At 65.0% G+C, this 56,917-nt stretch carries 50 protein-coding genes, 1 tRNA gene and 2 rRNA genes (2 of these 53 only partly in view); 24 read left to right on the top strand and 29 right to left on the bottom strand.

Annotated elements, in window-relative coordinates; genetic code table 11:
* The 3 genes from AXZ77_RS01905 to AXZ77_RS01895 form a co-directional block, all read right to left on the bottom strand.
* Positions 1–68: the 5' end (the start) of a DUF1523 family protein gene (locus AXZ77_RS01905; RefSeq protein ID WP_078540327.1), read on the bottom strand. The gene continues 556 nt to the left of window position 1, outside the view; 68 of the gene's 624 nt are visible here — the first part of the coding sequence; its start codon is at positions 66–68; its stop codon lies beyond the left edge, outside the window.
* 7 nt (positions 69–75) lie between these two features.
* On the bottom strand, positions 76–354 hold the full coding sequence (locus AXZ77_RS01900) for a hypothetical protein (protein WP_098409812.1): 279 nt from the start codon (positions 352–354) through the stop codon (positions 76–78).
* Positions 355–415: 61 nt separating this feature from the next.
* A complete protein-coding gene (locus AXZ77_RS01895) occupies positions 416–724 on the bottom strand; it encodes a hypothetical protein (RefSeq protein WP_078522055.1) in 309 nt (102 codons plus the stop codon).
* 115 nt (positions 725–839) lie between these two features.
* Between AXZ77_RS01895 and AXZ77_RS01890 the strand changes: the two genes are divergently transcribed.
* On the top strand, positions 840–2,120 hold the full coding sequence (locus tag AXZ77_RS01890) for an acetylornithine deacetylase/succinyl-diaminopimelate desuccinylase family protein (RefSeq protein WP_098409811.1): 1,281 nt from the start codon (positions 840–842) through the stop codon (positions 2,118–2,120).
* A 138-nt stretch (positions 2,121–2,258) separates the two neighbouring features.
* Here AXZ77_RS01890 and panC read toward each other — a convergent pair whose 3' ends face one another.
* The 3 genes from panC to AXZ77_RS01875 all read right to left on the bottom strand — a co-directional run bounded on the left by panC (position 2,259) and on the right by AXZ77_RS01875 (position 5,044).
* The gene (panC, locus tag AXZ77_RS01885; RefSeq protein ID WP_098409810.1) at positions 2,259–3,098 is read right to left on the bottom strand and encodes a pantoate--beta-alanine ligase; all 840 of its coding nucleotides are present in this window, start codon (positions 3,096–3,098) and stop codon (positions 2,259–2,261) included.
* The gene (panB, locus tag AXZ77_RS01880) at positions 3,095–3,919 is read right to left on the bottom strand and encodes a 3-methyl-2-oxobutanoate hydroxymethyltransferase (protein WP_098409809.1); all 825 of its coding nucleotides are present in this window, start codon (positions 3,917–3,919) and stop codon (positions 3,095–3,097) included. Before panB ends, panC begins: the two co-directional genes overlap by 4 nt.
* Positions 3,920–4,111: 192 nt before the next feature.
* Positions 4,112–5,044 (bottom strand): L,D-transpeptidase, encoded by a 933-nt coding sequence (locus AXZ77_RS01875; RefSeq protein ID WP_369679763.1) that lies wholly within the window; start codon positions 5,042–5,044, stop codon positions 4,112–4,114.
* Positions 5,045–5,242: 198 nt separating this feature from the next.
* On the opposite strand from AXZ77_RS01875, the gene AXZ77_RS01870 reads away from it, so the two are divergent.
* The 6 genes from AXZ77_RS01870 to AXZ77_RS01845 all read left to right on the top strand — a co-directional run bounded on the left by AXZ77_RS01870 (position 5,243) and on the right by AXZ77_RS01845 (position 12,701).
* The gene (locus tag AXZ77_RS01870; protein WP_098409808.1) at positions 5,243–6,688 is read left to right on the top strand and encodes an aldehyde dehydrogenase family protein; all 1,446 of its coding nucleotides are present in this window, start codon (positions 5,243–5,245) and stop codon (positions 6,686–6,688) included.
* A gap of 174 nt (positions 6,689–6,862) precedes the next feature.
* Positions 6,863–7,603, top strand: a complete 741-nt coding sequence (locus tag AXZ77_RS01865) for an SDR family oxidoreductase (RefSeq protein ID WP_078522060.1) — start codon at positions 6,863–6,865, stop codon at positions 7,601–7,603.
* Between the two features lie 63 nt (positions 7,604–7,666).
* Positions 7,667–8,677: a P1 family peptidase gene (locus AXZ77_RS01860; protein WP_098409807.1), complete on the top strand. Its 1,011-nt coding sequence runs from the start codon at positions 7,667–7,669 to the stop codon at positions 8,675–8,677.
* A 33-nt stretch (positions 8,678–8,710) separates the two neighbouring features.
* A complete protein-coding gene (locus AXZ77_RS01855; RefSeq protein WP_098409806.1) occupies positions 8,711–10,189 on the top strand; it encodes an NAD-dependent succinate-semialdehyde dehydrogenase in 1,479 nt (492 codons plus the stop codon).
* Between the two features lie 113 nt (positions 10,190–10,302).
* Entirely contained in the window at positions 10,303–11,706 is a 1,404-nt protein-coding gene (locus AXZ77_RS19660; RefSeq protein WP_098409805.1) for a YcjX family protein, read from the top strand.
* Positions 11,703–12,701 carry a YcjF family protein gene (locus tag AXZ77_RS01845; RefSeq protein ID WP_218000460.1) on the top strand — a complete coding sequence of 333 codons (999 nt, stop codon included), beginning with the start codon at positions 11,703–11,705 and terminating at the stop codon, positions 12,699–12,701. The genes AXZ77_RS19660 and AXZ77_RS01845 overlap by 4 nt, the downstream gene beginning before the upstream one ends.
* A gap of 129 nt (positions 12,702–12,830) precedes the next feature.
* On the opposite strand, the gene AXZ77_RS01840 is transcribed toward AXZ77_RS01845, so the two are convergent.
* The 4 genes from AXZ77_RS01840 to ruvC form a co-directional block, all read right to left on the bottom strand.
* A complete protein-coding gene (locus AXZ77_RS01840; protein ID WP_098409803.1) occupies positions 12,831–13,238 on the bottom strand; it encodes a group III truncated hemoglobin in 408 nt (135 codons plus the stop codon).
* Positions 13,231–14,265: a Holliday junction branch migration DNA helicase RuvB gene (gene ruvB, locus AXZ77_RS01835; protein WP_088720487.1), complete on the bottom strand. Its 1,035-nt coding sequence runs from the start codon at positions 14,263–14,265 to the stop codon at positions 13,231–13,233. Before ruvB ends, AXZ77_RS01840 begins: the two co-directional genes overlap by 8 nt.
* A gap of 85 nt (positions 14,266–14,350) precedes the next feature.
* Positions 14,351–15,019: a Holliday junction branch migration protein RuvA gene (gene ruvA, locus AXZ77_RS01830; RefSeq protein WP_098409802.1), complete on the bottom strand. Its 669-nt coding sequence runs from the start codon at positions 15,017–15,019 to the stop codon at positions 14,351–14,353.
* Positions 15,016–15,549: a crossover junction endodeoxyribonuclease RuvC gene (ruvC, locus tag AXZ77_RS01825; RefSeq protein ID WP_098409801.1), complete on the bottom strand. Its 534-nt coding sequence runs from the start codon at positions 15,547–15,549 to the stop codon at positions 15,016–15,018. Before ruvC ends, ruvA begins: the two co-directional genes overlap by 4 nt.
* A gap of 215 nt (positions 15,550–15,764) precedes the next feature.
* Here ruvC and AXZ77_RS01820 point away from each other — a divergent pair, with 215 nt between their 5' ends.
* A complete protein-coding gene (locus tag AXZ77_RS01820) occupies positions 15,765–15,950 on the top strand; it encodes a DUF1127 domain-containing protein (protein ID WP_078522067.1) in 186 nt (61 codons plus the stop codon).
* A 78-nt stretch (positions 15,951–16,028) separates the two neighbouring features.
* On the opposite strand, the gene AXZ77_RS01815 is transcribed toward AXZ77_RS01820, so the two are convergent.
* The 4 genes from AXZ77_RS01815 to AXZ77_RS01800 form a co-directional block, all read right to left on the bottom strand.
* Positions 16,029–16,406: a hypothetical protein gene (locus AXZ77_RS01815; protein WP_141536203.1), complete on the bottom strand. Its 378-nt coding sequence runs from the start codon at positions 16,404–16,406 to the stop codon at positions 16,029–16,031.
* 62 nt (positions 16,407–16,468) lie between these two features.
* On the bottom strand, positions 16,469–17,338 hold the full coding sequence (locus AXZ77_RS01810; protein WP_098409799.1) for a 50S ribosomal protein L11 methyltransferase: 870 nt from the start codon (positions 17,336–17,338) through the stop codon (positions 16,469–16,471).
* A gap of 79 nt (positions 17,339–17,417) precedes the next feature.
* Positions 17,418–18,062, bottom strand: coding sequence for a peptide-methionine (S)-S-oxide reductase MsrA (gene msrA, locus AXZ77_RS01805; protein WP_098409798.1), 645 nt, complete (start codon positions 18,060–18,062; stop codon positions 17,418–17,420).
* A 68-nt stretch (positions 18,063–18,130) separates the two neighbouring features.
* Complete coding sequence (locus tag AXZ77_RS01800; protein ID WP_078571586.1) at positions 18,131–19,363, bottom strand: MFS transporter; 1,233 nt, start codon at positions 19,361–19,363, stop codon at positions 18,131–18,133.
* Between the two features lie 123 nt (positions 19,364–19,486).
* Between AXZ77_RS01800 and AXZ77_RS01795 the strand changes: the two genes are divergently transcribed.
* The 3 genes from AXZ77_RS01795 (at position 19,487) to AXZ77_RS01785 (ending at position 23,116) form a co-directional block, all read left to right on the top strand.
* The gene (locus AXZ77_RS01795) at positions 19,487–20,551 is read left to right on the top strand and encodes a YeeE/YedE family protein (RefSeq protein WP_098409797.1); all 1,065 of its coding nucleotides are present in this window, start codon (positions 19,487–19,489) and stop codon (positions 20,549–20,551) included.
* Between the two features lie 286 nt (positions 20,552–20,837).
* Entirely contained in the window at positions 20,838–22,721 is a 1,884-nt protein-coding gene (locus AXZ77_RS01790) for a GAF domain-containing protein (protein WP_098409796.1), read from the top strand.
* An 8-nt stretch (positions 22,722–22,729) separates the two neighbouring features.
* Entirely contained in the window at positions 22,730–23,116 is a 387-nt protein-coding gene (locus AXZ77_RS01785; RefSeq protein WP_098409795.1) for a response regulator, read from the top strand.
* A 36-nt stretch (positions 23,117–23,152) separates the two neighbouring features.
* Here the strand turns inward: AXZ77_RS01785 and AXZ77_RS01780 are convergent, their stop codons facing one another.
* Both AXZ77_RS01780 and AXZ77_RS19700 read right to left on the bottom strand, forming a co-directional pair.
* Positions 23,153–23,677, bottom strand: coding sequence for a hypothetical protein (locus AXZ77_RS01780; protein WP_255266387.1), 525 nt, complete (start codon positions 23,675–23,677; stop codon positions 23,153–23,155).
* Positions 23,670–24,290, bottom strand: coding sequence for a response regulator transcription factor (locus AXZ77_RS19700; RefSeq protein ID WP_255266386.1), 621 nt, complete (start codon positions 24,288–24,290; stop codon positions 23,670–23,672). Before AXZ77_RS19700 ends, AXZ77_RS01780 begins: the two co-directional genes overlap by 8 nt.
* 773 nt (positions 24,291–25,063) lie before the next feature.
* On the opposite strand from AXZ77_RS19700, the gene AXZ77_RS19790 reads away from it, so the two are divergent.
* The 9 genes from AXZ77_RS19790 to AXZ77_RS19450 all read left to right on the top strand — a co-directional run bounded on the left by AXZ77_RS19790 (position 25,064) and on the right by AXZ77_RS19450 (position 36,973).
* Complete coding sequence (locus AXZ77_RS19790) at positions 25,064–26,443, top strand: hypothetical protein (RefSeq protein WP_098409793.1); 1,380 nt, start codon at positions 25,064–25,066, stop codon at positions 26,441–26,443.
* A 180-nt stretch (positions 26,444–26,623) separates the two neighbouring features.
* Positions 26,624–28,927 carry a hypothetical protein gene (locus AXZ77_RS01765; RefSeq protein WP_098409792.1) on the top strand — a complete coding sequence of 768 codons (2,304 nt, stop codon included), beginning with the start codon at positions 26,624–26,626 and terminating at the stop codon, positions 28,925–28,927.
* Positions 28,928–28,963: 36 nt separating this feature from the next.
* Positions 28,964–31,045, top strand: a complete 2,082-nt coding sequence (locus AXZ77_RS01760; protein ID WP_098409791.1) for a type I secretion system permease/ATPase — start codon at positions 28,964–28,966, stop codon at positions 31,043–31,045.
* Positions 31,042–32,394: an HlyD family type I secretion periplasmic adaptor subunit gene (locus tag AXZ77_RS01755; RefSeq protein ID WP_098409790.1), complete on the top strand. Its 1,353-nt coding sequence runs from the start codon at positions 31,042–31,044 to the stop codon at positions 32,392–32,394. Before AXZ77_RS01760 ends, AXZ77_RS01755 begins: the two co-directional genes overlap by 4 nt.
* A gap of 244 nt (positions 32,395–32,638) precedes the next feature.
* A complete protein-coding gene (locus AXZ77_RS01750) occupies positions 32,639–32,926 on the top strand; it encodes a FeoA family protein (protein WP_075775765.1) in 288 nt (95 codons plus the stop codon).
* A complete protein-coding gene (locus AXZ77_RS01745; protein WP_098409789.1) occupies positions 32,923–34,830 on the top strand; it encodes a ferrous iron transporter B in 1,908 nt (635 codons plus the stop codon). The genes AXZ77_RS01750 and AXZ77_RS01745 overlap by 4 nt, the downstream gene beginning before the upstream one ends.
* A gap of 118 nt (positions 34,831–34,948) precedes the next feature.
* On the top strand, positions 34,949–35,596 hold the full coding sequence (locus AXZ77_RS01740; protein ID WP_098409788.1) for a HupE/UreJ family protein: 648 nt from the start codon (positions 34,949–34,951) through the stop codon (positions 35,594–35,596).
* Entirely contained in the window at positions 35,586–36,386 is an 801-nt protein-coding gene (locus AXZ77_RS19455) for a hypothetical protein (RefSeq protein WP_176535935.1), read from the top strand. Before AXZ77_RS01740 ends, AXZ77_RS19455 begins: the two co-directional genes overlap by 11 nt.
* The gene (locus AXZ77_RS19450) at positions 36,383–36,973 is read left to right on the top strand and encodes a DUF1007 family protein (RefSeq protein ID WP_176535934.1); all 591 of its coding nucleotides are present in this window, start codon (positions 36,383–36,385) and stop codon (positions 36,971–36,973) included. Before AXZ77_RS19455 ends, AXZ77_RS19450 begins: the two co-directional genes overlap by 4 nt.
* 130 nt (positions 36,974–37,103) lie before the next feature.
* Here AXZ77_RS19450 and AXZ77_RS01730 read toward each other — a convergent pair whose 3' ends face one another.
* Positions 37,104–38,219 (bottom strand): CaiB/BaiF CoA-transferase family protein, encoded by a 1,116-nt coding sequence (locus tag AXZ77_RS01730; protein WP_098409787.1) that lies wholly within the window; start codon positions 38,217–38,219, stop codon positions 37,104–37,106.
* Positions 38,219–39,439: an acyl-CoA dehydrogenase gene (locus AXZ77_RS01725; RefSeq protein WP_098409786.1), complete on the bottom strand. Its 1,221-nt coding sequence runs from the start codon at positions 39,437–39,439 to the stop codon at positions 38,219–38,221. The genes AXZ77_RS01730 and AXZ77_RS01725 overlap by 1 nt, the downstream gene beginning before the upstream one ends.
* A gap of 134 nt (positions 39,440–39,573) precedes the next feature.
* Between AXZ77_RS01725 and AXZ77_RS01720 the strand changes: the two genes are divergently transcribed.
* Complete coding sequence (locus AXZ77_RS01720) at positions 39,574–40,464, top strand: LysR substrate-binding domain-containing protein (protein WP_098409785.1); 891 nt, start codon at positions 39,574–39,576, stop codon at positions 40,462–40,464.
* Here the strand turns inward: AXZ77_RS01720 and AXZ77_RS01715 are convergent.
* The 6 genes from AXZ77_RS01715 to glpD form a co-directional block, all read right to left on the bottom strand.
* On the bottom strand, positions 40,461–41,588 hold the full coding sequence (locus tag AXZ77_RS01715; protein WP_083079088.1) for a zinc-dependent alcohol dehydrogenase family protein: 1,128 nt from the start codon (positions 41,586–41,588) through the stop codon (positions 40,461–40,463). The two genes, AXZ77_RS01720 and AXZ77_RS01715, sit on opposite strands and share 4 nt — an antisense overlap.
* Before the next feature lie 77 nt (positions 41,589–41,665).
* Complete coding sequence (locus tag AXZ77_RS01710) at positions 41,666–42,154, bottom strand: ureidoglycolate lyase (RefSeq protein WP_098409784.1); 489 nt, start codon at positions 42,152–42,154, stop codon at positions 41,666–41,668.
* A gap of 80 nt (positions 42,155–42,234) precedes the next feature.
* Positions 42,235–43,068: a bifunctional allantoicase/(S)-ureidoglycine aminohydrolase gene (locus tag AXZ77_RS01705; RefSeq protein WP_078540358.1), complete on the bottom strand. Its 834-nt coding sequence runs from the start codon at positions 43,066–43,068 to the stop codon at positions 42,235–42,237.
* Positions 43,068–44,483 (bottom strand): allantoinase PuuE, encoded by a 1,416-nt coding sequence (puuE, locus tag AXZ77_RS01700; RefSeq protein WP_098409783.1) that lies wholly within the window; start codon positions 44,481–44,483, stop codon positions 43,068–43,070. Before puuE ends, AXZ77_RS01705 begins: the two co-directional genes overlap by 1 nt.
* Positions 44,484–44,569: 86 nt before the next feature.
* Positions 44,570–46,057, bottom strand: a complete 1,488-nt coding sequence (glpK, locus tag AXZ77_RS01695) for a glycerol kinase GlpK (RefSeq protein ID WP_098409782.1) — start codon at positions 46,055–46,057, stop codon at positions 44,570–44,572.
* Between the two features lie 21 nt (positions 46,058–46,078).
* On the bottom strand, positions 46,079–47,638 hold the full coding sequence (gene glpD / locus AXZ77_RS01690; RefSeq protein WP_098409781.1) for a glycerol-3-phosphate dehydrogenase: 1,560 nt from the start codon (positions 47,636–47,638) through the stop codon (positions 46,079–46,081).
* Positions 47,639–47,970: 332 nt separating this feature from the next.
* Here glpD and AXZ77_RS01685 point away from each other — a divergent pair, with 332 nt between their 5' ends.
* The gene (locus AXZ77_RS01685) at positions 47,971–48,894 is read left to right on the top strand and encodes an aldose epimerase family protein (protein WP_176535933.1); all 924 of its coding nucleotides are present in this window, start codon (positions 47,971–47,973) and stop codon (positions 48,892–48,894) included.
* Positions 48,895–48,939: 45 nt separating this feature from the next.
* On the opposite strand, the gene xylB is transcribed toward AXZ77_RS01685, so the two are convergent.
* Complete coding sequence (gene xylB, locus AXZ77_RS01680; RefSeq protein ID WP_098409779.1) at positions 48,940–50,376, bottom strand: xylulokinase; 1,437 nt, start codon at positions 50,374–50,376, stop codon at positions 48,940–48,942.
* Positions 50,377–50,531: 155 nt separating this feature from the next.
* On the opposite strand from xylB, the gene AXZ77_RS01675 reads away from it, so the two are divergent.
* Complete coding sequence (locus AXZ77_RS01675; protein WP_098409778.1) at positions 50,532–51,560, top strand: sodium:calcium antiporter; 1,029 nt, start codon at positions 50,532–50,534, stop codon at positions 51,558–51,560.
* A gap of 142 nt (positions 51,561–51,702) precedes the next feature.
* Positions 51,703–53,616, top strand: coding sequence for a DEAD/DEAH box helicase (locus tag AXZ77_RS01670; protein ID WP_098409777.1), 1,914 nt, complete (start codon positions 51,703–51,705; stop codon positions 53,614–53,616).
* Between the two features lie 279 nt (positions 53,617–53,895).
* Here the strand turns inward: AXZ77_RS01670 and AXZ77_RS19230 are convergent, their stop codons facing one another.
* From AXZ77_RS19230 to AXZ77_RS01650, 4 genes are all read right to left on the bottom strand, one after another.
* Entirely contained in the window at positions 53,896–54,387 is a 492-nt protein-coding gene (locus AXZ77_RS19230; RefSeq protein WP_141536202.1) for an ATP-binding protein, read from the bottom strand.
* A gap of 137 nt (positions 54,388–54,524) precedes the next feature.
* A tRNA-Met gene (locus tag AXZ77_RS01660) sits at positions 54,525–54,601 on the bottom strand.
* Between the two features lie 87 nt (positions 54,602–54,688).
* Positions 54,689–54,803, bottom strand: a 5S ribosomal RNA gene (gene rrf / locus AXZ77_RS01655).
* A gap of 84 nt (positions 54,804–54,887) precedes the next feature.
* Positions 54,888–56,917, bottom strand: a 23S ribosomal RNA gene (locus AXZ77_RS01650); it runs 802 nt beyond the window's last position.

Raw genomic sequence — 56,917 nt, 5'->3', positions numbered from 1 at the left:
TTGTAATGCAGGAACACCGCGACGAAGCCGATCACGACCAGCCAGAAGCCCCATTTCACGTAACGCATCGGATTCTCACCTGTAATTCATCAGATAGATAATGAGCCCCACCACGACGATCGGCAGGACATAGACCAGCCAGATCAGCTTGCGCAGAAGGCTCTTCTCATAGTCCCGCATCCCGGCCTCGACGAAGGTATCGCGCGTGGTCTCGGCCCGGCCTTCGGCGGCGGCCTCGTTCCAATCCTCTTCCAGCGCCTCGCGCCGGACCGACCGGGCATAGAGACGCACCAGCCAGAACAGGATCGTCAGCACGATCAGCCCGAAGATCCCCAGTCGAATCAAGGCCAGCATCGCGCGCCCTCCTTGCCCCTCGCTGTCGCAAGCCTAGGCTGCGGCGGCGCGGTTGACCAGATCAGCCCTTCCGGCGCGCCATTCCGATCCGGATCAGCTTGATCACGATGGCCGAAGCCGCGACCGGGATCAGCGCGAGCACATAGGTCGCGGCGAACATCTGGCGCGGCACGTAGCCGTTCGAGCAGCTCGCCGTGTCGGAGAAGAAATGCAGCACGAAGCCCGCACCGCAGGCGGTGCCGGTCATGTAGAAAGCGGGCACGATCATCGCGACAGGCACCAGCGCCAAAAGCTTCGCCCAGTCGTATTTCGACAGCCACCCTCCGACCGCAATGCAAAGCACGAGCGCGAAGGCCAAGAACAGGTTCATCCGTCCCTCCGTAGGAATTTGCACCGCAATAGCGCGCGGGGGCGGTAAAAGCCATGTGTTTTCAGTCCTTGCGTTTTCGCTTGGCCCGCGGCGGCGCCCGGCGCTAGCCTTGGGTATGGACCTCGCCACCCGCCTGAAATCCGCCATCGACGCGCGCCGCGACGAACTGATCGCGCTGACGCAGGCACTGATCAGCATCCCGACACTGAACCCGCCGGGGCGCAATTACCGCGAAATATGCGACTTCCTCGCCGCCTATCTCTCCGAGCGCGGCTTCACGACCGAGCTGATCCGCGCCCATGGCGCGCCCGGCGACAGCGAGACCTATCCACGCTGGAACCTCGTCGCCCGCATCGAGGGCGCGCGCCCGGGCGACTGCGTGCATTTCAACTCGCATCACGACGTGGTCGAGATCGGCCATGGCTGGACCCGCGATCCGTTCGCAGCCGAGATCGACGGAGACCGCATCTACGGGCGCGGTTCCTGTGACATGAAGGGCGGGCTGGCGGCCTCGGTGATCGCGGCGGAGGCCTTCCTCGCCATCTGTCCCGATTTCGCGGGCAGCATCGAGATTTCCGCGACCGCCGACGAGGAATCGGGCGGCTATGGCGGTGTGGCCTATCTCGCCGAGCAGGGCCGCTTCGATCCCGCCCGCGTGCAGCATGTCATCATCCCCGAGCCGCTGCACAAGGACCAGATCTGCCTCGGCCATCGCGGCGTCTGGTGGGCCGAGATCGAGACCCATGGCCGGATCGCGCATGGCTCGATGCCGTTTCTGGGCGACAGCGCGATCCGCCATATGAGCGCCGTTCTGAGCGAGATGGAGGAGACGCTCTACCCGCTCCTTCTGGGCAAGCAGACCGAGATGCCCGTGATCCCCGAAGGCGCGCGGGCCTCGACGCTGAACGTCAATTCGATCCATGGCGGCGCGCCGGAAGAGGGCGCCGATTACACCGGCCTGCCCACGCCCTGCGTCGCCGATCGCTGCCGCATCGTGATCGACCGCCGCTTTTTGATCGAGGAAGATCTCACGGAGGTGAAGGCCGAAATCACCGACCTGATGGAGCGCGTGAAAGCCCAGCGTCCCAGCTTCCGCTATGAAATCCGCGACCTGTTCGAGGTGCAGCCCACGATGACCGACAAGGGCGCGCCGATCGTGCGTTCCACCGCCGCCGCGATCGAGGCCGTGCTGGGCCGCGAGGCGGCTTACGTCGTCTCGCCCGGCACCTATGATCAGAAGCATATCGACCGGATCGGGCGGCTGCAGAATTGCATCGCCTACGGCCCGGGGCTACTGGAGCTCGCCCATCAGCCCGACGAATGGGTCGGGATCGAGGATATGGCCGACAGCGCGAAGGTCATGGCGCTGGTTCTGGCGGAACTGCTGGGGTCTTAGGGGCGCTGCCCCTCGGCGCGGGCCGCGCCTCACCCCGGGATATTTCAACCAAGGCGAAGCAGGATCATTTCCGTCTTCGGGCTTGCCCAATTATCCCGGGGGGCGGCGGAGCCGCGGGGGCAGCGCCCCCTCGAGATATCAGACCGCGATGTTGTCGATCAGGCGCACATCGCCCAGCCAGATCGCAGCCAGCATCCGCGCCGGTTGCGACAGGTCCTTCGCGGGTTTCAGCCCGTCGACCGTGCGCAGTTCGAGATAATCGAGCGCCCCGAAGCCCGCGTCTTTCAGCTCGGCTTTCGCATCGTTGAGCGCACCTTCGACCGGCACGCCGTCGCGGATCTTCGCGGCCGCTTCCTGCATCACCGTATGCAGGCGCGGCGCCAATTCGCGTTCCTCAGCCGTCAACCGCACATTGCGCGAGGACATCGCCAGCCCGTCCTCTTCGCGGATGGTCGGGCAGCCGATGATGCGGATCGGCATGTTGAGATCGCGGGTGAGCTGTTGGACGACCTGCAGTTGCTGCCAGTCCTTCTCACCGAAGAACGCGCGCCCTGCCTGCGTCATGCCGAAGAGCTTCGAGCAGACCGTCGCCACGCCGTCGAAATGGCCGGGCCGGAACGCGCCTTCCAGCGGCTCGGTGATGCCCGCGACGGACACGGTGGTCGCGAACCCGTCGGGATAGACCTCGTCCACGCCCGGCGCGAAGAGCACATCGACCCCTTCCGCTTCCAGAAGCGCCAGATCCTGTGCCTCGTCGCGCGGGTATTTATCGAGATCCGAGGCGTTGTTGAACTGCATCGGGTTCACGAAGACCGTCACGATCACGCGGTCCGATTGCTTGCGCGCGGCGCGGGCGAGGCTGAGGTGGCCGTCATGCAGCGCGCCCATCGTCGGCACCACGCCGACCAGCATCCCCGAGCGTTTCCACGCCGCCACCTTGTCGCGCAGTTCAGCGGCCTTGCGGATCACCTGCGTCATTTCTTCACCTCATCGGCGAAGCTATGCTCGGCTGCCGGGAAGCTGCGGTCGCGCACCTCGGCTGCGTAATCGGCGACGGCGGCTTCGGCTTTCTGGCCAAGCTGGCCGAAACGCTTGACGAATTTCGGTTTGAAATCGGTGAAGAGGCCCAGCATGTCATCGACCACCAGCACCTGCCCGTCGCAGCCCGCGCCCGCGCCGATGCCGACGGTGGGGATAGCGACCATCGCGGTGATCTCATCGGCCAGCCCCTGCGGCACTTTCTCCAGCACCACCGAGAAGGCGCCTGCGTCGGCAACCGCCTTCGCATCCTTGACCAGACGCGCCCGGCTGTCGCCGCGGCCCTGCACCTTGTAGCCGCCCAGCGTGTTCACCGATTGCGGGGTCAGCCCGATATGGGCCTGCACCGGGATACCGCGCGCGGTCAGAAAGGCGATGGTCTCGGCCATATGCGCCCCGCCTTCGAGCTTCACCGCCCCCGCGCCGGTCTCGGCCATCAGGCGCGAGGCGTTGCGGAGCGCCTGCGCCGGGCTTTCCTCATACGACCCGAACGGCATGTCGATCACCATCAGCGCATTCGACAGGCCGCGTGCGACCGCTTGACCGTGGAGGATCATCATCTCCATCGTCACGCCCAGCGTCGAAGGCAGCCCGTGGAGCACCATGCCCACCGAGTCGCCGACCAGCACGAGATCGCAATGGCTGTCGACCAGCTTCGCAATCGGCGTGGTGTAGGCGGTCAGGCAAACGATCGGCGCGCCGCCCTTCATCGCGAGAATATCTGCGGGCATTTTCTGCCGCGTGGTTCCGGTGACGCTCATGGCATCCTCCTGATCTGCTTGCGCGCGAGTCCTAGCGTCACCCGGCCCGCAAGGAAAGACGTGAACGCGCAAACGCTGCGGCATCGGGGCGCGTATCGCGCGATTTGGCGCGGTTCTGGAAGGGCCGCGGCGCACGAAAAACGGCGCGAGGTTGCCCCCGCGCCGTGAGTATCATCTCGAAAATCGGCTCGATCAGTTGATGGTGTCGACGCAGGTGCCGGTGCCGGAATAGCCGCAATCGACGGTGGAGCTGGCAGTCTCGCCCGAGCCGCCGACCTCTTGGGCCATCGCGACCGACGCCTGATGCTGCTCTTCCTCGACCTTCTGCTGATCGGGGATCTGGCCCGCTTTCCACGCGGCCTCGTCCTCATTGATCGCCACCTGATTATAGGCGGAGACCACATAGCCCGAATGCAGCTGCACGACCGGGCCTTCCATCTCGAGGCTCTCGGCGCGGCTGCGCACCTTCACCGGCGTGCCCTTCGGCACTTTCGAGAACAGGTCGATGATGTCTTGATTGAACAGGCGGATACAGCCAGCCGACGTCGCACGCCCGATCGAGGACGGATCCATCGTGCCGTGAATCCGGTAATAGGTATCCCGGTTGCCCTGGTAGAGATAGAGCGCGCGCGCGCCCAGCGGGTTGTCCAGACCGCCCGGCAGACCGTCTTTCAGCGGCCCGTAGAGGTCGGGATCTTCCTGGATCATGTTCTGGGTCGGGGTCCAGCTCGGGTATTCCTGCTTGCGCTTGATCGTGGCATCGCCCGAGAAGGTCTTGCCGTCGCGGCCCACCGCGATGCCGTAGCGCTCTGCCTTGCCCGGCTCGGTGATGTAATAGAGGAAACGCGCATAGGGATCGACGACGATCGTCCCGACAGCTTCTGGCCCGTGATAGGGCACGATCTGACGACGGTTCCGCTCTACCAGATATTTCGGATTGATCGCCGGGATGGTTTTCCCGTCATCCTCGCGCGCCTGATATTCGGAGGGCACGGCCTTCGTCGACTGGGTCGGTTGCGCGTAGCGCTGTTCCGGCGCACTCGCGCAGGCTGCCAAGATGCCAGCCAGCCCGAAGAGCATGGCCGGGCGGATTGCGCGTTTGAGCGTCGAATAACTCGCGGTCACTTGCAATTTTCCTGTCTCTTTTTCGGTGGGCCTTCGGCCCGGTTCCGTCATTTAAGGGGCTAGATAGGGGAAAGTTCCCTCCACTCACACTCACATGAATGTGATCTGATCGCGTCCGGCAGATTCCTGCCCTCTTGATTTTCCGCGCGCGCGCGCCGAGCGTGCTGCGAAATCGCGTGACAAGAGGAGGTGCCGCGCATGAGTTTGCCGCTTTGGTTCGATCCCGAGGAGATGTTGATCGGAGGCGTCTGGCGCAAGCCCGATGCGTGCCTTTCCGTGGAATGCCCCTCGGATGGGCGCGAGATGGCGCAGATCGCCCGGGGCGGCAAGCCGGAGATCGACGCGGCGGTCGAGGCCGCACAGGCGGCGCTTGCAGGCGACTGGGGGCAGCTGAGCGCAGCGGAACGCGGGCGGCTCCTGCTGAAGATGTCCGGGCTCGTGCTGGCCCATGCCGAGGATCTGGCCGTGATCGAGGCGCTCGATGTCGGCAAACCGTTGACGCAGGCGCGTGCCGATGTGGCGGCACTGGCGCGCTATCTCGAATTCTATGGCGGGGCCGCCGACAAGGTGATGGGCGAGACGATCCCCTATCTCAACGGCTACACCGCCTACACGCTGCGCGAACCGCATGGCGTGACCGCGCATATCGTGCCGTGGAACTACCCGATGCAGATCATCGGGCGTTCGGTCGCAGCCGCCTTGGCGATGGGCAACGCGGCGGTCGTAAAACCTGCCGAGGAAGCCTCGCTCACCGCGCTGGCCTTCGGGCGGATCGCGCAAGAAGCGGGGATGCCAGCCGGTGCACTTAATATCGTTCCGGGTCTGGGAGAGGAGGCCGGGGCCGCGCTCTCGGCCCATCCCGGCATCCAGCATATCTCCTTCACCGGATCGGTCGCGGTCGGCCAGCACATTCAGGCCGCCGCCGCGGCGAATGCCGTGCCCGTCACGCTGGAACTTGGCGGCAAGTCCCCGCAGCTCGTCTTCGAAGACGCCGATCTCGACCGCGCGCTGCCCTTCCTCGTGAATGCAGGCATCCAGAATGCCGGGCAGACCTGTTCGGCCTCGTCGCGCATTCTCGTGCAGCGCGGCCGCTATGACGAGGTGCTGGAGAAAATGGCCGCGCGCTATCGCGGCCTGACGGCGGGGCCCGCGCTTGGCGATCACGACCTCGGCCCGCTGATCTCGGGGCGGCAGAAAGAGATCGTCGAGGGGTATCTGGCGCTCGCCTCCGACCTCACTATCGCGGCCCAAGGCCGGATCGCCGAGGATGTCCCCGCAGGCGGTCATTACGTTGCGCCGACCCTGATCGGCGGTGGCCACGGCGCGCATCGGCTCGCGCAGGAGGAAATCTTCGGCCCGGCGCAGATCGTCATTCCCTTCGAGGACGAAGAAGAGGCCCTCGCCATTGCGAATGGCACAGAATACGGGCTCGTCGCCTCGGTCTGGTCGGAGAATGGCGGGCGGACGATGCGGCTCGCGCGGCGGCTCCGTGCGGGTCAGGTCTTCCTGAACAATTACGGCGCGGGCGGCGGCGTGGAGCTTCCCTTCGGCGGCGTCGGCAAATCCGGACACGGGCGCGAGAAAGGGTTCGAGGCGCTCTACGGCTTCTCCACCTTGAAAACCGTCGCCGCCTGGCATGGCTGAGGGTTTCGGCTTGGCGGAAATATCCAGGGGGTGAGGCGGGATCAGCGGCCTTCCAGTGGAAGGACGCCCCGACGAACGCCCGAAGCGCAAGCGAAGGGCTGGCAGGCCGGGGGGCAGAGCCCCCTTGCACCCGATGTGTCCTGCGACAACAGTAGGCCCCGAGGAGGAGCACCGATGAGACTGGAAGGCAAAAGCGCGATCGTCACCGGCGCGGGCTCGGGCTTCGGCGCTGGGATCGCGCGCCGCTTCGCCGCCGAGGGAGCGCGGGTTCTGGTCGCGGATCTCAACGCCGAGGCCGCGCAGGCCATCGCGGATGAGATCGGCGGCGTGGCCTGCACCGTGGATGTCAGCCGCGATGCGGATGTCGCCGCACTGGCGCAGACGGCGCGCGAGGCGTTCGGGCAGATCGACATTCTGGTGAACAATGCCGGGACCACCCATCTGCCCAAGCCGATGGAGGAGGTGACCGAGGAGGAGTTCGACCGCGTCCTCACCGTCAACGCGAAATCGGTCTATCTGACGGCGCGCCATATCGTGCCGGGGATGAAGGCGCGCGGCGCGGGTGCGATCCTGAACGTGGCCTCCACCGCCGGCGTCAGCCCGCGGCCGAACCTGAGCTGGTACAATGCCTCGAAGGGCTGGATGATCACCGCGACCCGGGCGATGGCGGTGGAGCTTGCGCCCTCCGGGGTCCGCGTCAACGCGATCAACCCGGTCGCCGGGGAGACCCCGCTTCTGAAAAGCTTCATGGGCGAGGACACGCCTGAGATCCGCGCGAAGTTTCTCTCGACCATCCCGCTGGGGCGGTTCTCGACCCCCGAGGACATGGCGAATGCGGCGCTGTTCCTGTGCTCCGACGAGGCGAGCATGATCACCGGCGTCGCGATGGAGGTCGATGGCGGGCGCTGTATCTGAACGCAGGGCATTGAGTTGGGGGTGTTGCCCCCAAACCCCCAGGATATTTGGACCAAGAGGAAGATGAAGGCAGGGCCGAACAATCTGATCACCGATATCGCCGGGCTGCGCGTGGGCAATGCCGAGGATGCAGAGCTGCGCTCGGGCGTGAGCGTGCTGCTGGGCGAGTGCCCCTTCACGGCTGCGGTGCAGGTTATGGGCGGCGCGCCGGGGACGCGGGAGACGGACCTGCTCTCGCCGGACAAGCTGGTGCAGGAGGTCGATGCGCTGGTGCTTTCGGGCGGCTCGGCCTTCGGGCTGGGTGCCTGCGACGGCGTGATGGCGGGGCTACGGACCCAAGGCCGCGGTTTCGCGGTGGGCGATCAGCGCGTGCCGATCGTGCCCGGCGCGATCCTGTTCGATCTACTCAACGGTGGCGACAAGAGTTGGGCCGACACGCCCTATCCCGGGCTCGGGCGCGCGGCGCTCGAGGCCGCCACGGAGCGGTTCGAGATCGGCAGCTCCGGGGCGGGCTTCGGGGCGATGACCGGGACCTTCAAAGGCGGGCTCGGGTCGGCCTCGGCCGTGCTGGAGAGCGGCTTCACGGTGGGCGCGCTGGTGGCGGTGAATGCGCTTGGCTCGGTGACCGTCGGCGAGGGCCCGCATTTCTGGGCCGCACCTTGGGAAATCGCGGGCGAGTTCGGCGGTTTCGGCCCTGCGCCCCAGCATGATCCGAGCGCGATGCCCGAACCGATGAAACGTCAGGGCGAGGCCACGACCATCGCCATCGTCGCGACCGATGCCGCGCTCACGCAAGCGCAGGCGCAGCGCATGGCCACGGCCGCCCATGACGGCATGGCGCGGGCCATCGTTCCGTCGCATACACCGCTCGACGGCGATCTGATCTTCGCCGCCGCGACCGGCGAGAAGCCCCTGACCGATCCGGTCCGCGATCCGTTCCAGCTTGGCCATGCGGCGTCTTGCGTGCTTGCCCGCGCCATCGCCCGCGCCATCTATGAAGCCAAAGAACACCCCGGCGATCTGCAGCCCTGCTGGCGCAGCCGTTTCGGAACATCAAAAAGCCCGGCGCATTGACCGGACGACCCATCCAGCCCTTCGGAGGACATCATGCTCGACGACAAGACCGACCTCAAATCCATCCTCAAGGACCCCTCGCTTCTGGCGACCAAGGCCTTCGTCGCGGGCGAATGGGTCGATGCCGATGACGGCACCACCTTCGATGTGACCAACCCCGCGCGGGGCGACGTGATCTGCACCGTGCCCGACCTCGGCCGCGCCGAAACCGCCCGCGCCATCGCTGCCGCCGACGAAGCGATGAAGGACTGGTCCGCGCGCACCGGCAAGGAACGCGCGCAGATCATGCGCAAATGGTACGACCTGATGATGGAGAACCAGGACGATCTCGGCGCGATCCTGACCGCCGAGATGGGCAAGCCGCTCGCCGAGGCGAAGGGCGAGATCGCCTATGGCGCGGGCTTCATCGAGTGGTTCGGCGAGGAGGCCAAGCGGGTCTATGGCGAGACGATCCCGGGCCATCAGCGCGACAAGCGGATCACCGTGATCAAGCAGCCGATCGGGGTCGCAGCCTCGATCACCCCGTGGAACTTCCCCAACGCGATGATCGCGCGCAAGGCGGGCCCGGCGCTCGCCGTGGGCTGCGGTTTCGTCTGCCGTCCGGCCTCCGAGACGCCGCTCTCGGCGCTCGCGATGGCGGTGCTGGGCGAACGGGCGGGCCTGCCCAAAGGCATCCTCTCGGTCATCACCTCCGCGAAAGCCTCCGATATCGGCAAGGAATTCTGCGAGAACCACACCGTGCGCAAGCTGACCTTCACCGGCTCGACCGAGGTGGGCCGCATCCTGCTGCGTCAGGCGGCGGATCAGGTGATGAAATGCTCGATGGAGCTGGGCGGCAACGCCCCCTTCATCGTGTTCGACGACGCCGATCTCGATGCGGCGGTCGAAGGCGCGATGGCGTCGAAATTCCGCAATAACGGTCAGACCTGCGTCTGCGCCAACCGCATCTATGTCCAGTCCGGGGTCTATGATGCCTTCGCCGAGAAGCTGGCCAAGGCCGTCAACGCCCTCAAGGTGGGCGACGGCCTGAAGGAAGGCGTCGAGGCCGGTCCGCTGATCAACGAGGAGGCGGTCGAGAAAGTGCAGGAGCATATTCAAGACGTGCTCAAGCATGGCGGCTCGATCGTCACCGGCGGCGCGCGTCACGAAATGGGCGGCACCTTCTTCCAGCCGACCGTGCTAACCGGGGTCACGCAGGAGGCCAAGGTCTCGCATGAGGAGACCTTCGGCCCGGTCGCCCCGCTCTTCAAGTTCGAGACCGAGCAGGAGGCGATCGCCAAGGCCAATGACACGATCTTCGGTCTTGCGAGCTATTTCTACGCCCGCGATGTGGGCCGCATCACCCGCGTGCAGGAGGGGCTGGAATACGGGATCGTCGGCGTGAACACCGGCCTGATCTCGACCGAGGTCGCGCCCTTCGGCGGCGTGAAGCAATCCGGTCTGGGCCGCGAGGGCTCGCATCACGGCGTCGAGGATTATCTCGAGATGAAATATATCTGCCTGGCGGTCTGAGACCGAGCCGAAGCGGAAGGACAGTTCAGAGGGCGGGCCGCGTGTCCGCCCTCTCTTTCATTAATACTCACCGCTGCTTATCTTGTGCGTGAACAAGAACGAGGGGCCGGGCTTTGGGCATTTCCGACATTGCGGACGGGATCACGCGCGGGATCGAGGGCATGGGCCATTCGGTCTCGGAGGCGCTGTTCGAGCCGGTGATCCGGCTCGGCGTGACGGGTCTGTCGCGCGCGGGCAAGACCGTCTTCATCACCTCGCTGGTCGCGAACCTGCTGGATCGCGGGCGGATGCCTGCGCTGGGGGCCGCCTCGGATATCACCGCCGCCTATCTGCAGCCGCAGCCCGACGACACCGTCCCGCGCTTCGACTATGAGAGCCACCTTGCCGCCCTGACCGGCCCGTCGCCACATTGGCCGGACGGCACGCGCGCGGTCTCGGAGCTGCGGCTGTCCTTCCGCATCCAGCCGCGCGGGATGCTGGGCGCGGTGCGCGGGCCGCGCGTCGTGCATCTCGACATCGTGGATTATCCCGGCGAATGGCTGCTCGATCTCGGGCTGATGGACAAAAGCTATGCCGAGTGGTCTGCGGAGGCGCTGGCGCCTCTGCCGAACCGTCCGCAAGGCGCGGAGTATCTGGCGCAATCCGAGGCGGCGGATGGCACGACCGAATTCACCGAGCCGCAGGCCAAGGCACTGGCGGCGGGCTTCACCCGCTATCTGGTCGCGGCGCGCGATGCAGGGTTCTCCGACTGCACGCCGGGGCGCTTCCTGTTGCCCGGCGAGATGGCTGGATCGCCCGCGCTGACCTTCGCGCCGCTGCCCGAGGGTGACGCCCCTCGCGGCTCGCTCCGGCGCGAGATGGAGCGCCGCTACGATGCCTATAAGCGCGAGGTCGTACGCCCCTTCTTCCGCGACCATTTCGCCAAGATCGACCGGCAGGTGGTGCTGGTCGACGTGCTGGGCGCGATCCATTCGGGGCCCGCTGCGCTCGACGATCTGCGGCAGGCGATGGCGGATATTCTGATGGCCTTCCGCCCGGGGCGCGCAAGCTGGCTGACCTCGCTGATCGGGGGCAAGCGGGTCGAGAAAATCCTCTTCGCCGCCACCAAGGCCGATCACCTGCACCACACCCAACACGCCCGCCTCACCGCGATCACCGGCGCGCTGCTGCGCGAAGCCAAGGACCGCGCCGATTTCGCGGGCGCGAAGACGCTGGCCCTGTCGATCGCGGCGCTGCGCAGCACCACGGAAGAAACCCTCTCGCATGACGGGGCGGAATTGCAGGCCGTGCGCGGGCGGCTGGAGAGTGGCAAGTCGGTCGCGCTCTATCCCGGCGAACTGCCCGCCGACCCGGCGCAGCTTCTCTCGCCCGCGGCGCAAGGGGCCTCCGCGTGGCTCGACGAGGACTATTCGATCATGAACTTCGCCCCGGCCCCGGTGATCTTGCGACCCGGCGAAGGCCCGCCGCATATCCGGCTCGACCGCGCGGCCGATTTCCTGATCGGGGACAAGCTATGAAAAAACCGGTGATGATCGAGATCGAGGACGCGCCCTCACCCGCCGAGGCCGCGCCGATCGAGGATATGCCGCATGCGACCGAGGAGCGGCTCGAAGGCCGCGCCATGCAGATCGCAACCCGGCTGGGGGCGCGGCGCACCTCGCCCATCGTGCGGTTCTTCTGGCGCGCGAGCGTGGCGCTGGTGGGCTTCCTGATCTCCGTCGCGCTCTGGCGTTTCATCGACGGGCTGTTCGCCACCCATCCGATCCTCGGCTGGATCGGCACCGGGCTGGTCGCTGCCTTCGCGCTTGGCGCGCTGCTGATCACCGGGCGCGAGATCGCCGCGTTTTCAAGGCTGGCCCGCCTCGACAAGGTCCACAAGGAAGTCTCCGAGGCGCTGAGCGCCGACGACCTAAGCCGCGCGCGCAAGGTGACGGCCCATGTCTCGGGCCTCTATTCGGCGCGGCCCGAGATGGATTGGGCGCGCAAGCGGCTGGCCGAGCAAACGGGCGAGGTGCTCGACACCGACACGCTGATGGGGCTAGCGGAGACCGAGCTGATGGCCCCGCTCGACGCGGCCGCGCGGCTGGAGATCGAGGCCGCCGCGCGTACCGTCGCCACGGTGACCGCGGTCGTGCCGCTGGCGCTGGCCGATGTCTTCACCGCGCTCACCGCGAACCTGCGGATGATCCGGCGCATCGCGGAAATCTATGGCGGGCGCTCGGGCACGCTTGGCTCGATCCGGCTGGCGCGCACGGTGATGACCCATCTCGTCGCGACCGGTGCTGTGGCGGCGGGCGACGATCTGATCGAGACCGTCACCGGCGGCCATCTGGTCTCGAAACTCTCGCGCCGGTTCGGCGAAGGCGTCATCAACGGCGCGCTCACCGCCCGCGTCGGCATCGCCGCGCTGGAGGTCTGCCGCCCGATGCCCTTCCGCAAGTTGCAAAAGCCCCGCGTGACCAACCTGATCGGGCGATCGCTTACCGGGGTCTTCGGCAAGAAAGAGGACTGAGCCTCTTCCTCTTGGCAGAAATATCTCGGGGGGTGAGGCGGGTCTAGCGGCCTTCCAGTGGAAGGACGCCCCGCCGAACGCCCGAAGCGCAAGCGAAGGGCCGTCATGGCGGGGGCAGAGCCCCCTCGCCTATTTCAGCTTCGGAATACCGCCCGCAAAGGTTTCGCGTTCGACCACGCCTTGCCGCAGGCTCATGCCGATCCGATGCGCCAGCGCCGACCAGCCCGCCGCCTGTTCGGGCGTGAGCTCCGCGCTCAGCACCTTGTCGAACTCCGCAAGCCAAGTCGAAAACATGCCCGGGCGCACATTGCCTGCCGCGCGGTGGACCTGCATGGGCGAGCCGTCATAGCCCGGTTTGCGCAGGATCGCGTTCTTCCAGAACCGCGCGACCTTGTCCTCGTGGGTGGGCCAGTCGGTGACATGCACCGCAAAGACCGGACCGAGCATCGCGTGCTCGCGCACACGCTCGTAGAAGCGCGCGACGACGCGGTCGATCTCCGCCTCGGTGATCTCGAAACGTGCCAAGGGGTCAGCCATCGCCAAAGAGGTCCGTCTGCGGGGTGGCGGGTTTCGGCGCTTCCAGCCCCAGATGCCGCCACGCCCGCGCGCCCAGCATCCGCCCGCGCGGGGTGCGGCTGATCAGGCCCTGTTGCAGCAGGTAGGGTTCGATGACTTCCTCGATTGCGTCGCGGCTTTCCGAAAGCGCGGCCGAGAGCGTCTCCACCCCCACGGGGCCGCCGCCGTAATGATCGGCCATCAGCATCATGTAGCGCCGGTCCGCGCCGTCGAGACCGAGATTGTCGACACCGAGCCGCGTCAGCGCGCGGTCCGCGATCTCGCGGGTCAGCCGCCCGTCGCCTTCGACCAGCGCGAAATCGACGACCCTGCGCAGCAGACGGCCCGCGATGCGCGGGGTGCCGCGGGCGCGCTTGGCGATCTCGCGGGTGCCCTCGGGGTCGGACGGAATACCCAAGAGCCGCGACCCACGCGTCACGATCAGGTCCAGCTCGTCTTCGGTGTAGAACTGCAGCCGCGTCGGGATGCCGAACCGGTCGCGCAGCGGCGTCGTCAGCAGTCCGAGCCGCGTGGTCGCGCCGACCAACGTGAAGGGCTGCAGCTCGATCCGCACGGTGCGCGCGGCAGGCCCCTCGCCGATCACCAGATCGAGTTCGAAATCCTCCATCGCGGGGTAGAGCACTTCCTCCACCGCCGGGTTCATCCGGTGAATTTCGTCGATGAACAGCACGTCGCGCGCCTCGAGATTGGTCAGGATCGCGGCGAGATCGCCCGCCTTGGCCAGCACCGGCCCCGAGGTCATCTTGAAGTTCACGCCGAGCTCGCGCGCCATGATCTGAGCCAGCGTCGTCTTGCCCAGACCGGGCGGGCCGTGGAACAGCGTGTGATCCATCGCCTGGCTGCGCATCTTGGCACTTTCGATGAAGACGCGCAGATTGGCGCGGGCCTCGGCCTGACCGGTGAATTCTTCCAGCGCCTGCGGGCGCAGAGCGCGGTCGGCGTCTTCGGGCAGGCGGTCGGGCCGCAGGGTGGGATCAGGTTCGCTCATCGTCATTTACTGTCGCGCCTTTGGCGGAGGGGAGCAAGCGGGGCTCTGCCCCGCACCCCGGGATATTTATCCCAAGAGGAAGAGGTCAATCCTTCGGGGCAAGAAGTCGCAGGGCGGCGCGGATCAGCTTCGCCGTGTCGGTGACCTCCGGGTCGTCATTGGCCTGCGCGACGGCACCGGCCGCGTCGGACGGCGCATAACCGAGATTGGTCAGCGCGGAAATCGCCTCGGCGGTGAAGTTGACCTTCGGCGCGGCAGCTGGCGCGGATTTCTTCGCGGGCTTCTTGGCGGGCGTATCCTCAATCACCTCGGGGGTGGCATCAACGGTGAACTCCGCCCCCATCGCCATGACGGTCGGAGCTTTCTCCTTCAGTTCCAGCACCACGCGCTGCGCAAGTTTCGGGCCAACGCCGGGCGCGGATTTCACCGCCGACCAGTCGCCCAGCGCGATTGCGCGGCCCAAACCGTCCGCGCCGAGCGTGCCGAGGATCGCGAGCGAGGCTTTCGCGCCGATCCCCTGCACCGAGGTCAGCAGCCGGTGCCATTCCTTCTCCAACAGCGTCGGGAAGCCGAACAGCTGCAGCAGATCCTCGCGCACCAACAGATCGGTATAGAGCGCGCAGGCCTCGCCCACGGGCGGCAGCGATTGCGCGGTGCGCTGGCTGACATGGACGACATAGCCTACGCCGCGCACGTCGATCATGACGTGGTCGAGCGCGCGGTGGATGATGACGCCTGCAATGCGACCGATCATGCGCGCCTCCGTTGCGTTGTGCCCAAGGCATCGCGGGAAAGCTGCGCCGCGTTCATCCGGGCCGCCGATTGCAGATAGAAGGCGTGGCAGATCGCGATGGCGAGCGCATCGGCCGCATCGGCCCCTTCGAACTGCACGCCGGGCAGTTGATGGCGCACCATATGCTGCACCTGCGTCTTGTCGGCATGGCCGACGCCGACGACGGTTTTCTTGATCGCGTTGGGGGCGTATTCGCCGACCTCGAGTCCGGCCTGCGCCGGGGCCAGAAGCGCAATGCCGCGCGCCTGCCCCAGTTTCAGCGTCGCCACCGCGTCCTTGTTGACGAAGGTCTGCTCCACCGCCGCCGCCTCGGGGGCGTGGGTCGCGATGACCGCGCTCAGCCCTTCGTGCAGCACCAGCAGGCGCTTTGCCAAATCCTTGCCTTCGGAATGGAGAATCCCGTTCGCGACATGCCTGAGCCGCGATCCGTCCATCTCGATCACGCCCCATCCGAGATTGCGCAACCCCGGATCGATCCCGATCACCCGCATCTGCCCTGCCTCGTTCTCGTGTTGTTTCGCAAGAACTAGCACGAAAAGGGAACATCGGCCAGAGGCGATGCAAAAACCGGGCTCATATCACATGCGATTCCTGCATGGCGGGGCTGTCAAAACTGAGATTGTTTTCGCGCCCTGCCAGTCTTATCTGCGCTTCAGAAGATGGAATGCCCGAAACTTGAGCAGTTTGTGAACGAAGGATCCTCCCCATGGCTTCGATGGATATCAACACCCGCATGAGCCGCAGCGCCCGACCGAGCGTCTTTACCTCGCTGATCGCAGCCCTGCACGACTGGAACGACGCGCGCGTCACCCGCAAGGCTCTGATGAAGCTCAGCGACCGCGCGCTGGACGATATCGGCCTGACCCGGCTCGACGTGGCGCGCCTGCGCTAACGCGACCGACAGGTCATGCGAAAAGGGCTGCCCCGGCAACGGCGCAGCCCTTTCTTTATGGCGTAGTGGCTTTGGCGTTCAGCCGATATACGGCGCGAGCAGCCCGGCGATCTTGCGGGTGATCGGGTCGGCATGCATCACCCAAGCCCCCACCCGTTCGAATTGCGAGCCGTTCGCGAGGCTTGAAACGCGCGCCTCGTAGCTCTCCTGACCCACCTGCGCGAGCATCGCGCCCTTCACCAGCAGAACACCGGCAAAGATCAGCGCCACACCGCGCAGCGGAAAACTGCGGCGCGACTTCGGGCGCATGGAATCAAAATAGCTGCGCCCCAATGCACCGGACGCCTCGAATGCACCGCCTGCTTGATGGATCTGGTCGATCCGATGCAGGCGCTTTTCAAAAGACTCGATTTGTGGATCGCGCATGGCAAACCCCGTTAACTGCGATGCCCCCAAAGGCAATTTCTCAGGTCAGGGTAAAGCAATCCTTACAGCAATCAGAGCGGATTTGTGGCGGATTAGGCGCGCTGCATGGCCAATGTCGTCCATTCGCCGAATTCCTTACGCGAATGGGAAACAAAGTCCTGCGCCTGATAGGCGGCGACGACTTCATCGGCCTGCTCATTGAGGATTCCGCTCAGGATCACGAAGCCTGATTCGGCGCAGTTGCGACCCATTTCGGGGGCGAGCGCGACGAGCGGGCCTTTGAGGATATTGGCGAAGATCAGATCGAAGGGCGCGGCCTCGTTCAGGCGCGGATCGCCGAAGCCCGCGGCCTCGATGCAGATCACGCGGCCCTCGAGATCATTCACCGCGACATTCGCCGCCGCCGTCTCCACCGCGACCGGGTCGATATCGGAGGCCAGCACCGGCTCGGGCCAGAGCTTCGCCGCCGCCATCGCCAGAACGGCAGTGCCGCAGCCGATATCGGCGACATTGTGGAAGGTGTGACCCTCGTTCGCCAGATCGTCGAGCGCGGTCAGGCAGCCCGAGGTGGTCCCGTGATGGCCCGTCCCGAAGGCCATCGCCGCATCGATCCGCAGCGCGATCGCATCGGCGGGGATCTTGTCCTCGTCATGGCTGCCATAGAGGAAGAAGCGGCCCGCGCGCACCGGGGCCAGTTCGCGCCGCACATGGGCGACCCAATCGGTTTCCGGGATTTCCGAGACGACGAAGGGCTGCGCCCCATGCGAGATCGCCAGCAGATCCAGCGCCACATCGTCGGGGGCCTCGAGGAAATAGCCCGAGACTTCGTAGCGGCCCGACCCGTCCTCGATCTCGAACACGCCAGTGCCATAGGGGCCGGGATCGAGCTCTTCGAGACGTTCGGACAGCGCCTCGGCGGCCTCGCGATCGGCCAGCGTGGTAAAGGCGGTGAAGGTGGTCATGGGCGCGCTCCTCGGGATGGTTGCGCCCGGGCTTAGGGCCGCTGGCGCGAGCCGTCAAGCGGCGCGCACACGCATCAGATCACGCGTTCAACCCGATCGGGCAGGTCACGCCGGTGCCGCCGATGCCGCAATAGCCGCCGGGGTTCTTCTCCAGATATTGCTGGTGATAATCCTCGGCATAGTAGAAGGGCGGCGCGTCGGTGATCTCGGTGGTGATCGTGCCATAGCCCGCCGCCTGCAGGCGCTCGGCATAGGCGTCGCGCGAGGCTTCGGCCGCCTCTTTCTGCGCATCCGTGTAGGTGTAGATGCCCGAACGATACTGCGTGCCGCGGTCATTGCCCTGACGCATCCCTTGGGTCGGGTCGTGGCCCTCCCAGAAGACGCGCAGCAGGTCTTCGTAGCTGACCTTGGCGGGGTCGTAGATCACGCGGACGACCTCGTTATGGCCGGTCATGCCGGTGCAGACCTCGCGATAGGTCGGGTTGGGCGTGGGGCCGCCCGCATAGCCGACCATGGTCAGCCAGACGCCGTCGGTGTTCCAGAACATGCGCTCGACGCCCCAGAAGCAGCCCATGCCGAACATCGCCTCTTCCATGCCCTCAGGCACGGGCGACCGCAGGTCGCGGCCCCAAAGGAAATGCGGCTCTGCCAGAGGCATCGCTTCGGCGCGGCCCGGCAGGGCTTCGGCCTTGGTGGGAATGGTGGCGGGCTTTCCGAACAGCATGGTAAATCTCCCTTTCGCGCCCCTCTCAGATAGGAGCGGAGCGGCGGAATTTCCAGTTCAAGCGGGCGTCACGCCGGAACCGGACCGAGGCCTTGCAGCACCGTCTCGTAGCCTTTCGAGGGGTGACGCGGCACCAGCAGCGCGAGCCCCAGCGAGATCACCGCCATCGAGGCCGCCAGCCCGAAGACCGCGCCGGGCGAGACCATCCACAGATAGCCCAGCGTCACCGGCAGGAAGACAGCCGCGATATGGTTGATCGTGAAGGCGACGGCGGCAGTGGGCGCGATATCCTCGGGGTCGCAGATCTTCTGGAAATAGGTCTTCTGCGCGAAGGCCAGCGCGAAAAGCAGGTGATCGACCACGTAAAGCGCGCAGGCCAGCCAGATGCCCCAGCCGAACCAGTAGATGCCGCCATAGGCGAGGAACAGCAGCGTCAGCCCGACATATTCGAAGATCAGCGCCCGGCGCTCGCCGAAGCGATGCACGAAGCGGCCCATTGCTGGCGCGGCGGCCATATTGACCGCAAAGTTGATCAGGAAGAGCGCGGTGATCTCATCCACCCGCAGCCCGAAGCGCTCGACCATCATGAAGGCGGCGAAGACCACGAAAATCTGCCGCCGCGCGCCCGCCATGAAGGTGATCGCGTAATAGAGCCAGTAGCGACGACGCAGCACGAACTTCTTCGATTGCGGCTCGCGGGTGTGGAATTGCGGATAGATCAGCGCGGCGGCCGCCATCATCACCATCGTCGCGATCCCGGCGGTGGCGTAGACGAACTCATAGCTGAGGTTGAACGTCTTCCAGGTCAGCACCAGCACCGCATAGGCCGCCAGCGAGGCGCCCGAGCCGATGGCCACGATCCGGCCCAAGGTCTGCGGCGCCTTGGCCTTGTCGATCCACTGCAATTGCAGCGACTGGTTCACCGTCTGGAAATAGTGAAACCCGATCGAAGACAGCAGCGTCACGATGATCAGACCGGCGAAGCTGGGAAACAGCGCGGTGACCGCCGTCGCCCCGCCCAGAAGCAGCAGCGACAGGATGGCCAGCGTCTGCTCGCGCATCACCCACAGCACGACGATCACCCCGATCGCGAGGAACCCCGGCACTTCGCGGAAGCTCTGCAGCCAGCCGATATCGACGCCGTCGAAATTCACCACGTCGATGACGAAGTTGTTCAGGAGTGCCGACCAGGTGGCGAAGGAGATCGGCATGGCGGTGGCCATGACGTAGAGCAGCGCCTCGGGCCTGCGCCAGCGCGGCAGCTCGTGGGCCTCGTCGAGAGGGACGGATCGGAACTTCATCATCCTCTCCTTAGACGCGACCGCGCCACCCGCGACAAGCCTGCAAAAGGTGCAACCTGACTCAGATCAATGTGCGTTTCTGCGGTTTCTGGCAGAACCCGTGCGCGAACGGGAGATCGGATCATGGACATCATCGCACTCATCGAGCGGATCGGCGAAGGCCCCACGGCGGCGCTTTTCGGGGTGATCACCGGGCTTATCTTCGGCGTGGCCGCGCAGAAATCCAACTTCTGCCTGCGGGCCGCCACGGTGGAATTCGCGCGCGGCAAGCTGGGCGGCAAGGTCGCGGTGTGGTTTCTCACCTTCTCGACCGCGCTGGTCTGGGTGCAGAGCGCGCAATTGCTCGATCTGTTCCGGCAGGGCGACAGCCGGATGATGTCGGTGCCCGGTTCGTGGTCGGGCGCGATCATCGGCGGGCTTCTCTTCGGCGTCGGCATGGTGCTGTCGCGCGGCTGTTCGGGGCGGCTTCTCGTGCTGGCGGCGACGGGCAACCTGCGCTCGGTCGTCTCGGGGCTGATTTTCGCGGTGACCGCCACGATGAGCCTCAAGGGCATCCTTGCGCCGCTGCGTGACCGGCTGGCCAGCCTCTGGATCACCGGCGCGCAGAACGTGAATATCCTCGACGCGCTGCACCTTCCCGACTGGACCGGGCTGGCTGTCGGCATCGTCTTCGCCATCGCGGGCATGTATCTGGCCAAGCGCAACGAAATCGGCGTAAAGACGTGGATTTTCGCCTCCGGTGTCGGCTTCGCCGTCGCGGTGGGCTGGGTGCTGACCTTCATGCTGAGCCAGGTCGCCTTCGACCCGGTGCCGGTGAACTCGGTCACCTTCTCGGGCCCCTCGGCCAATACGCTGATGTTCTTCCTCGACCGCAATTCGGTGCTGGAGTTCGACGTGGGCCTCGTGCCCGGCGTGGTTCTGGGCGCTTTCCTGAGTTCGCTCTTCTCGCGTCAATTCGCCTGGCAGGGCTTCGACTCGATGCCGGTGATGCGGCGCTCGATGATCGGGGCGATCTTCATGGGCTTCGGCGCGATGCTCGCTGGCGGCTGCGCCATCGGCAACGGCGTGACGGGCACCTCCGTTCTGGCAGGCACCGCATGGCTGGCGCTGTTCTGCATGTGGATCGGCGCGATGGTGACCGATTTCCTGCTCGATCAGCGCACGATGACACCTGCTACGGCCTGCTGAACGGGCCTTCGTCGCGCGCCTAGGCCAGTTCCTGCCGGTTGCTCAAACCTGCGCGAATCCTTACCTAACGTCACCCGTTAGGAAGCGCTACGAATTCAGCATAAGACGCCTTCGGAATGCAGGTGATCGCGACCTCTTGGCTCTGCGATTCGTCGACACAGCGACCGCGTCACGAAAAACGTAGAAGAAAATCGTGTTTGGCGGAAATCGTGATCGCAACCGTGTCAAATGACACTGGGCGAAATGGGTTTCTTCGGGGCATAGGTGGAATTATGAGAGCCTGCGCATGAACACCTCTATTCCCCCTCCGCTGACCGGTGAAGAACGGTCCAAACTCGCCGATCCGGCGCGCCTTCGGTCGTTGCGCGAGACCGGCCTGCTGGAGAGTGCGCCTGCGGAAATCTTCGAGCGTGCGACACGGCTCGCCACCCGTGTGACCGGAGTGCCTGTCTCGCTGGTCTCCATGGTCGATGAGAACCGGCAGGTCTTCGTGGCGCAAACCGGGCTGGATGGTCCGGACGCCCCCTCCGAGACGCCGCTTAGCCATTCCTTCTGCCGCTATGTCGTGGAGTCGGATGCGCCGCTGAATGTGCCCGATGCGCGCGAGGACTCGGTGCTGCGCGACAATGGTGCGGTGCGCGATCTGGGCGTGACCGCCTATCTCGGGGTGCCGCTGCGCACGATCGAAGGGCAACCGCTGGGTGCGTTCTGCCTGATCGACCGGGAAGCGCGGCGGTGGACCCAAGAAGAATACGAGGCGCTGTCCGACATCGCCGCCGGGGTCGAGGCGGAAATCCGGCTGCGGCGTCAGATCAACGTCGCCCATCGTGAGGAAAACCGGTTCCGCGCCGTTCTCGACCAGATGCCGATCGGCGTCGGCGTGGCCGAAATGGGATCCGGCCGGCTAATCGATCTGAATGCCACTGCGATCGAGATGTTCGGCGTGAAGGACGGCGATGTGAGCAAGCAGCTCCCCTTCGACGCCTACACGCCGGAAGGGCGCAAGCTCAGCCTGAGCGAGTTTCCCATCGTGCGCGCGGCGCGGCATGGCGAAACGGTTAGCCATATGGAGCTGCGCTGCGTGCCCCATGACGGGCCAGAGCGCAATCTGCTCGTCTCGGCGCAGCGGGTCGATTGCGATCCGCCAGTGGCCGTGGCCACCGCGCTCGACATCTCGGATCTGAACGCGGCGCGTGAACATGCGGCCGACGTCGACCGGCGGCTCGCGCATTTCCACGAGATCACCTTCGACGCGATCATCGAACTCGATAGCGAGGACAAAATCCGGTTCGCCAATTCGGTCATGCGCACCCGCATCCGCGAGTCGGTGGGCGCCGAGACGGAGGCACAGGCGGTCGGGCGGTCGCTCTGGGAGACCGCGCCGCATCTGATCGGCAGCAATCTCGCCAACGCCCTGGAAGAGGCCCGGCGCACCGGCGTGCCAACGGTCGCCGATCAGGACGGGCGCGACGGCCGGATTCTGGAGGCGCGGCTTTATCCCGACAACGGCGCGATCCTCGCCTATCTGCGCGACGTGACCGAGGAGCGGCAGCTCGCGCAGGCGCGCGACACGCTGACGCGCGAGCTCAACCACCGGGTCAAGAACGCCTTCGCGATGATGTCGGGGCTGGTCGGCATGACCGCGCGCCATGCGAAGACGCCGGAGGAAATGGCGCGGGGGCTACGCGAACGGATCGGCGCGCTTGCCCGCGCCCATGAGCTGATCAATCCCACCGCCACGCCCGAACGCAATTTCCGCGGCATGGTCGAACTGCGTGAATTGTTGCTGGGCGTGCTCTCGCCCTACACCAATCTCGACGATCCGCGGCTGATCTTCGACGGTCCCGATATCGCGCTGAACCATGCGGGCTCGACCAACCTCGCGCTGGTGATCCACGAACTGGCGACCAACGCGGTGAAATACGGGGCGCTGTCGCATGATGCGGGGCGTCTGGAGCTGACTTGGCGCGAGGCGTCGGGCCAGCTCGAACTCGACTGGCGGGAAAGCGGCCACCCCGGGGAACTGGTGCAACCAAGCAACAGCGGCTTCGGGTCTCGCTTGATCGACCTCACAATTCAGGGCCAATTGCGCGGAACCTATGGAACCGAATGGGTTCCCGACGGGTTCCAAGCTCGCATGACCGTGCCAATGGACCTGATAAAAGGGTAGTATAGCCCATGTTACAGAGCAGTATTTCTTGCCTCGAGGGCAGCAATGTCCTCGTTGTAGAAGATGAATTATTCATCGCCTATGACATCGCCTTCTCGGTCGAGGAGGCGGGCGGTCAGGTTGCGGGCCCGTTCGCGACCCTGGCGCGGGCGCGTGCCGCCCTGTCCGATGATGCGGTATCGGTCGATGGCGCGATCCTCGACATGAACCTGCTCGACGGATCGGCAGAAGCCCTGATCGTCGAGCTGTGGAAACGCGAAGTGCCCTTGGTGGTAAACACGGCCGAGCCGCTGCCGCTCGCCTTCCAGTCGATCATGCCGGAAATTCCCGTCTTCTCGAAGCCGACGAACCCGTGGGAACTGGCCGAGGCGCTGGGACGCCAGATGCGCAACTGAGCTTGCTCGCGGCGCCTTTGTAATCCCCTGCCCGCTTTAGAGCGGCATTCCATAGTCCTTGGCGATCGCCCAGATCTCTGCGTTGATCGCCTGCATTTCCACAAGCGCAGCTTCCAGATCGGCAAGCGTCGCGCGGTCCAGAACGCTTTCCTCTCCCATCCTCAGACTCGTCTTGCGATCCGCGATCCGCATCTGGATCGCACGCACCGGCCCTCCGCCCTCGTCGAAGGCGTAGAGGCAATGGTTGAAATGATTGCGCAGCCCCGAGACTTTCTTCATCCGCGCTGACACGGCCAGCACCCGTTCGCAGGCCTTCGGCGCGCAGGGGCAGTCGTCGCGCTTGGCCAGCCGATCCACCAGATCGAGCCGCGCCCGCGTCGTGTTCAGCGTCAGATGGATGATCGTCGCGACACCCTTGTCGGTCCCGGCGAGCCCGGCGATCAGATGGATCAGCAGGCTCTCCGTATTGGTCCACGCGTAGTTGATGCGCCCGATCTGCATCAGGAACTGATCGAAATCCGGCGGGCGCATCTCCGTCGGCGTGGGCGGGTCCTTAGGCACTCCGGCTACGGTGATACCAGATCGCCGCCTCGGTGCGGTTAGTCACTCCGAGCTTCCCGATGATCCGGTGAATATGCAGCTTCACCGTATGTTCGGAGAGATTCAGCTGCCCCGCGATGATCTTGTTCGGCTGCCCCGAGGCGAGCATCTCGAGCACCTCGGTTTCGCGCGGTGTCAGCCCCGAAACGTCGATCGCATGCGCAGCCCCCGCCTCGGCCGATCCGTTCAGCGCCGAGATCGGCGGCTCTGCCGGGCGGCAGCCCAGAAGCGCGGGCGGGATATAGTGCCCTCCCGAGACGATCATCCGCAGGATCAAGAGCCACGTCGTCAGATTGACGTTCATCGGCAGCAGGCTGATGTGGTTCGACAGGATCGCTGCGCCGTGGCGCGTCATCAGATCCTGCGCATAGGCCTCGTCTTCAATCGCGATGATCAGCTTCACGCGCGACAGAAGCGGGTCACGGCGTCCCGCCAGCGCGACGAGACCATCGGCGTGGTCCTCGTCGACGATCAGCGAACACAGCGCGCCGTGATCCTCGATCCAACCGTCGGACCGCAGTTCCTCTAGCAGCGTCTCGAAATCGTCCAGACGCAGGCATTTTGCCGGTGTCACTTCGGCATCCACGGTTCGCAAAACGGTATCGGAAAAAACATGCGACGCGCCGAGAAAGCAGATCGCAGCATCTTGTTTGCGGCAAGACGGCATCACACGCGCTCCCGCAGGTTCACTCTTATACAACGCATTCATGGCGGCCCCCTCGTCCTACCCTGAACTCAAATGTTCGGACGGTTAACCCCACGTCATACCGCCCGCATCCACCATATCACGGACCAGTGAGATCAGCGTTACCCGAAGTGTTTACCCAATGGTAAGGATTCCCTTACGCAGCGTAATCCTGCCCGAATCGGAAACGGAATCACGGTTTTTCCGCTCAGCGCCGCTCGAGAGGCGTCACAAGTGGTAGCTCTCCCGTTTGCCGCCACTAGACCTTGTCCCGACCTCGGCATTTGTGACGGCTTCGTGAAAATCTCCCAGATAGTCCGGGATTCCGCAGGATTCAGCACAGGGCGCGTAGAGAAACGGATGGTTTTCAGTCGGTTAGGAAGCCGATCCGATTGGCTAGACCCATTTGCTAGCTAGGTCCTCTGGATCACGGGGCGCAGGATGATCGTGTCGCAGCTGGGGGCTGTGACTCGTCTGTTTCCACATCCCGCCCGGAAAGGGTGACCCACCTGCGAATCGCTCGATTCGGGGACCGGGACAGGGGTGCCGAGCGGTTGGGGAAGCGGACATTCACCGGGGCGAAAGCCCTGATCGCAATGGTCCGACCATATCCGTTTTAGACAGAGTGACGGATCCCGGACCGAACAACTGGGAGTAAGAAAATGTCAAAGTATCGCAACGGCCACCAGCAAGGCGATTGGGATCACGGCTCGCATGGCGGCGATCACGGATCGGATCACGGTGACGATCATCCGAAAGCGCCCGATCCGATCGAGACGCAGGAACAACAGCAGCAGCAACAGCAAAGCAGCGAGTCGAATTCGGACGCTGATGCCGGTGCAATTGCCGGTGCGGGTGCGATGGCTGGTGCCGGTGCCTATGCTGAAGGTGCTGACGTAGACAACACCAACCGTCTCGACGACACCAACCACAACCGTGTCGACACCGACTCGAACTCCAGCTCGCAGGCAGCCAACACCAACACCATCACGATCGATTTCCCGGATGAGGGCATCTTCGGCGAAGACAATGACTTCGCGGATATCGACAACTCGGACGTGGGCGACATGGTCTTTGCCGATGGCGACATGACCTACAGCTACGACTACGATCCGGGTGACGACATCAACCTCAGCGACATGCTCAACGGCATGGGCAATGACGTGATGATGGTCAACACGCAGGCCAACACGCTCACCGACAACGACACGCTGAACAATCCGAGCGTTTCCAACGACGCGAATTTCCAGATCAACGCGACGATCAAGGACAATTCGGCAGAGTCGGATGACGGGATCGACGCGGCCTCCGAAGGCGGCAACGGCGCCGAGGATGTCGGCTCGTCCGGTGGCGCTGCGCTCGCAGGTGGCGGTATCGCCCTGTCGGGCGGCGGCGTGTCGATCGCAGCCTCGAACACCGAGGGTGAAGGCGATGACGGCGGCGACGGTGGCGCAGGCCTCGGTCTGGGCGTCGGTCTCGGCATGGGCGGCGCCCTGGCGGGTGCTGGAGCGGAAGAAGGCGGCGCGGTCGCAGAATCCGGTGAAGGCGGCGGCATGCCGATGATGAAGCATCACCACGGCCCGCAAATGGGCGGTGCTGGCGATGCGACCGCGACCGATTACGGTCAGGCAATGGCTGACGCAGCGGCGACTGGCACCGGCACCGGCAACGGCACCGGCACAGGTTACGGCGGCGACGGCGGCAACGGCGGCGACGGCAGCGGCTGGTCCTCGACCGGTTCGCAAGCCTCGGGCGGCGGCTCCTGGGCGACCGGCGGCTATGCTGGCGGCGGTAACGGCGGTGGCGACGTCACCGCAGGCGGCGGCGGCAATGGCGGCAGCCTCGGCAACTGGGGTTCGGGCAATGGCGATGATGGTATCGTCACCGGCCAGTCCTATGCCGACGCGAGCGGTGCAATCGACACCACAGCGTTCAACCAGTCGATCGTGATGGGTGCCAATATCCTTGGCAACGCAGTCGATACGACCGTGGTCGGCGGCAACCTGTCGTCCTCCTATATCGGCGACGACGACGCCTCGTAAGCAAACACGCGGCGCGCCTCTCCCGGAGGCGCGCCGCATCACATCCCGTTCGGGCCGTTTCACATCGCATCACGCCCGGACCTGACCTCGGCGGCAATCGCCCGCCAGATGCGATGAACCGACAGTCTGACCACCCGCTTCCAAGCGCGGGTTTTCAGCGTCATGAAGGGGGGAAGGAAGATGCTTGATCGGCAGACCGAAATCATCGCCCATTTCATCGGTGCCTTCAATCAGACGACCGAGACCAATGTCGCCCGACAGGAATACGACGCTTTCCGCGCGCTGCAGGCTTCCACGCCTACGCCGGGGGAGTTGCTTTCCGTCAATGTCAGCATCAGTTCGAATTACGCGCTGGAAGATTTCGGCCCGGCGATTTGGCTGAAACTGCCCTTGGCCCCGCCGTCTGGCGCGCCCTGGTTGCCCTTCGTCGACGATTTCCAGCTGCGCGACATCGCACCGCCCGGGTTGCCGCCCGGCCAGTTCGCGATCCCGCCTTATGAGTTTCCGCCCGTTCCGATACCGCCTCAGATGTTCCTCGGAATGACCCCGCCCTCGTCGGTGCTGCACATCACCTCGCAGATCAACATGCTGACCGATCATGACGTGCTTTACGACAAGCCCTTCATGATGCCGGCGGGATTGATGGATGAATATGGCCCGGAGGCGACCTCATCGAAGCTGATGGCGCTCGCAGATTATGCCGATGCTCTGACGGTGAGCACCGCGCCCGTGGGCACGACCATCGAAGCGCAGACGGAGACGCTGATCGCGCAGATCGACGCGCTCGATCCCGAGTCTGTGCCCGGCGGCGCGACGGCTGCGATGTTCCGCAGCGAGACGATCTTCGCCGCGCCCACCGACGCGGAGGAGGAAGACGGCCTCGAAGAGGGCGCAGCCGATCCGGCGGCGATGACCGAATTGCAAAGCGAAAGCCTCGAAGGCGATGAAGCGGAGGCCACCTCTCCCCTGCCGCCCGCCTTCTCGGGCGAAGTGGTGTTCGACGGGCAGCTCATGAACGAGATGCCCGAGACGCTGAAGCTGCGGCTGGAAGCGCGCGATCCGTCTGAGGACGAAGAGGACGACGCACCGCTTGGCGAAGGTGTCGTCGAGGTCGAGACCGATGGGATCGGCGGCGACGGAGACGGTGCGGCCGGGCTGGTCCAAAGCCCCGATATGCCCGTCGATCCGGCTGGCTTGGCGCTGGAAATCGTGCAGAGCCTGAGCACCGGCAATAACCTTCTGCTGAACCAATCGCAGTCGGTGCATGACTGGCTCGACGCGCCGGTGATCGCGGTGGGCGGGTCGATGACCTCGCTCTCGGTGATCTCGCAGGTCAACGTGCTGCGCGACGCGGATATGAAACCCGGCCTGGGCCATCACGGCACCGGCAATAGTGCTGGCGGGAAAGGCCTCGGGAACGCGGAGGGTTATGACCCGCTCGCGTCGCAGGCCCACAACGTCGCGGTCTATACCCAAGAGGCCAATCCCGCGAATTTCCTCGACCTCGTGATGCCCCCCGGGGCCAGCATGATCGCGATGACGGAAATCCGCGGCGACCTGATCATCGACAACCATACGACGCAGGTGAACGCGGTCTCCGACGGAGATCTGGTGAGCTACGAATTCGGCTCCTTTTCCTCCGAGATCGTGATGGGCGACAACTCGACCGTCAATCTGCAGCTCCTGCTGGAAATCGGCACGCATTTCGATCTGATCATGATCGGCGGCAACATGTACGAGATCGCGCAGCTCGAGCAGATCAACGTGCTGCTCGACGACGATCTGGTGATGAGCGGATCGGGTGGCGTCGGACAGGGCGGCGCGGGCCACGTGTCGAGCGAGGACAACCTGCTGTGGAACGAGGCGCATCTGACCAAGGTGGGCATCGACCAGCATATGGAGATGGACGAGCAATATCAGAACGTGCTCGACCAGCTCTCCGAGATCTACGGCGGTCTCGATCCGAACCCGGGCGAAGGCTATTCGATGCCTCCGGGCGCGGCCTTCGACGCGGTCGAAGGGCTGCTGGGCGACGAGCTTCTGGGCGGCCAGATGGCGCTGCGGGTGCTCTATATCGAGGGCGATCTAATCATCCGGGACAACCTCACCCAGATCAACATTCTCGAAGACGCCGACCTGATTTCGCTCGACGGGCCGGGCGAGTTCGACATCGAGGCGGGCGGCAACACGCTCGGCAATGTCGGGTCGCTGACCGTCGCGGGCGTCGACAGCACGATCATGGCCGCCGATGGCGTCTATTCCGACGCGGTGATCTGGCAGGCGGGGATGATGGATGACGGCAGCGGTGATCCTCTGGGTCCGACGAGTTCCAGCGAAGGGGCGCTCGCCTCGGAGGCGGTCGCCTTCCTCGCGGACGGGATGATCGAGAACGCGCCGAGTTATGACGACGAGGAATTCCAAGTGCATCCGGGCTCCCAAGGGGGAAGCGGGTCGCTCGATGCATTGCACACGGTTCTGGCCTGACGGGGGCGCGGAACTTCATTTACTAGGGGAACTTCGATGAAAGACAGGACTGACGACGCCGCCGGGGGGCAGGCGAACCGCCAAGATGGTCATGACGCGATGGCTCAGAACGAGGATCGGCAAGAGATCGATCCGACAGAGAAACGGCAGGCACAAGCCGCTGCGGGCGACGGGCCCGAGGCGGAAGCGCAAGCCGACGAGACCGGCGCGGAGGGGACTGTCGAAACAGTCGCCGCCCGGACGGAGGGTGGTGCTGACGCCCGAAAGGAGGCGGGTCGTGTCCCCGCGCAAAATGCCTCCGGCTCCCCACCGGCGCCACCCTCCACTCCAGCTTTTCACAAGCGTCTCGGCCCGGTGGATTTCACCCGCACGCTGCATGACATGAAAAAGCGGCTGCGGACGAACATGGCCTTCGTCGTGCTGATGACCTGCGCCACGAATATCCTGATCCTCGCGGTGCCGATCTACCTGTTCCAGATTTCCGACCGGGTCTTCACCTCGCGCTCGACCGATACGCTGGTGATGCTGACCATCGTGATCATCGGGGCGATCGTGGTGCAGACGCTGCTCGATGCGGTGCGACGGCTGGTGCTGATGCGCTCGGCCGTGGATGTGGCAGCCCGTCTGGGCGCGCCGGTCCTGTCGGCGGCGGCGCAAGCCTCGCTGCATTCCAATGGGCGCGAATATCAGGTTCTGGGCGACCTCAACGCGCTGCGGAGCTTTCTCGTGTCCGGCACGCTGCTGTCCTTTCTGGACGTGCCCTTCACACCGATCTTCGTGCTCGCGGTCTTCCTGATCCACCCGCATCTGGGGACGATCGTGGTCGTGACCGCGCTGATCCTGATGATCTTCGCCTGGATCAACCAGAAGATCACTTCGGAGGGCTTCCGCCGCGCCAATGTCGCGCAGACCAAGGCGAACCTTCACCTCGAGTCGATGTCGCGCAACAGCCAGATCATCAACGCGATGGCGATGATCCCCGAAGCCGTGTCGATCTGGGGCCGCGATACCGCCGCCTCGCTGCGCGCGCAGACCGAGGCGCAGGACCGCAACGTCTTCACCGCCTCCGCCTCGCGGATGTTCCGCCTGTTCACCCAGATCGGGATGCTCGGCTGGGGCGCCTATCTCGCGCTCGACGGGCAGATCACCGGCGGCATGGTGATCGCCGCCTCGATCGTGGCGGGCCGCGCGCTCGCGCCGATCGAAGGTGCGATCGAAGGCTGGAACTCGTTCCTGCTGGCACGCGGCGCCTATGACCGGGTCGGCCAGCTTCTGGCCTCGGCCAAGACCCGCAACGACAAGCTGCGCCTGCCCAAGGTCGAGGGGCGGCTCGATATTGAGCGTCTCCTCTATGTCCCGCAGGGCACCAAGCATGTCGTGCTGAACGCGCTGACCTTCTCGCTCGCGCCGGGCGATCAGCTTGCGATCATCGGCAATTCGGGCGCGGGCAAGACGACGCTCGGCAAGATGCTGGTGGGATCGGTTCTGCCGACCTCGGGGGCCGTGCGACTGGATCTGATGGACATCCGAAACTGGGACCCGCGGCAATTCGGGGAATGCATCGGCTATCTGCCGCAGGACGTGCAGCTCTTCCCGGGCACGATCAAGCAGAACATCGCCCGGATGCGCGAGGATGCGAGCGACGCCGCGATCCACCGCGCCGCCGCGCTCGCCGATGTGCATGAGATGATCGCCTCGCTGCCGCAGGGCTACGAGACGGTCGTGGCCTCCGACGGCTCGCCGCTCTCGGGCGGACAGAAACAGCGGATCGGTCTGGCCCGCGCCTTCTTCGGCGATCCGAAATTCGTGGTGCTGGACGAGCCGAACTCGAACCTCGACACCCAGGGCGATGCGGCTCTCGTGCGCGCGCTCGGCCATGCGAAGGCAAACGGGATCACGGTGGTCGTGGTCACGCAGAAACCCTCGCTGCTCAGCGCGGTCGACAAGATCATGCTGCTCAACGACGGCAATATCGCGATGTTCGGCTGGCGCGATCAGATGCTCGCGGAACTGGAGCGGCGCAAGCAGGCCAAGGCTCAACAGGTGCAACAACAGCGCGCAGCGGCCCAGACCGCCACCGCCGCCGCCAACGCGCCCATGCAAGGAGCAACGGCATGACACTCCTTCTGACCAACCCGCTTCAATCCGGCGAGACCCGCGACTGGTCGACCGACGTTCCGCGCAACATCAAGACGCTCGTTATCGTCGGCATGATGATCTTCGTGATGGCCTTCGGGGGCTTCGGCATCTGGGCCTTCAGCGCGCCGCTCGCCGCCGCCGTGATGGCGCCCGGCTCGTTCGTGGCCACGGGCCGCAACAAGATGATCCAGCACCTCGAAGGCGGGATCATCAAGGAGATCAACGTCTCCGAGGGCGATTTCGTCACCGCGGGAGAGCCGCTCCTGCGCCTCGACGAAACCTCGGCTCTGGCCAATGAACGCGCACTGTTTCTGCGCCGTGCGCGACTGACTTCGATGGAGGCCCGGATTCAGGCCGAATATGATGGCTGGCGCGAACTGGTCTTTCCGGAATGGCTTCAGGAGGCCCGGCGCGATGCGGAGATCGCCGCGATGATGGACTCGCAGCGCCTCGCTTTCGAGGTGACACGGGCGAAAGTGCAGAGCGAGCTGGACCTTCTGGCCCGCAATATCGCCGCCATGGAAAGCCGCGCGGAAGGCTATCGCGCGCAGCTGACCGCCACGGAGGCCCAGCGCGACCTGCTGGCCCAGGACCATGAGAGCAAGGCGAAACTCTACGAGAGCGGCCTGATCCGGCGGACCGAACTGAACGCCCTGCTACGCGCTCTGGCCGATGCGGAGGGACAGATTGGACGCCTCAAGGCGGAGATCGGCGAGAGCGAGGAGATGCGCGCGAAATATCAGGCGCAGACCACGCAGACGATCGAAACCCACAAGCAGGCCGCGCTCGACGAGCTGGAGACCGTGCAGGCGGAGCTGGATTCCGTACGCGAACAAGAGCGCAAGGCCACCTCCATCCTGAAGCGCGTCGTGATCGACAGCCCCGTTTCCGGCACCGTGGTGCGGCTGAACTATTCGGGTGCGGGCGGCGTGATCGAAGCGGGCAAGGTGATCGCCGAGATCCTGCCCTCGGAAGCGCCGCTGATCATCGAGACGATGATCGCACGCACCGATATCGACGCGATCAAGGTCGGACAGGAGGCCTCGGTGCGGCTTTCGGCGCTCAACCAGCGCACGACGCCGATCCTGATCGGGGAGGTCTATTACATCTCCGCCGACGCGATCGTGGAGCGCTCGGGAGAGCATCCGCGCGAGGTCTATATCGCCCGCATCCGCCTGCCCGCCTCGGAGTTGCGCCGGGTGCCGGGCTTCGCGCCGATGCCCGGGATGCCGGTCGAAGTGATGATCCAGACCGCGTCGCGGACCTTCGCCCAATATATCGCGAAACCGGTGGTGGATTCGATGAACCGCGCTTTCCGCGAGCATTGAGGGGTCGATCCGGCGGAAAACCGGCCTGAAGGCGTCGCTCCCACGGGGGCGGCGCCTTTCTCATACACCCCAACGATTCCAGATGCTTACCGCACAGTTTAGAGCGCTTCTAAATTCCTGACAAAAATAATCGATCACGAAGCCGGGAAAATACCAGACTTCATTTGTCAGAGATCAATTTCCAGACTATCTCCTGTCTATAGGAAGCGAAGAATGACTCGCGACCCGTCACGGAGGTGCCCTCATGAAGGCCAGCCCTATCGAGAACGAAACCTGCAAATGCGCGCTGCCGCTTGGCCAGTGCCGTCGTGGGTTCCGGGGCACTCTGGTTTCCGTCTGCCCGCTTGCCGGGAAAGACGGCTATGACGCGGACGAGTTGGAACTGCGCCTGCTGGAGCTTGGCTTCATCGAGGGCGCTTCGGTCCACATCCTTCACGAAGGTCCGTTCGGGCGCGATCCGATCGCGGTGCGCGTGAACGACACCACCGTCGCTCTGCGGCGTGCCGAGGCGATGGCCATCCTCGCGGAATGACGTCGGCACCTGCCATAAACCAGCCCAAAGCCTCTCAGACCGCCCCCGACGCCCAGCCGATCGAGGCCGCGCTTGTCGGTGCGCCCAATTGCGGCAAGACGGCGCTGTTCAACGCGATGACCGGCGCGACGCAGAAGGTCGGCAATTATTCCGGCGTGACCGTGGAGCGCAAAGTCGGCGTGGCCACCACGCCTGCGGGGCGCAAGTTCGCGCTGATCGACCTGCCCGGCACGCATAGCCTGCGCGCCCGCTCCCCCGATGAGGAAGTGACGCGCGACGTGCTGCTGGGCCAGCGCCCGGGCGAGCGTGTCCCCGACATGATCCTCGCGGTGGGCGATGCGACCAACCTGCGCGGCGCGCTGCGTCTGGTCTCGGAGCTGAAGAAGATCGGCCTGCCGATCGTGATGATCCTCAACATGATCGACATCGCGCGCCATCGCGGGTTGCAGATCGACCATATCGCGCTGAGCGAGGAGCTGGGCATCCCGGTGATCCCCGCGACCGCCGTCCGCCGCGGCGGGCTGGACGAGCTTTGGTCCGCAGTGGATCCGATGCTGGAAGCCGGTCTCGACGACCCGCAACCCTCGAGCTGGGCCGTGCCCAGCACCCATGACATGCGGGTCTCGATGCGTGAGGCCGAACGGCTGGTGAAAACCCATGTGATCCAGCCGCCCGAGCCGGATACGATCTCTGCCAAGATCGACCGCGTGGTACTGAACCCGATCGCGGGGCCGATCATTCTGCTCGCGGTTCTCTTCGTGATGTTTCAAGCGGTCTTTTCCTGGGCCGCGCCGTTCATGGACGCAATCGACTGGGCCTTCAGCTCACTCGGCGCGCTGGTGGCGCAGGTGCTGCCCGAGGGGCTGGTGCAAAGCTTCATCTCGGACGGGCTGATCGCGGGCATCGGCTCGGTCATCATCTTCCTGCCGCAGATCCTGTTCACCTTCCTCTTCATCCTGCTTCTGGAAGATTTCGGCTACATGGCGCGGGCGGCCTTCCTGATGGACCGGATCATGGGCCGCGCCGGGCTGAACGGGCGCGCCTTCATCCCGCTTCTGTCGAGCTTCGCCTGCGCGATCCCCGGCATCATGGCGGCGCGGGTGATCGACAACAAACGCGACCGGCTGACGACGATCCTCGTGGCGCCGCTGATGACCTGCTCGGCGCGCATTCCCGTCTATACGCTGATCATCGCGGCCTTCATCCCGAACACGAAAGTTCTCGGCGGGCTGAGCCTGCAGGGGCTGGTGATGTTCGGCCTCTACGCCGCGGGCGTGTTCTCGGTCCTCGCGGTGGCCTTCGTCGCGCGCTACCTCTTTGCCCGCGAAGAGCGCTCGGCGCCGCTGATGCTCGACCTGCCCGATTACAAGATGCCGATCCTGCGCAATATCGCGCTGGGGCTTTATCAGCGCGCGCGGGTCTTCCTGCGCCGCGCAGGCACGGTGATCTTCTGGGCGATGGTGGTGATCTGGGTCCTGTCGACCTTCCCGATGGCCCCCGAAGGCGCGACGCAGCCCGCGATCAACTATTCCTTCGCCGCGATGATCGGCAAGTTCGTCGCCCCGATCCTCGCGCCTCTGGGCTTCAACTGGCAGATCGCCGTGGCGCTGGTGCCGGGCATGGCCGCGCGCGAAGTCGCGGTCGCAGGGCTGGCCACGGTCTATGCGGTGGGCGGCGAGAACGGCCTGATCCACACGCTCACCGATCAGTGGAGCCTCGGCACCGCGCTGGCGCTGCTCGCATGGTATATCTTCGCGCCGCAATGCATCTCCACGCTGGCGGTGATCCGGCGCGAAGCGGGCTCGGCGAAATGGATGTGGGTCGCCGTGGTCTACATGTTCGCGCTGGCCTATCTCGCAGCCTTCGCGACCTATCAGATTTCCGCGCTGCTCGGCGCAGGCTGAGTGCGCACGCCCGGCCCCTTCAATCGATGGTGAGACGCGGTGAGCCATTTGCCGCCTTGAGTTTCGCGCCCCGATCCGGATGATGCCGCCCGACAGTCACGGAACAGAGAGACTTCGCATGAACCATCGCCGCCTCGCTGCCCTTGCTGGCCTCATCGCCCTGATGCTGCCGCAGGTGGCTGCCGCCCATATTACCTCGACCGGGTCGGGCGGGTTCACCGCGGGGTTCGAGCATCCGCTCTCGGGATATGACCATTTCCTCGCGATGTTCGCCGTGGGGCTCTGGGGCGCGCAGATGGGCGGGCGGCAGGTCTGGCAATTGCCCGTGACCTTCCCGCTGATCATGGTCGTGGGCGGCGTGATCGGCATTCTCGGCCTGCCGCTGCCGGGGATCGAGATCGGGATCGCGCTTTCGATCGTGGTGCTCGGCCTCGCCATCGCCGCTGGGTGGAAACCCTATGAATGGGTGGCGCTGGCGATCATCTCGGTCTTCGCGCTCTATCACGGCTATGCGCATGGGGCGGAACTGCCGCTGGCCGCCGACCCGGCGGATTTCGCGATCGGCTTCGTGCTGGCGACCGGGATGATTCACGTGATCGGCGTCGGCGTGGGGCTCCTGCTCGAGCCGATCCGGGGCGGCCAATTCTCGCGCGGGCTGGGTGCGATCATCGCGGTGGTGGGGCTTGGCTTCCTTGCGCTTGCGCTGGGTTACCTGCAATCTCAGCTCGGGTTCCTGCAAGGTGGGCTAAGCCTCTTTGGCCATTGATTTTTCGCATAACCGTTCCGGCCTCGGCTGGCTGCGTCACCTCTGGGTGCTGGCCGGGCTGACCGCCCTGATCGTGCTGGCGGTGATCCCGCCCGCAGACCGCGGCGAGACCGGCGCATGGCTGATCCGCGACGCGGTCGCGATCGAACGGCTGTTCCCGCTATTTGGCTTCGGGATCGCGTTGGCCTTGGTCGGGCGGCGCGCGGCACTGATCGCGGCGCTGCTTTGGGCGGTCGGGATCGCGCTCGGCTTCACCTTCCGCATCGAGCTAATGGCCGCGTTGCAACAACTCCCCGGCGCGATCACACATCACTTCCTGACCATGCCGATCTCGGCCATCGCCATAGGCGCGACGCTCGCACTGGGACGTTGGTCGCGGCCCGCGCTGATCGTGCCTGCGGGCTTTGTTCTGGGGGTGATGTATGCGCTCTCGGTGAAACTCTCCGATCCGAGCTATGGCGGCAAACCGTGGGTCTTCCTCGCCGGGATCGGGCTGGGCGTCTGGCTGATCGGTGCGGTCTATCTGGTGCTGCGCAGCTGGCAGGCGCGCTGGTTCGAGATCGCGGGCCGGATCGTCGGCAGCTGGCTGGTCGCGATCGGGCTGCTTTACGGCGGGGTCGCGCTGATGGGTGGCAAGCTGAAGCCGAAGAATGCCGATCCCTCGACCGCGGCCTCCGAGAACGCGCCCGCCGCGGATGCCGCCGTGCCCGAGGCCGATGCTTTCCCGAGCTTCGGCGCGCCACCGCCCGCCGCTCCGCCGGGCAGCAAGAAACCGGATTTCCAGCCATGATCCGCCGCACTGTTCTCACCCTCGCCGGTCTGATCGGGCTACTGCCGGGTCTCGCGAACGCCCACCCGGAAGACGAAATCCTGATCCGCCTGCTCGTCGGCATGGCGAGCGGGAAGGTCACCCATATCGGCGAGAGCTGGACTTTCGACCCGACCGTTTCGGACTGGCTGATCCAGACCTTCGACAAGAATGGCGACGGAGCCTTCACCGGAGACGAGCTTGCGCCGCTGCAAGACGCGGCGAAACAGAATTCGGAAGGCTCGTTCTTCTACACCCGGTTCTGGAAAGGGGCCGAGCAACTGCCCGACCCGCAGATTTATGGTTTTCAGGCGACGGTGAAGGATGGGGCCGTCACGATGGCCTTCGCGCTCGCCCTGCCCCAAGCCGAGAACCCGAACGATCTGCGCATCGAGATGTATGACCCCGAGAACCTGACCGGACTGGCGCCGGTGAAATCCAACCCGGTGGTGATCCGGGGGATGGCCGACGGCGCGACCTGCGTGCCGAACGTGTCGGTCAATCAACCGGATGTGCATGGCGGGCCGGACAATATCCCGATCGCGCTGACGCTGGCTTGTAACGGGTGAACTTGGAGGGGGCGCTGCCCCCGCGCTGACGGCCCTTCGCTTGCGCTTCGGGCGTTCGGCGGGGCGTCCTTCCACTGGAAGGCCGCTGATCCCGCCTCACCCCCGGGATATTTCCACCAAGAGGAAGAGGCTAGTCGGCCTTGAGCTTCGGGGCAGGTTTTGGTTCCGCCAAGGGCGTGTCCGAGAAGCGGATCGGCGTGCGGATGCCGGGGATGCCCTCGGCCTCGATCCGCATCCCGCGCGCCTCAACCTGCGGGTCGGCGAAGACCTGGTCGACGGAGTTGATCGGCCCTGCGGGGACCGTCGCCTTTTCGAGCGCGGCGAGCAGATCGGCACGCGGCCATTGCGCGAGCGCAGGGAAGATGGCCGCGCGCATGGCCTCACGATTGGCCACGCGGGCTTCGTTGGTGGCGAAATCAGGATTGGCGGCGAGATCGAGGCCCAGCACTTCGCAAAGCCGCCGGAACTGCCCGTCATTGCCGACTGCGAGGATCAGATCGCCGTCCTTGGCACTGACGACCTCGTAGGGCGCGATGTTGGGATGCGCATTGCCCAGCCGCTGCGGCGCATTGCCGGTCGCGAGGAAGTTCATCCCCTGATTGGCGAGCACCCCCACCGCGCAATCCAGAAGCGCCATGTCGACTAGCTGCCCGCGCCCGGTGCGCGCCCGCGCAGCCAGTGCCGCCTGAATCCCGATCACCGCGTAAAGGCCGGTGAAGATATCGGCGAAGGCGACGCCCACCTTCTGCGGCTGGCCTTGCGGGTCGCCGGTCAGGTCCATCCAGCCCGCCATGCCCTGGATCAGGAAGTCATAGCCCGCGCGGCTCGCGTAAGGGCCGTCCTGCCCGAAACCGGTGATCGAGCAATAGACGAGACGCGGATTGATCGCCGAAAGGCTCTCGTAATCGAGCCCGTATTTCTTCAGGCCGCCGAGCTTGAAGTTCTCGATCACCACATCGGCGTCACGCACCAGATCGCGCACGATCTTCTGGCCTTCCTCGGTGCGAAAATCGGCCACGACCGAAATCTTCCCGCGATTGGTGGCGTGGAAATAGGCCGCCGAGCGGCCCCCTGGTCCATCCCCCTCGCGCGCGATGAAGGGCGGGCCCCAGCGGCGAGTATCGTCGCCTTCGGGGGACTCGACCTTGATCACTTCCGCTCCGAGATCGGCCAGCACCTGACCGGCCCAGGGACCGGCCAGAATGCGCGCCAGCTCGACGACTTTCACACCTTCCAGCGGAGCCATCAGAAGAAGGCCTGCAGGCCCGTCTGCGCACGGCCCAGGATCAGCGCGTGGACGTCATGGGTGCCCTCGTAGGTGTTCACCGTCTCAAGGTTGACCATGTGGCGGATCACCTGAAACTCGCCCGAAATCCCGTTGCCGCCATGCATGTCGCGGGCCATCCGCGCGATATCCAGCGCCTTGCCGCAATTGTTGCGCTTGATGAGTGAGATCATCTCGGGGGCGGCATCGGCTGCGTCCATCAGGCGACCGACCTGCAGCGCGGCTTGCAGCGCCAACGTGATCTCGGTCTGCATATCGGCGAGCTTCTTCTGGAACAGCTGGGTCTGCGCAAGCGGCTTGTCGAACTGCTTGCGGTCGAGCCCGTATTGGCGCGCCGCGTGCCAGCAGAACTCGGCCGAGCCCATCACGCCCCAGGCGATGCCGTAGCGGGCGCGGTTGAGGCAGCCGAACGGGCCTTTCAGCCCCTCGACATGCGGCAGCAGCGCGTCTTCGCCGACTTCGACGCCGTCCATGACGATCTCGCCGGTGATCGAGGCGCGCAGCGACAGCTTCTGCCCGACCTTCGGCGCGCTCAGCCCCTTCATGCCCTTCTCCAGCACGAAGCCGCGGATCTTGCCGCCATGGGCCTCGGACTTCGCCCAGACGACGAAGACATCCGCGATCGGGGAATTGGTGATCCACATTTTCGAACCGGTGAGGCGGTAGCCGCCCTCGGTCTTCTCGGCGCGGGTCTTCATGCCCGCCGGGTCCGAGCCCGCATCGGGTTCGGTCAGGCCGAAACAGCCGATCCACTCGCCCGAGGCCAGCTTCGGCAGGTATTTCTGCCGCTGCTCCTCCGAGCCATAGGCGTAGATCGGATACATCACGAGGCTGGATTGCACCGACATCATCGAGCGGTAGCCGCTGTCGACCCGCTCGATCTCACGCGCGATCAGGCCGTAGGAGACATAGCCCGCGCCGATCCCGCCATATTCCTCGGGGATGGTCGCGCCCAAGAGGCCCATCTCGCCCATCTCGCGGAAGATCGCGGGGTCCGTGGTCTCATTCTCGAAGGCCTCGATCACGCGCGGCTGCAGCTTGTCCTGCGCATAGGCGCGGGCCGCATCGCGCAGCATCCGTTCGTCTTCGCTCAGCTGGGTTTCCAGACGCAGCGCGTCGTCCCAGGTGAACTTGCCCAGATCGGGGGCATCCTTGGCTTTGAGCGTGGGGCGGTCGGTCATGGCGGGTCCTCGGAGGCTGTCTTTCGTTGCGTCGGACTCTAGGCATCGGGGCGCGGGGCGCAAACGATTAAATTTGCGAAGATGATGAGTTTTACGCATGATCTTACAAGACACAGCGGAGCACCCTCGCGACCATGCGTAAAAGCTATACCCCGACGATCAACGAGCTGCAGGCCTTTGCTGCCTGCGCGCGCTTTGGCACGACGACGCGGGCGGCGGCGGAGTTGAACCTGACGCAATCTGCGGTGTCGCGCTCGCTCGGGACGTTGGAAGAGCGGCTGGGCGTGGCGCTGTTCGACCGGGTGCGCAAGCGGCTGTCCCTATCGCCTGCGGGTCAGGTTTTTCTGGCGCAGGCCGAAGAAATTCTGGGCCAGATCGACCGGGCCGCGATGGGGGCGATGGCTTTCGGCGGCGCGCGGGCGGTGCTGCGCATGGCGGTGCTGCCGAGCTTTGCGCGGTCCTGGCTGATCCCGCGGCTGGCAGGGTTCGAGGCCGCGCAGCCGGAGGTGAGCCTCGATCTGAGCGCGCGGCTCTTACCCGTGGAGTTCGAGCATGAGCCCTTCGATCTGGCGATCATGCGCTCAAGGCATGAACCGGCAGGGGCTGAGGTCGAAAATCTGGTGGCGGAGGAGTTGATCGTCGTGGCCGCGCCGCGCCTGATGGCGGGGCGTGCAGCGCTGGAGGACGATGCGCTGCTGGCCTTGCCGCTGTTGCAGCAATCCACGCGCCCGACGCTCTGGCTCGACTGGTTTCGCGAGAGCGGGCGCGATGCGCGGCATATCCTGCGCGGCGCGCGGTTCGATCATTTCGACATGATCCTCGATGCGGCGAGCGCGGGGATGGGCCTCGGGCTGGTGCCCGCGATCATCGCCGAAGGGGCGCTGGCCTCGGGGCGGCTGGTGCAGGCGACGCCGCGCCGGTTCGCCACCGGAGAAAACTACGCGCTGATCCTGCCCGAGCGTGCGCGGGAGGCGCCGCATGTCAGCGCCTTCCGCGATTGGTTGCGGGCCGAGATCGGCGCTTAGTCGAAGACGATGACCTGCCGGATCGCCTCGCCCGCGGCGAGCCGCTCGAAGCCCTCGTTGATGTCTTCGAGCTTGAGGCGATGGGTCATCAGGTCCGGGATCGGCAGTTGCCCCTGCACCATCATCTGCGCGAAACGCGGGATGTCGCGGACCGGCACGCAGGAGCCCATGTAAGAGCCTTTCAGCGCGTGCTCATTCGCGGTCAGCGACACGGCGGGGATTTTGAATTCCGCCTGCGGGTTGGGCAGGCCCGCCGTGACGGTCGTGCCGCCGCGCCGGGTGATGGCATAGGCGAATTGCAGCGCCGGGGCCGCGCCGGCCAGCTCGACCGCGAGATCGACGCCGCCGCCGGTGAGGTCGCGCAGCTTTTGCACTGCCCCTTCCTCCGTCGGGTCGATGGCATGGGTCGCACCAAGCTTCAGCGCGAGGTCGCGCTTATCCTCAGCGAGATCGACGGCGACGATGGTGCGCGCGCCCGCCGCAACCGCGCCCAGCAACCCCGCGAGGCCGACACCGCCGAGGCCGATGATCGCGCAGCTTTGGCCGGTCTTCAGCCCGCCCGAGTTCAGCACCGCGCCGACGCCGGTCAGCACCGCGCAGCCCAGAAGGGCGGCCTGGTCGAGCGGGATCGACTTGTCGATCTTCACGCAGGAGGCCTCGGAGACGACAGCATAATCGGAGAAGGCCGAGACGCCGATATGGTGGTTCACATGCTCGCCCGCGACCGAGATGCGCTTCGATCCGGTGATCAGGCTGCCCTTGCCCGCTGCAACGGCGGCAGGCTCGCAAAGCGCAGGCCGCCCCTCGGCGCAGGGCACGCAATGGCCGCAGGAGGGGGCGAAGACGAGGACGACGTGATCGCCCGGTGCGAAGCGGGTGACATACGGGCCGACCGCCTCGACGACGCCGGCCGCCTCATGGCCCAGCGCCACGGGCATGTCGCGCGGGCGGTCGCCGTTGATGACGGACAGGTCGGAGTGACACAGGCCCGCAGCCGACATCTTGATGAGCAGCTCACCCGGGCCGGGATCGTCCAGCTCGGCCTCGACGATCTCCAGCGGCTTGCTGTCGGAATAAGGGCGCGCTTTGCCCATTTCGCGCAGAAGTGCGATCCGCGTTTTCATTCTTGCTCCTCCCCAAAACGATTTGGCGCAGCTTGGGTAAGTTCGGCGGAAGTGTCCATGCCCCCTTTGACGGAGGGTCAGGCGATCACGGTGAAGGGCGCGTCCAGCGGATGCTCTTCGAGGTTCGCGCTCTCACCGATCCGGTCAACCACCGCGAAGAGACCGGGCGCTGCGAGCGGCGTCAGCACCCCGTGCCAGGTGCCGCGATGGAGGTTTATCCCTTGCGCGCCATTGGTGAGAAACGCGCGCGGCGTGCCAGATTTACCGTCCGCATCGGGGGCGACGATTACGAGAAACGGGTCCGCGCTCATCGGAATGAAGGCCTGCGAGCCCTCGGGGTGCCGCTCCAGCAGATCGCAGAGATAGGGCAGCGCACGCGGCTCTGCCTTGAAGATCGAAATGCCGGCGCGACCGCCCGTCTCCACCCCGAAATCGAGCTGTGCGCGGTCGTGATAGCGCCCGCAGAGCCCGGCATTGATGATCTTGTCGGGGTCGCCTGCGGCGTCGAGCACATCACCGAAGGGCGCGAAGGCCTCGGGCGTGAGCGGTTCGGCTTTGATCTGCATGGCGGGCCTCCGGTTGCGTGGGAAAGAGAGGGGGCGCTGCCCCCTCACCCCCGGGATATTTCAACCAAGCCGAAGGGGGATCAGCCCGAGATGGGCGAGCCGAGCTTCGGGTGGCGGTTCACGTCCTTGTAGAGCAGGTAGCGGAACGGGCGGCGGCCCGCAGCATAGCAGGCTTGCGGGCAGAAGGCGCGCAGCCACATGAAATCGCCCTCTTCCACCTCGATCCAATCCTGATTGAGCAGGTAGACGCCCCGGCCCTGCAGCACGAAGATGCCGTGCTCCATCACGTGGGTTTCCGCGAAGGGAATGGTTCCGCCCGGCATGAAGGTTACGATATTGACGTGCATGTCGTGACGCAGGTCGTTCGGATCGACGAAGCGCGAGGTCGACCAGTAGCCCGAGGTGTTGGGCATCTCGAGCGGCGGCTTGTCCTGATCGGCGGTGACGAAGCTTTCGGGCGCATCGATGCCGGGCACACGCTCGTAGCGTTTGCGGACCCAGACGAAGGTGCCGGGCGTATCCTGATCGTTGGCGACCGACCATTGCGCGCCCGGTGCGAGATAGGCGTAGCCGCCCGCGTCCAGCTCATGGCCGACGCCCTCGATCACGAGGCGGATGTGACCGGCGAGCACGAAGATCACGCTTTGGCCCTCGGGGTCGGGTTCGGGATTGTCAGAGCCGCCACCCGGCGCGACTTCGACGACCAGTTCGGCGAAGGTCTCGGCAAAGCCGGAGAGCGGGCGAGCGAGCACCCAGGCGCGGGTATTCTGCCAGCCGGGCAGCAGCGAGATGGTGATGTCGGACAGCACCCCGCGCGGGATCACCGCATAGGAGGTGTTGAATTGCGCGCGCTCGCGGGCGCGCTGGTTCTGATCGGGCAAACCGCCCGTCGGGGCGTAATAGGTGTATTCCATCAAAGGTCCATGGCGTTCAGGCGATGCCACGCGATCCGCTCGACCTGCTTGCAGGCCTCAAAGAATTCCGTCTCGCGGTCTTGGTCAAGCCGGCGGCGGAAGGCGTGGAGGATTGACGCCTTCGTATTGTCTTTTACGGCGATGATGAAGGGGAAACCGAATTTTTCGGTATAGGCGGCGTTGAGACCCTCGAATGTGGCGCGCTCTTCATCGGTCAGCGCATCGAGCCCGGCGCTGGCCTGCTCGGAGGTGCTCTCAGCGGTGAGGCGCTTGGCCTGCGCGAGTTTGCCCGCGAGATCCGGGTGCGCGGTCAGCACGCCGAGGCGTTCGGCCTCCGAGGCCGAGCGGAAGATGCGGGCCAGTGCCGAGGCCACGCCCTCGAGGCAATCATGCGCCGGGCCGAGTTCCAGATCGAAGGCACGCTGCGCGATCCAGGGCGAATGTTCGTAGATGCCGCCGAAGGCTTCGACGAAACGCTCCCGGCTCATCTGGCTCGGGCGTTCGCGGCGGGTATGCGGGTGGGTCGCAGCCCAATGCGCGGCGATCTCTCCCCGGGTCGCGAACCAGACGCCCTCATGCGAGAGCGCGTAATCGAGGAACCGCTTCAGCCCCGCAACTTTGCCCGGACGCCCGATCAGGCGGTTGTGCAGGCCGACCGAGAACATCTTCGGCGCGCCGTCCAGACCCTCGGCATAGAGCGTGTCGAAACTGTCCTTGAGATACTGGAAGAACTGCTCGCCCTCGATATAGCCCGGCGCGGTGGCGAAGCGCATATCGTTGGCCTCGAGCGTGTAGGGGATCACGAGCTGGTCGCGGGTGCCGACTTCGAGCCAATAGGGCAGATCGTCGTCATAAGTGTCGGAAATCCAGTCGAAACCGCCCTCCTCCGCAGTCAGCCGCACCGTGTTGGCCGAGCAGCGCCCGGTATACCAGCCGCGCGGACGCTCTCCGACGACTTCCGTGTGCAGGCGGATGGCTTCGGCGATCTGGCGGCGCTCTTCGTCTTCCGCCATATCCTTGTGCTCGACCCATTTGAGGCCGTGGCTAGCGATCTCCCAGCCCGCCTCTTTCATCGCGGCGACCTGTTCGGGGGCGCGGGCCAGCGCGGTCGCGACGCCATAGATCGTCAGCGGCACGTTCAGCCCCGTGAACAGCCGGTGCAGCCGCCAGAAGCCTGCGCGCGCGCCGTATTCGTAGATCGACTCCATGTTCCAGTGCCGCTGGCCGGGCCATTGCGCGGCGCCTGCGATATCGGACAGGAACGCCTCGGAGGCCGCGTCGCCATGCAGGACGTTGTTCTCGCCGCCCTCCTCGAAATTGAGCACCATCGAGATCGCCACGCGCGCCTCGCCCGGCCAATGCGGATCGGGGGTCGTGCGGCCATAGCCGCGCAGGTCGCGGGGGTAGCGGGTCATCGAGAGGCTCCTGTCATCAGATCGGACCGAGACAGCAAAGAGCAAAACGCGGGGAAGGGAAAGGGGGTCTGACCTATCGCCGCGGATCAGACCGCAGCGATCGTGGCCTCGACCGCCTTCTTCCACGCGGCGTAGCGCGCTTCGCGTTTCGCCTTGTCCATCTCGGGGGCGAAGTTGCGATCGAGCGCCCAGCCCTTCGCGAACTCTTCCGGCTCGGGATAAATCCCCGCCCTGTAGCCCGCGAGCCATGCCGCGCCGAGGGCTGTCGTCTCCAGCACTTCGGGCCGGTCGACAGGCGCCCCGAGGATGTCGGACAGGAACTGCATCGCCCAATCGGAGGCCGTCATGCCACCGTCAACGCGCAATGTCGGGCGGGCGTCATCGGACCAATCCGCCTGCATCGCCTCCAAGAGGTCGCGGGTCTGGAAACCGACCGATTCCAGCGCCGCGCGGGCGAACTCAGCGGGGCCGGAGCTGCGGGTCAGGCCGAAGACCGCGCCGCGGCAATCGGGGTTCCAGTAAGGTGCGCCAAGACCGGTGAAGGCGGGCACGATGATCACGTCCTGCTCGGGGTCGGACTGCTCGGCCAGCGCCTGGGTCTGATCGGCGGCCTCGATAATCTTCAGCCCGTCGCGCAGCCATTGCACCACGGCCCCCGCGACGAAGATCGAGCCTTCGAGCGCGTAGGTGACCTTCCCGTCAAGCTGATAGGCGATGGTCGTCAGCAGGCGGTTCTCCGAGCGCACCATCTGATCGCCGGTATTGAGAAGCGCGAAGCATCCGGTGCCATAGGTCGATTTCAGCATCCCCGGCTTGAAGCAGGCCTGCCCCACGGTCGCGGCCTGCTGGTCGCCCGCGACGCCGAGGATCGGGATTTCCACGCCGAAGAGATCGGGGTGCGTGACGCCAAACTCGGCGGCGCAATCCTTGACCTCGGGCAGCATCTCCATCGGCACACCGAGCTTGGCCGCGATGGTCGTCGACCAGCGGCCCTTGGCAATATCATAGAGCATCGTGCGCGCGGCATTGGTGGCATCCGTCACATGCGATTTGCAGCCGGTCAGTTTCCAGATCAGCCAGCTATCGATCGTGCCGAAGGCGAGCTTGCCCGCCTCGGCGGCCTCGCGCGCGCCGTCCACGTTTTCCAGAAGCCAGCGCAGTTTCGTGGCCGAGAAATACGGGTCCACAATCAGCCCGGTGCGCGCGATCACGGTCTCCTCGAACCCGTCCTCGCGCAGCTCGCGACAAAATTCGGCGGTGCGGCGGTCCTGCCAGACGATGGCGTTGTGAATTGGCGTTCCGCTCTCGCGATCCCAGACCAGCGTCGTCTCGCGCTGGTTGGTGATGCCGATGCCAGAGATGTCGGAGGCCTCGATCCCGGCCTTCTCGATCGCACCGCGCACGGTCGCCAGAACGCTGTCCCAGATTTCCTCGGCATCATGCTCGACCCAGCCGGAATGCGGGAAGTGCTGGGTGAATTCCTGCTGCGCGCTCGCGACGGGGCGCAGCGCAGCGTCAAAGACGATCGCGCGCGACGACGTGGTGCCTTGGTCGATAGCAAGAATATAGGTCATGAAGTCCTCCCGTTTCGCGCGTCAGCCTGCGTGCTCCTCCAGCCACGCGGCGACAGAGTTGACCTGATCGGCATCGAGCCGCAAGCCCAGCTTGGTGCGCCGCCAGATCACGTCCTCGACCTTGCGCGCCCACTCCTTATCGACCAGCCAGCGCAGCTCGGCCTCGGTCAGCGTACCGCCGAAATCGCGACCCAGATCGCCCAGCGCCTTGGCATCGCCGAAGATGTCCCAGGACTCGGTGCCGTAATGGCGGATCATCCGCTCGGCCCATTTGCGATCCACGAAGGGGTAATCCTGCGAGAGCTTGGCGATCTTGGCGCCGACCTCTTCGGGGGCGAAATCGCCGCCCGGCAGGCGCGCGCCTTTCGTCCATTGACCGCCCATGCCGGGCAGATGCGGGCGCAGCTTGCCCAGCGCGTCTTCGGCCAGACGACGATAGGTCGTGATCTTGCCGCCGAAGACATGCAGCGCCGCAGGCTGGCCCGTCGGCGCATCGAGCGAGAGCACGTATTCGCGCGTCGCTGCGGTCGCGGAGCTTGCGCCGTCCTCGTAGAGCGGGCGTACCCCGGAATAGGTCCAGACCACGTCGTCGGGCGTGACCTCTTCCTTGAAGTACTCGGATGCGAAATCGCACAGGTAATCGCGCTCACCCTCGGTGCATTCGGCGGTCAACGGAGAATCTTCATGCGCGGCCTCGGTCGTGCCGATCAGGGTGAAGTCCTGCTCGTAGGGGATCGCGAAGATGATCCGCCCGTCCGCGCCTTGGAAGAAGTAGCACTTGTCGTGATCGTAGAGTTTGCGAGTCACGATATGGCTGCCGCGCACGAGACGGATATGCTCGCGGCTGGCGCTGCCCATTGTGCCTTTCAGGATCTGCTCGACCCACGGACCGCCGGCATTGACCACGGCGCGCGCCATATGCTCCTCGCGCCCGTTCGGGCCTTCGGTCACGATCACCCAATGACCGCCGTCGCGATGCGCCTCGACCACCTTGGTCTGCACGCGAATGTCGGCGCCATGGGCCTCGGCGTCGCGGGCATTGAGCACGACGAGCCGGGCATCCTGCACCCAGCCATCGGAATATTCGAACGCGTGGGTGAAGCTGTCCTTCAGCGGCGCGCCCTCCGGGGCGTTGCGCAGGTCGAGCCGCTTGGTGCCCGGCAGCAGCCCCTGCCCGCCCAGATGGTCATAGAGGAACAGCCCCGAGCGGATCATCCAGGACGGGCGCTTGCCCTTCATCCACGGCATCACTGTGGAGAGCATTTTCGAGACCGGCGTATCGCTCTCGAAACGCATATCGGCGCTGTAGGGCAGCACGAAGCGCATCGGCCAGGAAATATGCGGCATCGCGCGGATCAGCACTTCGCGCTCGGACAGCGCCTCGCGGACCAGCTTGATCTCGAGATATTCGAGATAGCGCAGCCCGCCATGGAAAAGCTTGGTCGAGGCCGAAGAGGTCGCCTGCGCAAGGTCGCCCATCTCGGCCAGACGCACCCGTAGCCCCCGTCCGGCCGCGTCGCGCGCGATCCCGCAGCCGTTCACCCCGCCGCCGATCACGAAGAGATCTACTGCTTCTGGCATTTTGCGTACTCCCGCTAGCGCCTGTCGCTTGTGCACCAATAGGCGCGATAGCTTTTTGGGCGCGTTAACTTTCGTTATTGCAACATATAATATATTTTCGCGCAAAATCGAGCATGAAAGCGCCTTTTCGCTTGCACCCACGCGCCCATCACGAAACTTTTAAGAAGCATTTCGGATGCATATAATCGCACCTAAGGCCTGCTTCACCTTTGGCAGGTCCGGCGGGTGTCCATGTGGCTAACTCGTCTCGGATGTTGATCGAGATTAAGGTCAAGGCTTGGAGAATGACTTACGTTGGGTCATTCTTGTCGCGAAATAGACTGGATAAAAGCATGTTCGATCACGAAACAGAATTGGAGATCGGGCTTGCATCAGGGATGCTGGTGCGTATCGACCCGAAAGGCGCGCGACTGACTAGCCTGGCCCTGCCAGGTCCCAGTGGACCCGTCGAACTTCTCATCGGCCCGGACCCCGTGCAGACCACGCGCAGCTTCCACGGGGCGACGATAGGACGTTACGCGAACCGCATCGCCGGGGCGAAATTCACGCTCGATGGCGAGCAATTCCAGCTCGATGCAAATGAAAACGGGAACTGCCTTCATGGCGGCGGTCAGGGGTTCGACCAATGCGACTGGAAGGTCGTCGCGCATTGGATCAACGCGGCGACACTGCAGCTCGAGAGCCCGGATGGCGATCAGGGCTTCCCCGGCAATCTCGTCGCAGAGGTGAGCTTCGCGGTATCGGACCCTGCCACCTTGAACATCACCTACCGGGCGCGTTGCGACCGTGCCTGCCCGGTCTCGCTGACCTCGCACGGGTATTTCAATCTCGCAGGCGGCGGCTCGATCGCCGACCACCAGTTGAAGCTCAACGCCGATCAGGTGCTGGAGATCGATGCCGAGACATTGCCCGTCGGCGCACCGCGCGACGTAGCTGGCACACGCTTCGACTTCCGCGAACCGGCGCCGGTGCCAGGACCGGATGGCGCGGGCTTCGATCACAACTTCTGTCTCCGCCCCGGCGCGATGCGCGAGGTGGCGGTGCTGAGCGATCCGACCTCCGGACGCAGCATGACGATGCTGAGCAACCAGCCCGGATTGCAGGTCTACACCGCACCGTCCGGCGACAGCTTCAACGCGATCTGTCTGGAGCCGCAAGCCTGGCCCGACGCGCCCAATCACCCCGAATTCCCCTCGGCGATCCTGCGACCGGGCGTGGAATATGTGAACCGGATCCGGCTGCAATTCTCGGGCTGAGTTCCGTGACGCCGCGCCGATCGCTACGGCGCGGCGCGAGGTAGATCAAGTCAAACCGCGCAACGCGGCACCGGCTTGACGGTAGCGGTCGTAACCTTCGCCGAAGGCCTCGCGCAAAGCGGAGACCGGCTCGATCGTCGCGGCGATCTCGGGCGGAGTCGCGATATCCAACCCGCCGCCTGTCGCGGCCATCATACCTAGCCTCGCCGCGCCGAACGCGCCACCGTAATCGCCCGCCACCGGCAGGGCCACGGGCGTGTCGAGCGCGGTCGCGATCGCCTCGCACCAATAGCGCGAGCGCGTGCCGCCCCCGACGCCGAGCAGCGTCTCGATCCGGGTGCCGGTGCCGGCCAGCGCATCGCGGCAATCGCGCAGCGCGAAGCTCACCCCTTCCAGCACGGCCCGCGTGGTCGCGGCGCGATCGGTTGCGTGTTCCAGTCCGATGAACGCGCCGCGGATCGCCGCATCGTTGAGCGGCGTACGCTCGCCGCCGAGATAGGGCAGGAACCGCGCCTTGCCCGGCGCCTGCAGCGGGCCGAGGCCTTCGGTCAATTCCTTGGCGTCGCTCTCCAGAAGCCGCGCATACCAGTTCAGCGCGTCGGTCGCGGCGAGCACCACCCCCATCTGATGCCATGTCTGCGGCAAGGCGTGACAGAAGCTGTGCACCGCACTCGCCGCATCGGGGCGATAGCCGTCATCGGCGGCGAACAGCACGCCCGAGGTGCCGAGCGAGACGAAGGCCTGCCCCGCCGCCACGACGCCGACGCCCACGCCCGAAGCCGCGTTGTCGCCCCCGCCGCCCGCGACGACGACGCCCTCCGGCAGACCAAAGCGCGCCGCGATCTGCGGGCGCAGCGTGCCCGACACGTCCGAGCCTTCGACGAGGCGCGGCATCTGCTCGCGCCGCATCCCGGTTGCCGACAGAAGCGCATCCGACCAATCGCGCGCGCCGGTATCGAACCAGCTCGTCCCGGCGGCGTCCGACATTTCCGAGACATGCTCCCCGGTCAGCCAGAGCCGCAGGTAGTCCTTCGGCAGCAGCACCTTCGCCACTTTCGCGAAACGCTCCGGCTCGTGCTTGGCGAGCCAGACGAGCTTCGGCGCAGTGAAGCCGGGGAACACGATATTGCCGCTGATCTCGCGGAATTGCGGCTCCGCGTCGAGCGCCGCCGCCTCGCGATGGGCGCGGGTATCGTTCCACAGGATGCAGGGCCGCAGCACCGCGTCCTGCGCGTCCAGCAGCGTCGCGCCATGCATATGCCCCGACAGCCCGATCCCGCGCACCGCCGACAGATCGTGCTGCGCAAGCGAGCCCAGCACAGCCTCCATCGCCGCAATCCATTCGGCGGGATCCTGTTCCGACCAGCCCTCCTGCGGGCGCGACACGGTGAGCGGATGCGTCGCCTCGGCCACCACGCGCTGCGCCTCGTCGATCAAGAGCCCCTTCAGCCCCGATGTGCCCAGATCCAATCCGATAAACATGCTTGTCCTCCCGCGCGCTGATTGGCGCCGACCCTAACGTCTCTTTCGAGCATGTCGACTCCCCAGCCCTTTGCAGAGGCGCCACCCGTCGCCCTCTTAACGGAACCGTGAGCGCGCTGCGCGGTTGCTTTTCGAACAGCGACCCCGGAGCCTTCATGATCGCCTCTCTTTCGACCCCGCTTCTGCTCGGCGTATTTGCCATCGCCGGGCTGATCGTCGTCATCTCCTCCATCAAGGCGACCGGGCTGGCCGATGTGATCGCGGATCGCACGCGGATGGGCGAAGCGCTGGCAGGCGGGATCGTGCTGGGGGCGGCGACGTCGCTGTCGGGGATCGTCGTCTCCGTCTCGGTCGCCGCACAGGGCGATGCGAGTTTCGCCTTTTCCAATGCCGTGGGCGGGATCGCCGCGCAGACCTTCTTTCTGGCGCTCGCCGACATGCTGCACCGACGCGCCAATCTCGAACATTCCGCGGCAGAACCCGCCAACCTCTTTCAGGCGGTGATGCTGATCGTGCTGCTGTCGATCCCGCTCGCCGCGACCGCCGCGCCCGACTTCGCGATCTGGGGGATCAGCCCGGCCTCGGTGGTGCTGTTCCTCGCCTATCTCGGCGGCACGAAACTCGCGACCCAGGTGTCGGAAACGCCGATGTGGAAACCGGTCGAAACCCGCGAGACGCGCCGTGACGAACCCGAAGACGAGGAGGAAGCGAACCGCTCCCCGCGCGGCCCCATCATCGTCTTCGTCGGTCTCGTCGTCATCATGGGCCTCAGCGGTTGGGTCATTTCGCAGGCCGGGCAGGAATTCGTCACCCGCTTCAGTCTCAGCTCCTCGCTGGTGGGCGCGCTGCTGACGGCGGTCGTGACCTCGCTGCCCGAGCTGGTAACGACGCTGACCGCGGTCCGTCGCGGCGCGCTGCAACTGGCCATCGGAGGGATCATCGGCGGCAACACCTTCGACACGCTGTTCCTCGTCTTCTCGGACGGGGCCTATCGTGACGGCTCGCTCTACCACGCGGTCTCGATGTCGGACCTCTACTGGCTCGCGACGGGACTGATGATGACGGGCGTGCTGCTCGGCGGGTTGATCCTGCGCCAGAAGGACGGGCCGGCACGGATCGGGATCGAGAGCCTGCTGCTGGTCGCGATCTACGCCTCCGCGGTGGTGCTGCAAGTCCTCGCCTGACCAAGAATTATTGCCCATAGCGGGCGGATTCGCCAAATAGGCAATATACATTTGCCGCAGGGGCCGTTATGCAGGCGCCTTCCGCACGGGCTGCCAGAGCAGAGCGGCCCGTCCCTTACGTCATTGCTTGGACGACTTTCCGATGATCCCCTCCCTTTCCGCAGCGCTCGCCGAGCGCGGCTACGACACTCTCACTCCCGTGCAGGACGCGGTGACCGATCCCGCACTCGAGGGCAAGGACCTGCTGGTCTCGGCCCAGACCGGCTCGGGTAAAACGGTCGGCTTCGGTCTCGCGATCGCGCCGACCCTCCTGGGCGAGGCCGAAAGCTTCGGCCCGGCTGGCACGCCGCTTGCACTCGTTGTGGCCCCCACGCGGGAACTCGCCTTTCAGGTCATGCAGGAATTGCGCTGGCTCTACGGCAAGACCGGCGCCATCGTCAGCTCCTGCGTCGGCGGCATGGACCCGCGTCAGGAACGCCGCGCCCTCGAACGCGGTACGCATATCGTGGTCGGCACGCCCGGCCGCCTGAGCGACCATATCCGCCGCCGCGCGCTCGATCTGAGCGACATCCGCGCCGTCGTGCTCGACGAGGCCGACGAGATGCTCGATCTGGGCTTCCGCGAAGACCTCGAATTCATCCTCGGCTCGGCCACGGAAGAGCGCCGCACGCTGCTGTTCTCCGCCACCGTGTCGCCGATGATCGCGAAGCTGGCCGAGCAGTTCCAGAACGACGCGCAGCGCATTTCGACGATCAACACCGCGCAGCAGCACTCCGACATCGCCTACAAGGCGCTGAAGGTTGCGGCCTCGGATAGCGATCATGCGATCTTCAACCTGCTGCGCTTCCACCATGATGAAAGCGCCATCGTTTTCGCCAACACCCGCGCGGCGGTGAACCATCTCAGCGCGCGGCTCGGCAATCGCGGCCTCTCGGTCGTGACGCTGTCGGGCGAACTGTCACAGGCCGAACGCAGCCACGCGCTGCAGGCGATGCGCGACGGGCGGGCACGGGTTTGCGTGGCGACCGATGTGGCTGCGCGCGGCATCGACCTGCCGAACCTGAGCCTCGTGATCCACGCCGATCTACCGCAGAACACCGAGAGCCTGCTGCACCGTTCGGGCCGGACGGGTCGCGCCGGGCGCAAGGGAATGTCCGCGCTGATCGTGCCGCCGCGCATGGTCAAACGCGCCGAGCGCCTGCTGAAATTCGCGAAGATCAACGCCGAATGGACCGTGCCGCCCTCGGCCGAGTCGATCATCGCGCGCGACGAAGAGCGCCTGCTGACCGATCCCGATTGGCGCGAGCCGATCAGCGAGGATCAGGCAGCGTTTGCGCGCAAGCTGCTCGACCGGCACGGGGCCGAGGCTGTCGCCGCCGCCTTCCTGCGGCTGCAGCAGTCGCGCAATGCCCCGCCCGAGGATCTTCTGCCGCCGGACACCAAGGGGCAATCGGAGCGTCAGGAATTCGGCCCTAGCCGCTGGTTCACGCTGTCGGTCGGGCGCAACGACCGGGCCGAGCCGCGCTGGCTGCTGCCCTTGCTGCGCCGCCATGCCGATCTCGACAAATCCGCGATCGGCGCGATCCGCGTGCGCGATGACGAGACCTTCGTCGAGATCGCCGAGAAGAGCGTCGCGAAATTCGAAGCCTCGCTTGGCCCGGATGGGGAACTGTCCGACGAAATCTCCGCCCGCGCCCTCAATGGCGAACCCGATTTTGGTCCGCCGCCGAAAAAACGCCGCGCAGACAAGCCGCATGGCAAACCGGATCGCGGCGAGCGTCCGGGCAAGACGCCCCATCGCAAGGGCCCGCCCAAGGCGCCGCGCGACGACGCCCCGGAGGAGAGTGCGAAGACCAGCGGTTGGAGCCCCGACGACGAGGCCGTGTTCGCAGCCCTCGCGGAAATCTCGCCGAAGAAGCGCAAGCCCAAGCCCGATGGCGGTGCCGCCCCGAAGGGCAAGAAGCCCCGCGCGAAATATGCAAGCCCCGGCAAAGGGCCGCATCCGGGCAAAGGTGGAAAGCCCAAGTCCGGCGGCCCGAAGAAGCCGCGCAAGTGATGGTATGATTTTACAAAAGGCCCGCAGCGATGCGGGCCTTTTCTTATGCTCTCAGAAGCGCCGGGGTCAGCGCCCCGTTACCGCGTCAGCCTGAGATAGAGCGACAAAAGTGTCAACGGCGGAGCAAAAACCGGCCACGGGGCGGAGCAAAAGTCAGCCACCAGAGAGGGCATGGGATTGAAGCGGAGGGAACGCTTCGCGCCCCGGCAGCTGCGCTTTTCAGATAGCTGGCGGCTGCCGGGGCGCTTTGGCCCAGCGGGCCAAACCTGAACGATGTGATCAGGTGTCGGCGCTGTTTCGGGCGCGGCTTTGGGCAAGCCGATAGCTGTCGCCGTTCATCTCGAGGATGTGGACATGGTGGGTGAGCCGGTCGAGCAGAGCGCCGGTCAGGCGCTCGGAGCCGAAGGTTTCGGTCCATTCGTCGAAGGGCAGATTGCTGGTGATCATGGTGGCGCCCCGCTCGTAGCGCTGCGAGATCAGTTCGAACAGCAGCTCGGCGCCGGTCTTGCTCAGAGGCACGAAGCCCAGCTCGTCGATGATCAGGAGCTTGTATCCGACCATCTGTTTCTGCAGGCGTAGCAGGCGGCGCTCGTCACGGGCCTCTCCGTCAGCGGCGCCAATGGCCGCGTTGACAACGGGGCTGGCAATGGCGGCGAGAACATCGAAGGGAAAACGCCGAACAAAAACGGCGAAGACGGCGGCGGTGACGACGATCCCAATTGATGTGCAGTAGCCAAGAAACTCAGTGCTGCCTGCCAAAGTGGGCAGCACTTGCGCACCGGCCGGATCTCTGGGGACCCCGACGCCTACTCTACTCTGCTGCTTCCACAATGCTTCCACGGCTGAACCAGCCCGAATGCAGAAAGCGCCCGTTGGGGCGCTAGTGCATTGTTTTCGTTCGGTAGATTTGGTTGCGGGAGTAGGATTTGAACCTACGACCTTCAGGTTATGAGCCTGACGAGCTACCGGGCTGCTCCATCCCGCGTCCGTTCCCGAGGGCTTTTTGTGTTTGCGATCGGGATTTTGTTTGTCATCGTTGTTTGAGAGATGATTTTTCATCGCTTCTTTCTAGGTTTGGCGGTGACCTACTCTCCCACGTCTTAAGACGCAGTACCATTGGCGCGACGGCACTTAACGGCCGGGTTCGGAATGGAGCCGGGTGTTTTGCTCGTGCTATGACCACCAAACCGAGGAAGAAGCGATGATTTCAAGTCAAGTTGCTATGCAGCTTTTGATTATGATCGGAGCCAGAGGTCTGGCTTCTACCGGATCAAATCAAGCCAATCGGGCAATTAGTACTGGTCAACTGAACGCGTTGCCGCGCTTACATCTCCAGCCTATCGACGTGGTGGTCTTCCACGGCCCTCAAGGGATACCTAGTTTTGAAGGGGGCTTCCCGCTTAGATGCTTTCAGCGGTTATCCTGTCCGGACATAGCTACCCAGCACTACCGTTGGCACGATAACTGGTCCACCAGTGGTCCGTTCACCCCGGTCCTCTCGTACTAGGGGCAACTCTTCTCAAGTATCCTACACCCACGGCAGATAGGGACCGAACTGTCTCACGACGTTCTAAACCCAGCTCACGTACCTCTTTAAACGGCGAACAGCCGTACCCTTGGGACCTGCTCCAGCCCCAGGATGAGATGAGCCGACATCGAGGTGCCAAACGATGCCGTCGATATGGACTCTTGGGCATCATCAGCCTGTTATCCCCAGAGTACCTTTTATCCGTTGAGCGATGGCCCTTCCACTCGGGACCACCGGATCACTATGGCCGACTTTCGTCTCTGCTCGACTTGTCAGTCTTGCAGTCAGGCTGGCTTCTGCCATTGCACTCAACGACCGATTTCCGACCGGTCTGAGCCAACCTTCGCGCGCCTCCGTTACACTTTGGGAGGCGACCGCCCCAGTCAAACTACCCACCACGCAGGGTCCCGGATCCCGATAAGGGACCGCGGTTAGACATCAAGCAGGCGAAGGGTGGTATCTCAAGGATGGCTCCACGAAGACTGGCGTCCCCGTTTCAAAGCCTACCACCTATCCTGCACATCACATGCCTGATGCCAGTGCGAAGCTATAGTAAAGGTTCATGGGGTCTTTCCGTCTAACCGCGGGTAGTGTGCATCTTGACACACAGTTCAATTTCGCTGAGTCCACGTTTGAGACAGCGGGGAGATCGTTACGCCATTCGTGCAGGTCGGAACTTACCCGACAAGGAATTTCGCTACCTTAGGACCGTTATAGTTACGGCCGCCGTTTACCGGGGCTTCAATTCGGAGCTTGCACTCCTCCTTTTAACCTTCCGGCACCGGGCAGGCGTCAGACTGTATACGTCGCCTTACGGCTTCGCACAGCCCTGTGTTTTAAGTAAACAGTCGCCACCCCCTAGTTTGTGCCCCCCACCCTCACTTGCGTGAGAATGGGGCCTCCTTCTCGCGAACTTACGGAGGCATTTTGCCGAGTTCCTTAAACGTGGTTCTCTCAAGCGCCTTGGTATTCTCTACCAGTCCACCTGTGTCGGTTTCGGGTACGGTCCGATAGTGGGGCTATTTCCAGGAACTGCTAAGCGGCCCACACAATCCGATAAGTGTGAACAACCCTCGCAATCCGTCACCACCACATGGCCCAGGAATATTAACCTGGTTCCCATCGACTACGCCTTTCGGCCTCGCCTTAGGGGCCGGCTTACCCTGCTCAGATTAGCTTTAAGCAGGAACCCTTGGACTTTCGGCGACAGGGTCTCTCACCCTGTTTGTCGCTACTCATGTCAACATTCTCACTTCTGATCACTCCACCGGATGCCTTACAGCCCGGCTTCACAGTCAGAACATTGCCTCCAATACTCCCGAAGGAGATAAGGAGGCAGCGTTCTATATCACAGAACGCTCCGCTACCACGCACATCACTGTGCATCCAAAGCTTCGGCTCATGGCTTGAGCCCCGTTACATCTTCGCCGCAAGACCTCTTGACTAGACCAGTGAGCTGTTACGCTATCTTTAAAGGATGGCTGCTTCTAAGCCAACCTCCTGGTTGTTTTGGAAGTCTCACATGCTTTCCCACTTAGCCATGAATTGGGGGCCTTAGCTGTTGGTCAGGGTTGTTTCCCTCTCCACGACGGACGTTAGCACCCGCCGTGTGTCTGCCGATCAGTTCTTCCCGGTATTCGGAGTTTGCTTAGACTCAGTAAGGCTGTGGGCCCCCATCATCCATGCAGTGCTCTACCCCCGGGAGAATACAATCGACGCGCTACCTAAATAGCTTTCGCGGAGAACCAGCTATCTCCAGATTTGATTGGCCTT

This window comes from Thioclava sp. ES.031 (assembly GCF_002563775.1).
GTDB lineage: Bacteria > Pseudomonadota > Alphaproteobacteria > Rhodobacterales > Rhodobacteraceae > Thioclava.
The sequence above is the reverse complement of the archived record's forward strand: the minus strand, read 5'-3'. Positions and strand labels throughout refer to the sequence as shown.

Bases quoted from the DNA above. Each gene is read 5' to 3' on its own strand.
- ruvA (WP_098409802.1), bottom strand. From the start codon at position 15,019: ATGATCGGTCGCATTGCAGGCGTCATCATCCACCGCGCGCTCGACCAC.
- AXZ77_RS19790 (WP_098409793.1), top strand. From the start codon at position 25,064: ATGTCAAAGTATCGCAACGGCCACCAGCAAGGCGATTGGGATCACGGC.
- AXZ77_RS01800 (WP_078571586.1), bottom strand. From the start codon at position 19,363: ATGAAGTTCCGATCCGTCCCTCTCGACGAGGCCCACGAGCTGCCGCGC.
- AXZ77_RS01795 (WP_098409797.1), top strand. From the start codon at position 19,487: ATGGACATCATCGCACTCATCGAGCGGATCGGCGAAGGCCCCACGGCG.
- AXZ77_RS01900 (WP_098409812.1), bottom strand. From the start codon at position 354: ATGCTGGCCTTGATTCGACTGGGGATCTTCGGGCTGATCGTGCTGACG.
- AXZ77_RS01765 (WP_098409792.1), top strand. From the start codon at position 26,624: ATGCTTGATCGGCAGACCGAAATCATCGCCCATTTCATCGGTGCCTTC.
- AXZ77_RS01685 (WP_176535933.1), top strand. From the start codon at position 47,971: ATGTTCGATCACGAAACAGAATTGGAGATCGGGCTTGCATCAGGGATG.
- panB (WP_098409809.1), bottom strand. From the start codon at position 3,919: ATGAGCGTCACCGGAACCACGCGGCAGAAAATGCCCGCAGATATTCTC.
- puuE (WP_098409783.1), bottom strand. From the start codon at position 44,483: ATGACCCGCTACCCCCGCGACCTGCGCGGCTATGGCCGCACGACCCCC.
- AXZ77_RS01890 (WP_098409811.1), top strand. From the start codon at position 840: ATGGACCTCGCCACCCGCCTGAAATCCGCCATCGACGCGCGCCGCGAC.
- panC (WP_098409810.1), bottom strand. From the start codon at position 3,098: ATGACGCAGGTGATCCGCAAGGCCGCTGAACTGCGCGACAAGGTGGCG.
- msrA (WP_098409798.1), bottom strand. From the start codon at position 18,062: ATGCTGTTCGGAAAGCCCGCCACCATTCCCACCAAGGCCGAAGCCCTG.
- glpK (WP_098409782.1), bottom strand. From the start codon at position 46,057: ATGACCTATATTCTTGCTATCGACCAAGGCACCACGTCGTCGCGCGCG.
- AXZ77_RS01840 (WP_098409803.1), bottom strand. From the start codon at position 13,238: ATGGCTGACCCCTTGGCACGTTTCGAGATCACCGAGGCGGAGATCGAC.
- AXZ77_RS01710 (WP_098409784.1), bottom strand. From the start codon at position 42,154: ATGCAGATCAAAGCCGAACCGCTCACGCCCGAGGCCTTCGCGCCCTTC.
- AXZ77_RS01740 (WP_098409788.1), top strand. From the start codon at position 34,949: ATGAACCATCGCCGCCTCGCTGCCCTTGCTGGCCTCATCGCCCTGATG.
- AXZ77_RS01745 (WP_098409789.1), top strand. From the start codon at position 32,923: ATGACGTCGGCACCTGCCATAAACCAGCCCAAAGCCTCTCAGACCGCC.
- AXZ77_RS01675 (WP_098409778.1), top strand. From the start codon at position 50,532: ATGATCGCCTCTCTTTCGACCCCGCTTCTGCTCGGCGTATTTGCCATC.
- AXZ77_RS01725 (WP_098409786.1), bottom strand. From the start codon at position 39,439: ATGACCGACCGCCCCACGCTCAAAGCCAAGGATGCCCCCGATCTGGGC.
- AXZ77_RS01895 (WP_078522055.1), bottom strand. From the start codon at position 724: ATGAACCTGTTCTTGGCCTTCGCGCTCGTGCTTTGCATTGCGGTCGGA.
- glpD (WP_098409781.1), bottom strand. From the start codon at position 47,638: ATGCCAGAAGCAGTAGATCTCTTCGTGATCGGCGGCGGGGTGAACGGC.
- ruvC (WP_098409801.1), bottom strand. From the start codon at position 15,549: ATGCGGGTGATCGGGATCGATCCGGGGTTGCGCAATCTCGGATGGGGC.
- AXZ77_RS01715 (WP_083079088.1), bottom strand. From the start codon at position 41,588: ATGAAAACGCGGATCGCACTTCTGCGCGAAATGGGCAAAGCGCGCCCT.
- AXZ77_RS01870 (WP_098409808.1), top strand. From the start codon at position 5,243: ATGAGTTTGCCGCTTTGGTTCGATCCCGAGGAGATGTTGATCGGAGGC.
- ruvB (WP_088720487.1), bottom strand. From the start codon at position 14,265: ATGAGCGAACCTGATCCCACCCTGCGGCCCGACCGCCTGCCCGAAGAC.
- AXZ77_RS01750 (WP_075775765.1), top strand. From the start codon at position 32,639: ATGAAGGCCAGCCCTATCGAGAACGAAACCTGCAAATGCGCGCTGCCG.
- AXZ77_RS01820 (WP_078522067.1), top strand. From the start codon at position 15,765: ATGGCTTCGATGGATATCAACACCCGCATGAGCCGCAGCGCCCGACCG.
- AXZ77_RS19450 (WP_176535934.1), top strand. From the start codon at position 36,383: ATGATCCGCCGCACTGTTCTCACCCTCGCCGGTCTGATCGGGCTACTG.
- AXZ77_RS01855 (WP_098409806.1), top strand. From the start codon at position 8,711: ATGCTCGACGACAAGACCGACCTCAAATCCATCCTCAAGGACCCCTCG.
- AXZ77_RS01755 (WP_098409790.1), top strand. From the start codon at position 31,042: ATGACACTCCTTCTGACCAACCCGCTTCAATCCGGCGAGACCCGCGAC.
- AXZ77_RS01785 (WP_098409795.1), top strand. From the start codon at position 22,730: ATGTTACAGAGCAGTATTTCTTGCCTCGAGGGCAGCAATGTCCTCGTT.
- AXZ77_RS01730 (WP_098409787.1), bottom strand. From the start codon at position 38,219: ATGGCTCCGCTGGAAGGTGTGAAAGTCGTCGAGCTGGCGCGCATTCTG.
- AXZ77_RS01720 (WP_098409785.1), top strand. From the start codon at position 39,574: ATGCGTAAAAGCTATACCCCGACGATCAACGAGCTGCAGGCCTTTGCT.
- xylB (WP_098409779.1), bottom strand. From the start codon at position 50,376: ATGTTTATCGGATTGGATCTGGGCACATCGGGGCTGAAGGGGCTCTTG.
- AXZ77_RS01860 (WP_098409807.1), top strand. From the start codon at position 7,667: ATGAAGGCAGGGCCGAACAATCTGATCACCGATATCGCCGGGCTGCGC.
- AXZ77_RS01865 (WP_078522060.1), top strand. From the start codon at position 6,863: ATGAGACTGGAAGGCAAAAGCGCGATCGTCACCGGCGCGGGCTCGGGC.
- AXZ77_RS01760 (WP_098409791.1), top strand. From the start codon at position 28,964: ATGAAAGACAGGACTGACGACGCCGCCGGGGGGCAGGCGAACCGCCAA.
- AXZ77_RS01845 (WP_218000460.1), top strand. From the start codon at position 11,703: ATGAAAAAACCGGTGATGATCGAGATCGAGGACGCGCCCTCACCCGCC.
- AXZ77_RS01705 (WP_078540358.1), bottom strand. From the start codon at position 43,068: ATGGAATACACCTATTACGCCCCGACGGGCGGTTTGCCCGATCAGAAC.
- AXZ77_RS01670 (WP_098409777.1), top strand. From the start codon at position 51,703: ATGATCCCCTCCCTTTCCGCAGCGCTCGCCGAGCGCGGCTACGACACT.
- AXZ77_RS01790 (WP_098409796.1), top strand. From the start codon at position 20,838: ATGAACACCTCTATTCCCCCTCCGCTGACCGGTGAAGAACGGTCCAAA.
- AXZ77_RS01810 (WP_098409799.1), bottom strand. From the start codon at position 17,338: ATGACCACCTTCACCGCCTTTACCACGCTGGCCGATCGCGAGGCCGCC.